This window comes from Streptomyces jeddahensis (genome assembly GCF_001642995.1).
GTDB classification, from domain to species: Bacteria; Actinomycetota; Actinomycetes; order Streptomycetales; family Streptomycetaceae; genus Streptomyces; species Streptomyces jeddahensis.
Genome location: NZ_LOHS01000114.1, coordinates 1 through 57,671, shown reverse-complemented (window position 1 = coordinate 57,671; position 57,671 = coordinate 1). Strand labels below are relative to the sequence as shown.

General features: G+C 70.0%; 46 protein-coding genes and 4 pseudogenes. 19 read left to right on the top strand and 31 right to left on the bottom strand.

Going from position 1 to position 57,671, the window contains the following annotated elements:
- Positions 1-77 precede the first annotated feature (77 nt).
- Positions 78-1,130: a rhamnogalacturonan acetylesterase gene (locus STSP_RS27170; protein WP_067283317.1), complete on the top strand. Its 1,053-nt coding sequence runs from the start codon at positions 78-80 to the stop codon at positions 1,128-1,130.
- Between the two features lie 156 nt (positions 1,131-1,286).
- On the opposite strand, the gene STSP_RS27165 is transcribed toward STSP_RS27170, so the two are convergent.
- The 4 genes from STSP_RS27165 to STSP_RS27150 all read right to left on the bottom strand — a co-directional run bounded on the left by STSP_RS27165 (position 1,287) and on the right by STSP_RS27150 (position 4,082).
- A complete protein-coding gene (locus STSP_RS27165) occupies positions 1,287-1,586 on the bottom strand; it encodes a GYD domain-containing protein (protein ID WP_232789810.1) in 300 nt (99 codons plus the stop codon).
- 532 nt (positions 1,587-2,118) lie between these two features.
- Complete coding sequence (locus STSP_RS27160) at positions 2,119-3,021, bottom strand: SCO2400 family protein (RefSeq protein ID WP_067283314.1); 903 nt, start codon at positions 3,019-3,021, stop codon at positions 2,119-2,121.
- Between the two features lie 254 nt (positions 3,022-3,275).
- Positions 3,276-3,401, bottom strand: a complete 126-nt coding sequence (locus tag STSP_RS40820; protein WP_269801056.1) for a hypothetical protein — start codon at positions 3,399-3,401, stop codon at positions 3,276-3,278.
- A 243-nt stretch (positions 3,402-3,644) separates the two neighbouring features.
- Entirely contained in the window at positions 3,645-4,082 is a 438-nt protein-coding gene (locus tag STSP_RS27150) for an Lrp/AsnC family transcriptional regulator (protein ID WP_067283311.1), read from the bottom strand.
- Between the two features lie 171 nt (positions 4,083-4,253).
- On the opposite strand from STSP_RS27150, the gene STSP_RS27145 reads away from it, so the two are divergent.
- Complete coding sequence (locus STSP_RS27145) at positions 4,254-5,528, top strand: ArgE/DapE family deacylase (RefSeq protein WP_067283309.1); 1,275 nt, start codon at positions 4,254-4,256, stop codon at positions 5,526-5,528.
- A 430-nt stretch (positions 5,529-5,958) separates the two neighbouring features.
- On the opposite strand, the gene STSP_RS27140 is transcribed toward STSP_RS27145, so the two are convergent.
- Positions 5,959-6,210 carry a DUF397 domain-containing protein gene (locus STSP_RS27140; protein ID WP_067283307.1) on the bottom strand — a complete coding sequence of 84 codons (252 nt, stop codon included), beginning with the start codon at positions 6,208-6,210 and terminating at the stop codon, positions 5,959-5,961.
- Positions 6,207-7,049, bottom strand: a complete 843-nt coding sequence (locus STSP_RS27135) for a helix-turn-helix domain-containing protein (protein ID WP_067283306.1) — start codon at positions 7,047-7,049, stop codon at positions 6,207-6,209. Before STSP_RS27135 ends, STSP_RS27140 begins: the two co-directional genes overlap by 4 nt.
- A 196-nt stretch (positions 7,050-7,245) precedes the next feature.
- Between STSP_RS27135 and STSP_RS27130 the strand changes: the two genes are divergently transcribed.
- The 3 genes and pseudogenes from STSP_RS27130 to STSP_RS27125 all read left to right on the top strand — a co-directional run bounded on the left by STSP_RS27130 (position 7,246) and on the right by STSP_RS27125 (position 9,680).
- On the top strand, positions 7,246-7,659 hold the full coding sequence (locus tag STSP_RS27130; RefSeq protein WP_408646364.1) for an ATP-binding protein: 414 nt from the start codon (positions 7,246-7,248) through the stop codon (positions 7,657-7,659).
- Between the two features lie 171 nt (positions 7,660-7,830).
- Positions 7,831-7,968 (top strand): annotated as a pseudogene (locus STSP_RS37550) (SigE family RNA polymerase sigma factor); the annotation flags it as partial.
- A 167-nt stretch (positions 7,969-8,135) separates the two neighbouring features.
- Positions 8,136-9,680 carry an FG-GAP repeat protein gene (locus STSP_RS27125; protein ID WP_067283302.1) on the top strand — a complete coding sequence of 515 codons (1,545 nt, stop codon included), beginning with the start codon at positions 8,136-8,138 and terminating at the stop codon, positions 9,678-9,680.
- A 105-nt stretch (positions 9,681-9,785) separates the two neighbouring features.
- Here the strand turns inward: STSP_RS27125 and STSP_RS27120 are convergent, their stop codons facing one another.
- Complete coding sequence (locus STSP_RS27120; protein WP_067283300.1) at positions 9,786-10,199, bottom strand: hypothetical protein; 414 nt, start codon at positions 10,197-10,199, stop codon at positions 9,786-9,788.
- A gap of 43 nt (positions 10,200-10,242) precedes the next feature.
- On the opposite strand from STSP_RS27120, the gene STSP_RS27115 reads away from it, so the two are divergent.
- Positions 10,243-10,779: a hypothetical protein gene (locus tag STSP_RS27115; RefSeq protein ID WP_067283299.1), complete on the top strand. Its 537-nt coding sequence runs from the start codon at positions 10,243-10,245 to the stop codon at positions 10,777-10,779.
- Between the two features lie 217 nt (positions 10,780-10,996).
- Here the strand turns inward: STSP_RS27115 and STSP_RS27110 are convergent.
- Positions 10,997-11,675 (bottom strand): annotated as a pseudogene (locus STSP_RS27110) (SAM-dependent methyltransferase); the annotation flags it as partial.
- 519 nt (positions 11,676-12,194) lie between these two features.
- On the opposite strand from STSP_RS27110, the gene STSP_RS27105 reads away from it, so the two are divergent.
- Both STSP_RS27105 and STSP_RS27100 read left to right on the top strand, forming a co-directional pair.
- Positions 12,195-13,037, top strand: a complete 843-nt coding sequence (locus tag STSP_RS27105) for a nitroreductase/quinone reductase family protein (protein ID WP_067283297.1) — start codon at positions 12,195-12,197, stop codon at positions 13,035-13,037.
- Between the two features lie 217 nt (positions 13,038-13,254).
- Positions 13,255-15,216: a phosphatase PAP2 family protein gene (locus tag STSP_RS27100; protein ID WP_078067548.1), complete on the top strand. Its 1,962-nt coding sequence runs from the start codon at positions 13,255-13,257 to the stop codon at positions 15,214-15,216.
- A 36-nt stretch (positions 15,217-15,252) separates the two neighbouring features.
- Here the strand turns inward: STSP_RS27100 and STSP_RS27095 are convergent, their stop codons facing one another.
- The gene (locus STSP_RS27095) at positions 15,253-16,128 is read right to left on the bottom strand and encodes a LysR substrate-binding domain-containing protein (protein ID WP_067283295.1); all 876 of its coding nucleotides are present in this window, start codon (positions 16,126-16,128) and stop codon (positions 15,253-15,255) included.
- A 183-nt stretch (positions 16,129-16,311) separates the two neighbouring features.
- Between STSP_RS27095 and STSP_RS27090 the strand changes: the two genes are divergently transcribed.
- The 5 genes and pseudogenes from STSP_RS27090 to STSP_RS27070 all read left to right on the top strand — a co-directional run bounded on the left by STSP_RS27090 (position 16,312) and on the right by STSP_RS27070 (position 22,025).
- Positions 16,312-17,472 (top strand): L-talarate/galactarate dehydratase, encoded by a 1,161-nt coding sequence (locus STSP_RS27090; RefSeq protein ID WP_067283293.1) that lies wholly within the window; start codon positions 16,312-16,314, stop codon positions 17,470-17,472.
- A 68-nt stretch (positions 17,473-17,540) separates the two neighbouring features.
- Positions 17,541-18,488 (top strand): 5-dehydro-4-deoxyglucarate dehydratase, encoded by a 948-nt coding sequence (locus tag STSP_RS27085; protein WP_067283291.1) that lies wholly within the window; start codon positions 17,541-17,543, stop codon positions 18,486-18,488.
- A 188-nt stretch (positions 18,489-18,676) separates the two neighbouring features.
- Positions 18,677-18,901 (top strand): annotated as a pseudogene (locus STSP_RS27080) (GntT/GntP/DsdX family permease); the annotation flags it as partial.
- Between the two features lie 80 nt (positions 18,902-18,981).
- Entirely contained in the window at positions 18,982-20,325 is a 1,344-nt protein-coding gene (locus STSP_RS27075) for an enolase C-terminal domain-like protein (protein WP_067283288.1), read from the top strand.
- Positions 20,326-20,603: 278 nt separating this feature from the next.
- A complete protein-coding gene (locus STSP_RS27070; protein ID WP_067283338.1) occupies positions 20,604-22,025 on the top strand; it encodes an FG-GAP-like repeat-containing protein in 1,422 nt (473 codons plus the stop codon).
- A 31-nt stretch (positions 22,026-22,056) separates the two neighbouring features.
- On the opposite strand, the gene STSP_RS27065 is transcribed toward STSP_RS27070, so the two are convergent.
- From STSP_RS27065 to STSP_RS26990, 16 genes are all read right to left on the bottom strand, one after another.
- Complete coding sequence (locus tag STSP_RS27065) at positions 22,057-22,263, bottom strand: hypothetical protein (RefSeq protein ID WP_067283286.1); 207 nt, start codon at positions 22,261-22,263, stop codon at positions 22,057-22,059.
- A gap of 4 nt (positions 22,264-22,267) precedes the next feature.
- The gene (locus STSP_RS27060) at positions 22,268-23,587 is read right to left on the bottom strand and encodes a jacalin-like lectin (RefSeq protein WP_067283284.1); all 1,320 of its coding nucleotides are present in this window, start codon (positions 23,585-23,587) and stop codon (positions 22,268-22,270) included.
- A gap of 214 nt (positions 23,588-23,801) precedes the next feature.
- A complete protein-coding gene (locus tag STSP_RS27055; protein WP_067283282.1) occupies positions 23,802-24,956 on the bottom strand; it encodes an MFS transporter in 1,155 nt (384 codons plus the stop codon).
- A complete protein-coding gene (locus tag STSP_RS27050) occupies positions 24,953-25,753 on the bottom strand; it encodes an ABC transporter permease (protein ID WP_067283281.1) in 801 nt (266 codons plus the stop codon). The genes STSP_RS27055 and STSP_RS27050 overlap by 4 nt, the downstream gene beginning before the upstream one ends.
- Before the next feature lie 3 nt (positions 25,754-25,756).
- Entirely contained in the window at positions 25,757-26,560 is an 804-nt protein-coding gene (locus STSP_RS27045) for an ABC-2 family transporter protein (RefSeq protein WP_067283279.1), read from the bottom strand.
- A 1-nt stretch (position 26,561) separates the two neighbouring features.
- Positions 26,562-27,605, bottom strand: a complete 1,044-nt coding sequence (locus tag STSP_RS27040) for an ABC transporter ATP-binding protein (protein WP_067283277.1) — start codon at positions 27,603-27,605, stop codon at positions 26,562-26,564.
- Positions 27,602-28,777: an MFS transporter gene (locus STSP_RS27035; protein WP_067283275.1), complete on the bottom strand. Its 1,176-nt coding sequence runs from the start codon at positions 28,775-28,777 to the stop codon at positions 27,602-27,604. The genes STSP_RS27040 and STSP_RS27035 overlap by 4 nt, the downstream gene beginning before the upstream one ends.
- Positions 28,770-31,646 carry a glycoside hydrolase family 2 TIM barrel-domain containing protein gene (locus STSP_RS27030; protein WP_067283274.1) on the bottom strand — a complete coding sequence of 959 codons (2,877 nt, stop codon included), beginning with the start codon at positions 31,644-31,646 and terminating at the stop codon, positions 28,770-28,772. The genes STSP_RS27035 and STSP_RS27030 overlap by 8 nt, the downstream gene beginning before the upstream one ends.
- 27 nt (positions 31,647-31,673) lie before the next feature.
- Entirely contained in the window at positions 31,674-32,570 is an 897-nt protein-coding gene (locus STSP_RS27025; RefSeq protein WP_232789809.1) for a carbohydrate ABC transporter permease, read from the bottom strand.
- Complete coding sequence (locus STSP_RS27020; RefSeq protein ID WP_067283272.1) at positions 32,567-33,532, bottom strand: carbohydrate ABC transporter permease; 966 nt, start codon at positions 33,530-33,532, stop codon at positions 32,567-32,569. The genes STSP_RS27025 and STSP_RS27020 overlap by 4 nt, the downstream gene beginning before the upstream one ends.
- A gap of 20 nt (positions 33,533-33,552) precedes the next feature.
- Positions 33,553-34,818, bottom strand: coding sequence for an ABC transporter substrate-binding protein (locus STSP_RS27015; protein ID WP_067283271.1), 1,266 nt, complete (start codon positions 34,816-34,818; stop codon positions 33,553-33,555).
- A gap of 209 nt (positions 34,819-35,027) precedes the next feature.
- On the bottom strand, positions 35,028-36,899 hold the full coding sequence (locus STSP_RS27010) for a glycoside hydrolase (protein ID WP_067283269.1): 1,872 nt from the start codon (positions 36,897-36,899) through the stop codon (positions 35,028-35,030).
- 17 nt (positions 36,900-36,916) lie between these two features.
- The gene (locus STSP_RS27005; protein WP_067283267.1) at positions 36,917-38,200 is read right to left on the bottom strand and encodes an ROK family transcriptional regulator; all 1,284 of its coding nucleotides are present in this window, start codon (positions 38,198-38,200) and stop codon (positions 36,917-36,919) included.
- Positions 38,201-38,342: 142 nt separating this feature from the next.
- The gene (locus STSP_RS27000) at positions 38,343-39,617 is read right to left on the bottom strand and encodes an FAD-binding protein (protein WP_067283334.1); all 1,275 of its coding nucleotides are present in this window, start codon (positions 39,615-39,617) and stop codon (positions 38,343-38,345) included.
- A gap of 45 nt (positions 39,618-39,662) precedes the next feature.
- Entirely contained in the window at positions 39,663-40,181 is a 519-nt protein-coding gene (locus tag STSP_RS26995) for a hypothetical protein (protein WP_067283265.1), read from the bottom strand.
- Between the two features lie 423 nt (positions 40,182-40,604).
- On the bottom strand, positions 40,605-41,189 hold the full coding sequence (locus STSP_RS26990) for a hypothetical protein (RefSeq protein ID WP_067283264.1): 585 nt from the start codon (positions 41,187-41,189) through the stop codon (positions 40,605-40,607).
- Between the two features lie 534 nt (positions 41,190-41,723).
- Here STSP_RS26990 and STSP_RS26985 point away from each other — a divergent pair.
- Positions 41,724-43,034, top strand: coding sequence for a radical SAM protein (locus STSP_RS26985; RefSeq protein WP_067283262.1), 1,311 nt, complete (start codon positions 41,724-41,726; stop codon positions 43,032-43,034).
- Positions 43,035-43,169: 135 nt separating this feature from the next.
- On the opposite strand, the gene STSP_RS26980 is transcribed toward STSP_RS26985, so the two are convergent.
- The 3 genes from STSP_RS26980 to STSP_RS26970 all read right to left on the bottom strand — a co-directional run bounded on the left by STSP_RS26980 (position 43,170) and on the right by STSP_RS26970 (position 46,486).
- Positions 43,170-44,486, bottom strand: a complete 1,317-nt coding sequence (locus tag STSP_RS26980; RefSeq protein WP_067283260.1) for an MFS transporter — start codon at positions 44,484-44,486, stop codon at positions 43,170-43,172.
- Positions 44,486-45,718 carry a PLP-dependent cysteine synthase family protein gene (locus STSP_RS26975; RefSeq protein ID WP_078067547.1) on the bottom strand — a complete coding sequence of 411 codons (1,233 nt, stop codon included), beginning with the start codon at positions 45,716-45,718 and terminating at the stop codon, positions 44,486-44,488. The genes STSP_RS26980 and STSP_RS26975 overlap by 1 nt, the downstream gene beginning before the upstream one ends.
- Positions 45,719-45,961: 243 nt before the next feature.
- On the bottom strand, positions 45,962-46,486 hold the full coding sequence (locus STSP_RS26970; protein WP_067283258.1) for a hypothetical protein: 525 nt from the start codon (positions 46,484-46,486) through the stop codon (positions 45,962-45,964).
- A gap of 214 nt (positions 46,487-46,700) precedes the next feature.
- Between STSP_RS26970 and STSP_RS26965 the strand changes: the two genes are divergently transcribed.
- The 3 genes from STSP_RS26965 (at position 46,701) to STSP_RS26955 (ending at position 52,312) form a co-directional block, all read left to right on the top strand.
- Complete coding sequence (locus tag STSP_RS26965) at positions 46,701-49,244, top strand: polysaccharide lyase family 8 super-sandwich domain-containing protein (RefSeq protein ID WP_067283257.1); 2,544 nt, start codon at positions 46,701-46,703, stop codon at positions 49,242-49,244.
- A 277-nt stretch (positions 49,245-49,521) separates the two neighbouring features.
- Positions 49,522-50,610, top strand: coding sequence for a ribosome small subunit-dependent GTPase A (gene rsgA / locus STSP_RS26960; RefSeq protein WP_067283255.1), 1,089 nt, complete (start codon positions 49,522-49,524; stop codon positions 50,608-50,610).
- A gap of 268 nt (positions 50,611-50,878) precedes the next feature.
- The gene (locus STSP_RS26955; RefSeq protein WP_067283253.1) at positions 50,879-52,312 is read left to right on the top strand and encodes a DNA-3-methyladenine glycosylase 2 family protein; all 1,434 of its coding nucleotides are present in this window, start codon (positions 50,879-50,881) and stop codon (positions 52,310-52,312) included.
- Positions 52,313-52,376: 64 nt separating this feature from the next.
- Here STSP_RS26955 and STSP_RS26950 read toward each other — a convergent pair whose 3' ends face one another.
- The 3 genes from STSP_RS26950 to STSP_RS26940 all read right to left on the bottom strand — a co-directional run bounded on the left by STSP_RS26950 (position 52,377) and on the right by STSP_RS26940 (position 55,643).
- Positions 52,377-52,859, bottom strand: a complete 483-nt coding sequence (locus tag STSP_RS26950) for a DUF456 domain-containing protein (RefSeq protein WP_067283252.1) — start codon at positions 52,857-52,859, stop codon at positions 52,377-52,379.
- A gap of 163 nt (positions 52,860-53,022) precedes the next feature.
- Positions 53,023-54,018, bottom strand: coding sequence for a helix-turn-helix transcriptional regulator (locus tag STSP_RS26945; RefSeq protein ID WP_067283250.1), 996 nt, complete (start codon positions 54,016-54,018; stop codon positions 53,023-53,025).
- A gap of 380 nt (positions 54,019-54,398) precedes the next feature.
- Positions 54,399-55,643, bottom strand: a complete 1,245-nt coding sequence (locus STSP_RS26940) for an RNA-guided endonuclease InsQ/TnpB family protein (RefSeq protein ID WP_067283249.1) — start codon at positions 55,641-55,643, stop codon at positions 54,399-54,401.
- 222 nt (positions 55,644-55,865) lie between these two features.
- On the opposite strand from STSP_RS26940, the gene STSP_RS26935 reads away from it, so the two are divergent.
- Together STSP_RS26935 and STSP_RS26930 are read left to right on the top strand one after the other, a co-directional pair.
- Entirely contained in the window at positions 55,866-56,786 is a 921-nt protein-coding gene (locus tag STSP_RS26935; RefSeq protein ID WP_067283246.1) for an aminoglycoside phosphotransferase family protein, read from the top strand.
- Positions 56,787-57,155: 369 nt separating this feature from the next.
- Positions 57,156-57,671, top strand: a pseudogene (locus STSP_RS26930) (protein phosphatase 2C domain-containing protein); the annotation flags it as partial.

Genomic DNA, 57,671 nt, shown 5'->3' with positions numbered 1-57,671 from the left:
CTTCAACGGCGTATGGTCCCGGCGAACGATCTGTCAGACCCTTCCCCGACGCCTGAGCCGCCTGAGGAGAGACAGTCATGCGCCGAGCCGGTACCGCACTGCTGGCCACCCTGACCGCCGCAACAGCGCTGGGAGCCGCACCCGTTGCCCACGCCGACAACATCACGGCCGACTGCACGGGCACCGCTCCCGTCGTCTGCCACGCCGACGTCGCCCCCGGCACCTACACCGTGACCCTCACCCTCGGCGGCGACGAGGCGGGGAGCACCTCCGTCACCGCCGAGACCCGCCGGGCGCTGCTCACGGAGACGGCGACGGCGGCGGGGGAGAAGGTCAGACGCACCGTCACCGTCGACGTGCGTACCCCCGAGGGCGAGCCCACCGGCCCGGCCGGGAGCCCCGGACTCGACCTGTACGTCGGCGGCGCCTCACCCAAGCTCGACTCGGTGAAGGTGGTTCCCGCGCCGATGACCCGGAAGATCGTCCTCGTCGGCGACTCCACCGTCTGCGACCAGCCCGGCGACCCGTACTCGGGCTGGGGCCAGCAGCTCCCGCAGTACCTGCGGCGCGGCATCGCCGTCGCCAACTACGCCGACTCCGGGGAGGGCTCGCAGTCCGTCCTGGACAATCCGGCGCTGTTCCCGGCCGCCCTGGAGCGCGTACGCCACGGCGACCTGGTGCTGATCCAGCTCGCGCACAACGACAAGCAGACGCCCAGGGACGTCTACCGCGCGAACCTCACCACCATGATCGGGTCCGTGCGGGAGGCGGGCGGTACGCCCGTCCTCGTCACGCCGATCGTGCGCCGCTGGTTCAACTCCGACGGCACCCTGAACAACGGCACGGCGCTCATCGTCAACGGCCTCGGCGTCGACCTCCCGGCCGAAATGCGGTCGCTGGCCGACGAGGTGGACGTCCCGCTGATCGATCTGACCGCGCTCACCAAGCAGCGCGTCGAGGAGCTCGGCCCGGAGACCTCCAAGGCGCTGTACCTCTACAACGAGAAGCGCGACAACACCCACACGTCGGTGCGCGGCGCCACCGAGTACGCGGCGCTGGTGCTGGGCGAGCTGCGTGCTCAGCAGCTGGTGGACGACAGGGTGGTGGACCAGGGCGTCACCGCGGGTTAGCCGACCAACGGCTCCCCGCGGAGTAGTCCCGCGGGGAGCCGCTGAGGTGAGGAGTGGCCGCTCCGAAAGCCGTCACGGCGGAGCGGCCGCTCACGGGCTCAAGGCTTGAGCATCGTCATGAACGCCAGGACACCGTACGCACGCGTCACGCGCCGGTCACGCGCCCGGCGCCCGGTACTCGACCTTCTGCCGGACCGCCTCGTCGATCTCCTCGGGTGACAGGAGCACGACGGTGCTCGTGCGTACGCCGCCGGCGGCCGACGTCACCAGTCCCAGGGCCGCGGCAGAGGTGTTGCCGGGCAGTTCCACCGTGACGTAGAGATCCTCGTCGCCGAAGGCCCAGTACATCGACTCGAGCCGGCCTCCGAGCCCTTCGATCATGCGCTCGACGACCTCACGGCGGGCGGTGCCGCCCTCATTGAGCAGGCCTTTCAGCCCGTCCACCGTCAATTTCACCCTGAAAAGATATTTCGGCATCTCTCACCATTCGCGTTGGTCCCATGAATCGCAGGTGCCTCAGTTATTCCGTGGCTTTACGGAACTTCATGGGTGATGCCGCCGCGGTGCCGCCAGACTCGGGAAAAAAATCACCATTTAGGGTCTTTCATCCTGGCCAGGGTGGGTTATTCTAGAAATTGGCCTACGGGACGAGCGAGGGAGTTCGACCGTTGTAGCCGACTTTGGCGAGAAGCTTCGGCTTCCGCTGAGGCCGACGTCGACGGTCGGGCTGAGAGGCCGGAAGGTCGGAGGATCGAGAGATCCAAAGACTGGAAGGCGACCCCTAGTCACCTGATCCGGACAATACCGGCGAAGGGAGCCCGTCTCGTAGGTCCATTTGTGCGCGCAAGCCCATCGGTGGCGTTGCGCCCGCCCGTCGTCGGTGGCGCATTCCCTCGACGTCAGCAGCGTCATCAGCGCATCTGCAGTGTGTCGAGCACAGCACATGCGCTGAGTGTTGTCGCGCACGCGCGATCCGTGCCGGCGGTATTCAGCCCACGCAGAGGCCCAGCAGACAGACGTGCACGGGTGAGGTCGGTGAGGTCGCCGCCGGCGACGAGGGGCTGGCCGTCGACGTGTCCTCTGCCGGTGCCGGCGTGGTCGCGGTCGCCTCGGGTGGTGCCGTGTCGCCCTGCTGGGCCGCCGTGCCGTCCGACGACGTCGCCGGGGTGGTGCGCGGCTGCGGGGATCCCGTGGCGCTGGGTTGCGCGGGTACGGCCATGCGCTGGGGCCGACTCGTCGTCTGCGTGGCGGTCGGCGTGGGCGTGGTGGTCTTCGGCAGGGTGCCGGTGCGGGGGCGGTCGGCCTTGGTGTCCCGGTCGCGTGAGACGCGGGCGTCGGGCTGCGCCGCCGTCGGGTCACCGGCCTCGGTGGTGGACGAGGGCTCCGGGTCCGGGGCGGAGGCCGCCTGTGCGGGACCGCCGGACGGCCCGTCCGGCAGCGCGGCGATCGTCAGCCCGCCGCCGACGAGCGCAACCGCCGACACGACGGCGGCACGGCGCCGCTTCTTCTTCCATAGCGCCAGTTGGCGACGCCTGGCAGCACGGCCCGCGGGCGCTTGCGCCTCACGGGCGGTGTGCTCGTATCCGCTGGTTCCCGGAGTCTCCGGGCCGTCCGCCGCGTCCTCCGCGCTCGCTCCCTCGTAGGCGTCGGCACGGAAGCCCGCCGTCTCCGTACGGAAGCCCGCCGTCTCCGCGACGAAGGCCTCCGTGTCGGCGTGGAAGCGCGTTGTCTCGGCGCCGAAGGCGGTACCGGTCTCGATCAGCGGCGCGATCGTCGTCGCGCTGTCGGGGTGGCGATGGCTGGGCGGGGCGATGTCCGGCGCGTATGCGCCGCACCCGGGACACACCAGTGCCCCGTTGAGGGTCCGGCGGCATGAGGAGCAGTAGTCCATCGCGATCTTTCTGTGCTGTCTGCGCCCTCGAGGGCACCGGCGAGCTGTTCAGTTCGCACGCGGATCGAACGCGCAGCAACGCTAACGACACCAGTCGAAGGGTTTGCGTAGCCTTTGTGACGCTTGTGCAAAGGTTGCTCGACTGTGGCGCTTCTGGACGGCTGTGATCCGGGGGCAGTCACGATGGGTGCGCAGGTGACGGTGTCGTCGCCGGGCCTTGGGCATTCTCATGACCAGGGCCAGGCGACGCACTGTCACTCGGCCACGGATGCCCCCGTGACCTTCAGCCCGCGCAGCCGCAGGAAGCGCGCGGGGTGACGGAAGACGCCCTCGTCGACGGCGGTGGCGGCGAGGAACTCCGCCACCAGGTCGGGGCGCACGGGGCAGCTCGGTGTCCCCGGTCTCCAGGACGTCGAAAACGATCAGATAGGCGGGGCGTTCGGCCGCGGCTTCGACGGCGCTGCGGCCACGGCGGCGGGCACGGCGCTGCAGCTCCCCGAAGTGCAGCTGCCCCTCGTGCGGCACGACGAGCTCACCGTTTATGCGAGCTACCACATGTGTCTCATCAACAGCTTCTGGTCCGTCGGCAAGTCACCAGCGTGAGTGGTTCCTGGGTTGTGTGGTCACAACCGAGGCCGGTTGAGCAGGCGGGAGAGCACGATGACGCTCTCGGTCCGGTCGACGGGGGCGGTGGCGCGTACCCGTTGGATGGCCAGTTCCAGATGGGTGATGTCTCGGGCAAGCATGTGGAGGACTGCGTCGGCGGCTCCAGAGACGGTGCAGGCTTCGACGACTTCGGGGATGTCTTCGAGGGCTTGGCGCAACTGGGCGGGGGTGGGGTTGCCGGTGCAGTAGACCTCGACGAACGCTTCGGTGTGCCAGGCCAGCGCCTGGGGGTCGACGAGAGCGGTGAAACCGCGGATGGCGCCCGAGGCCACCAGGCGGTCGAGGCGCCGTTTCGCGGCGGGAGCGGACAAGCCGGCTGCCTGGCCGATCTCGGCGTACGTGGAGCGGGCGTTGCGCATCACGCAGCGGATGATCGCCTCGTCGATGGTGTCCACGACTTTGCTCCAGACGTCAGCAGGTGCGGCAAGGGCGCAATAAAAAGCTATTTAGCGGTCATCATTGCAAGATAACGATGGTAGATCGCAGTGAATGGTGATTGTTTGCGTCGTGGTCGCAACCGTAGCCTCCGGCTTGTCCTGATGTCACATGCCGGGGAGAGCGATTCGATGACAGCGAACGTGAGCGATGGGGAAGCGTCCGCGCTGGCCGCAGTGGACGAGGCGGGCATCGTCCGGATTCTGCAGGAACTCCTCAGCGTTCCCAGCATGACGGGGAGTGCCGCGGAGTCCGAGCTGCAGCACATCCTGGCCCGGCATCTGGAGCGGTTGGATCTCGATGTCGACCTGTGGTCCATGAACCTGCCCGAGCTGCGTGCGCACCCCCGCTTCCCGGGCGGCGAAGCCCCGCGCACGGAGGCGTGGGGCCTGGTGGGCGGCACGCGGCAGCAGGGCGACGGGCCGATCCTGGTCCTCCAGGGCCATGTCGACGTCGTCCCTCCCGGGGACCTGGCGCAATGGGAGGGAGACCCCTTCCGTCCTCGGGTCGGCGCAGACGTAGTGCATGGCCGGGGAGCGTGCGACATGAAGGCGGGGGTGGTGGCGATCCTCGCCGCCTTGGCCGCGATACGGAGAGCGGGCTCGAAGCTGCGTGGCCAGGTGTCCGCGCACTTCGTCGTCAGCGAGGAGGACGGAGGGCTTGGAGCGTTCGGAACCCTCGAACGAGGCCACACCGGGGATGCCTGCATCATCACGGAACCGACCAGCGGTGCCCTCATGACCGCGAACGCCGGCGCCCTGACCTTCCGCATCGAGGTACCCGGCCGCGCCACCCACGGCAGCACCCGGTACGCGGGCATGAGCGCCGTCGACGCCTACCTGCCCATCCACCGCGCGCTCGCCCGTCTCGAAGCCCGCCGCAACACCGGCGCCGACCCCCTGGTGGCCGAATACCCCATCCCCTACCCGCTGTCCGTGGGCACCGTTCGGGCCGGCGACTGGGCCAGCAGCGTGCCCGACCTGCTGGTGGCCGAGGGAAGACTGGGCGTCCGGCTGGGCGAGGATCCGGCCCAGGCACGCACCGAACTGGAGGCGTGCGTGGCCGAAGCCTGCGCGGACGATCCGTGGCTGCGCTCTCACCCCGCCACGGTGACGTGGCCCGGAGGCCAGTTCGCCAGCGGACGGCTGCACGCCGGACACCCGCTCGCAGCCCTGGTCGGCGACGCGCACGCCGACGTCACAGGCGGCCCACGACCGCCGGAGCGAGGCGCTCCCTACGGCAGCGACCTGCGGCTGTACTCCGGGGCGGGCATCCCCACACTGCAGTACGGCCCCGGCGACGTACGCCTCGCGCACGGCCCGCAGGAACAGGTCCACATCAGCGAAATCGTCACCGTCACCCGAGCACTGGTGCTCGCCACATTGCGTGCAGTCGGCACCAAGTAGTACCGCCAACACCGTCCCCTTACCGCCTGCTCCCAGCCCATGACAGGCGGGTTCCGCCGACCAGGCGACCGGTGGAACCCAAGCGGCTTCGTCCGGGAACACAGTCGCGTGAGGTCTCCGCACACGCGCAGATGTTGGCGGTCACGCCGAGACCATCTACTCGGTGTCCGCTGTGGGCCATCTCAGCTCAGAACCATGATCAATCTCAGCACCAAGGCTGTACCGATGTTCTCCAAGGCCAGTCCCGTCAAAGAAGCGCTGCCTGAGACACCCGCCATCTCACCATCGTGGACCGGGCCGCCTGCCTGCACACGATCAAACAGATGGGGCGGCTGCTGGGCACCGAGGGGCGCAGCGTCGGGCATGTGGCACCGAACATGGAGGTCTTGGGGCGCGTTGGACCACCCCCGCCACCAACGTCGTGACACCTCTATGCGTTCGTCTTCTTCGCCAGCTCGACGAAGTGGGTCCATGCGGTGGGGGTGAGGGCGAGCTTGGGGCCCTGCTTGTTCTTGGAGTCGCGGATGTGGATGGTGGTGGGGGAGGGGGCGACTTCTACGCAGTCGCCGGAATCGCCGCTGCTGTAGCTGGACTTGCCCCAGGAGAGGGCGACTTCTACGCAGTCGCCGTCGCCGCCACTGCTGTAGCTGCTCTTGAACCAGGACAGTTCGTCGGTGCTCATAGCGCTCCTCGCATCCGCTGCAACAGGCCCACGGAATCTTCGAGGGGGAGAGCCTGCGAACGCATCCTGGCATACCGCATCTGGAGCACGCTGATCTCTTTCGGGTCGGAGATGAACTGACCACCGCGCTGCCCCTCGTTGTATGCGAACCATTGGTTGCCCGCGGTCTCCAGCAATTGCATGGGACCGTCAAGACCGGCATGTGTCTCCCTCACGAGCGGCATGACCTGGATCTCGACGTTCCGCTGCTCAGCGACTCCAAGTACATGGTCGATGAGTCCCCGAGTGACCTCCACCCCGCCCATGCGGCGTAGGAACAGGTGCTCCTCCAAGAGGAAGCTGTACGCGGTGTTCGGTCGATCCCATAGCAACCGCTGCCGTTCGGCGCGCGCTGTCCACTGGGCCTCGACCTGATCGTCGCCCAGCGGCGGCAGTTGGTTCTCGAAGAGCGTCCGCGCATACGCCTCCGTCTGCAACAACCCTGGCACTAACCGGCATTCGTACGTGTACAGGCTGATTGCCTGCTGCTCCAGATCCGCCCACTGGCGGAACCAGGACGCCAGCCCCTGCTTCCGCGCCAGATGCTTCGCCGCCTTCCGGAGCACCCCCAGACCGTCGAGAACCTGCTCCGCCCGCTCGACGAACTCCTTCGACGGAAGCCGTCTGCCCTGCTCGACGGAGGCGACGAAGTGGGCTGAGTACCCCATGTTCCCGGCCAGCGCCTCTTGGGTGAAGCGCGCGTTCTCGCGGAAGCCCTGGAGGACGGCGCCGAAGGTCTTGAGGCTGTCCGACGGTTCAGGTTCGCTGGTGCCGTAGTAGTCACTGCTGGCCTCTGCCATGTCCGGGTACCCCCGAGTGCAACGGTGTCCTCCCCGCAAGGCACCCATCGTTACAGCGAGTTACGCGTACCGTCCACCCCTCGTACTCGTACGCTGACGCAGCGTACGAGTTGAGCGCCTGGTGAACGGCGGTGCGCAGCCCGACCGTTGATCTATGTCGCCCCAGACGAAGCCACAGAGCCCGGTTACCGTACGTGTGTTCAGCCAACAACTCAGCTCCACGCCGCGAGGCGCTCGCCTCGCCCGCCGCCTGGTCGCCGAGCGGCTCGACGCGTGGGGCTGGCCGTACGCGTCGGAGCTGAACGAAGCCGTCACGCTGATCACCGCCGAACTCGCCGCGAACGCGGTCCGGCACGGGCGGGTGCCCGGCCGGGACTTCCGTATCCGGCTGACAGCGACGGACCCGACCGTACGGATCGAGGTCGAGGACGCCAAAGGGGAGCAGCTCCCTGCGATCCGCCCTGCGGGTGGCGATGCCGAGGGCGGCCGGGGGCTGGTGCTCGTCGCCGCGCTGGCGGGCCGGTGGGGAGCGGACCCGCGTACGGACGGCGTGGGCAAGACCGTCTGGGCGGAGGTCCGGGGTCACGAGCCGGTCAGGAAACCGCGCTGACCGACAAGGAAGGCAGTCGTGGCGCGGAACGAAAGTTGTCACCAACTTGGTGTGAACACACAATCTCGCCCGCTGAGGGATAGCGGCGGGCGGCTCATCGCGTCGTGATGGCTGCTGAGCAGGGGAGGGTCGACGGCCTCGAGTCACGACGAGTTCCGGGAGTTCGTAGCCATGCGCTCCACCGCGCTGCTGCGGCTCGCGGTGCTGCTCACCGGCGGGGACCGGTACGCCGCGGAGGATCTGCTGCAGACTGCGCTGATGAAGGCCTACGGGCGCTGGGCGCTGATCGAGCAGCCCGAGGATCACGTCGACAACGGCAAGCCGGGGCCGGGGGCCAGCCTTGGCAATGGCTGCCGCCCTGAGACCCGTACAACCCTGACGCCTCACAGAGTGTCAAACACGGCGCCGGACAAGAAACGGGCTCTTTTCGGATACCCCCGCGCCCGCCCGGACGTTCTTGAGCGAAGGAGCCGCTCATGCACAAGAAACGCTCGGCTGCCGTTGCCGCGGCATCGTTCCTTCTGATCTCGGGCGCGGCCATGGCCACCGCGCCCGCTTCCTACGCCGGGGCCCCCGGCGGCACCCGTGCCAGCGACCGCAACCGCGACTTCAACGGTGACGGTTACGAGGACGTGCTGATCGGGGTGCCCGGCGCCACGGTCGGCGGTCGCTCGGGCGCCGGTGCCGTCACCGTCCAGTACGGCGGCCCCAAGGGCGTCACCACGGGCAGTGCCAGAGTCTTCAGCCAGAACACCACGGGAGTGCCGGGCGCCGCCGAGACCGGGGACGCCTTCGGCAAGGCCGTGGCCACCGGCGATCTCGACGGGGACGGCTACGACGACGCGGTCATCGGCATCCCCGGTGAGGACCTCACGGGCATCGGCACCGACGCGGGCGGCATCACCGTCCTGTGGGGCTCGCCGAACGGCTTGTCCGGTGCCAACAGCGACTGGCTGCAGTCCGATGACGCGGCGGCGGGCAACAGGTTCGGCAGCGCTCTGGCCGCCGGGTACTTCACCACGTACGTGCCGGGCGATCTGCTCGCCGTACTCGACAAGGTCGGCCTGTCGGTCTATCAGTACGAAGCGGCGCCCCAGCCCACCGCGAGCAAAGACGCGGGCGCGAGTGGCGGCGAGGCGGGCGCGTCCCCGTTCAAGCCGTTCGAGAACAAGACCCGCACCCCGCTCGGCGCTCAGGACGAGGCGCCGGGCATCACGCCCAAGTCCCTGACCACCGGCGACTACGACTACAACGGCCTGGCCGACCTGGTGGTCTCCGGGCTCAGTGAGGGTGCCGAGCCGGGATACGGCTGGTCGTACGTCATCCTCAGCTCCGACAACGACTCCCTTCCCCCGATTGCGGTGCGCGGCGGCCCGGTGGTCGCCTCCGGCGACGTCAACGGCGACGGCTTCGACGACCTGGTCACCGGGGAGCCGCACAGCCCCGATGACGGCGGCGAGTCGACGACCGGTGGCATGGTCGGCGTCTACTACGGCAGTCCCGACGGGCCAGCCGGTCATGAGGGTCCCGGGACTCCGCCGGTGTGGTGGAACCAGGACAGCGCGGGCGTGCCCGGGGTCGTCGAGCGCGGTGACGGCTTCGGCACCGACCTGTCCGTGGGCGACACCAACCGCGACGGATACGCGGACGTGGCGATCGGCGCCGCCGGCGAGGACATCGGCAGCGTCGCGGACGCCGGGGCGGTCTGGGTCCTGCGCGGCTCGGCCGAGGGCCTCACCGCCTCGGGCGCCCTGGCCGTGAACCAGAACACCTCCTACGTTCCGGGCACGGCCGAGAAGAGCGACAAGTTCGGCGGCCAGGTGTCCTTCACCGACCCCAACGACGATGGCTATGACGGCCTGCTCGCCTCGGCGCCGGGGGAGAACACCAACGACGGCGTGGTGTGGGTGTTCTCGGCGGGCTCGAGCGGCATCAAGCTGCCGGGTTCGTGGACCTACGGCGGTGGCTCCCTCGGGGCGCCCTACCTGGACGCCCGGTTCGGCGAGGCCATCGACGACTGACCGGCGGCCCGCTCCACCCCCCTCCGGCGGCCCGCCCACCACCCCTCCGGTGGACGGGCCGACTGCCTGCGGCGCGCCGCCGCCGACGCCGACGAGAGACCGAACTCACGGCGACTGCAAGAGGGTCAGTGACGCGTCGCGCAGGCGGTCGTCGTCGGGGCACAGGGTGTCCCACCACCATTCGGCGTGCATGATGCGCTGCCTGGAGTGGGCCCAGTGATGGAGCCGGGGGTGCAGGTCCACGGGGGTGAGGCCGGTCTCGGTCAGAGCCTCCATGGCGCGTATGCCCACCGGTTCGGGACCTGCCAGTTCGGTGAAGACGGGGACGGCCAGGGCCGCGTCCAGCCGCCGCCGTGCGGCTGGACGATCCGGATCAAGCCGGGTCAGCGCGGTCAGGGCGTCGGCGCGCATTCCTGCGACCGGATCAGTCTCGTACCGGGAAGCCAGCCCCTTTAGCATGTCCGGGACGGCGTCGCCGGTCGCCAGGAGAGCGGCGTGGTGCAGCGACCGTGCGAGCATGCGTGGCCGTGACCAAGACGCAGACGGTTGCCGAGGAGCCAGCGTGAAACAGAAGGTCGGACGGGCGATGCCCCTGGCGGCCCTGGCGCTGCTCACCGCGTGCGTGCCTTTCGCGGGAGACACCCATCCCTGCACCCTGATCGGTGCGCCCGCCGGGATCCGGGTCGAGGTCCACCCAGAGCTGGCGAACAGGGTGGTCGACGCGACCCTTACGGCCTGCTGGGACGGCACATGCCGTACGCGCACGCTGCCGCTGCGGGAGACCTGGTCGGAACAACCGGTGACCCCGGGGAACCCCGTGATGACCACGGAATCGGCTACCGCCGCAGAAAGCCCGGCGGCGAGGACCTCCCCAACCCCCGAGCGCGTTGTCCGGCCTGTCTTCGCGGGCATACGAGACCTGCCAAGAAAGCCGATACGCGTCACGCTGGTGTTCAAGAACCCGCGGGGCGCCACCGTGCTCGACCGACAGATCAGTGTCACGCCGCAGCCCACCTATCCCAATGGCCGCAACTGCTCGCCGGGCGGCCACCAGGCGCGCCTGACGGTCACGGGTGAAGGCTCGCTGATCCCACGCTGACCGTGCGCTCCACATCGGCATGCTTCGCTTCCAACAAGCCTGGCCAGGTTCCAACCAACCTGTCACGGCTCAGCGCCCAGCCAGTGCACGGTTGAAGCGCCTCGTGTCCTGACGACCGTCTCGCTCACTGGCCGACTACGGAGCCACGTCACAGCAGGTGAGCCCCGGCAGACAGCGCCGGGGCTCAGCGGGGAGGTGTGTCAGCGGTACATGTGTGTCAGCGGTTCATCAGGACGAACACGCCCCACCCGAGGTACTCGCGCTGGTACCTGGCGTGCTGGACGGGGGACGTGGCGAGTTCCGCGCGCATCTCGTCGGCCAGCTCGTCGTCGGGGTTGGCGTCGAGCCAGCGGCGGATGTTGAATCACTGCGCCGCGACGTACCGATCCCAGCTGTCCCGGTCGGCCAGGACCATTTCGACGACGTCGCATCCCAGGTCGCCGAAGTGCTCGAGCAGTTCTGGCAGCGGGAGGATTTCGTCCTTGCGCGACATATGGCAGGCCTCGACGGTGGCCTGGTCCAAGGGCTCGCGCCGCCAGTACGGCTCGCCGATCAGCATCATGCCGCCGGGGGCGAGACTGCGCCGAAGGAGTTCGACCGTCCCCGGCACGCCGCCACCGATGCAGGTGGCGCCCACGCACGCGGCGATGCCGACCCGGCTCGTCGGCGACATGGCCCGACGCGTTCCCGTGCACGAAGCCGACCCGGTCGGCCACGCCCAGCTCGACGGCCCGCGTGCGGGCGGCGCCGATGAAGACGGTGCTGATGTCGACGCCGGTGCCGGTCACGCCGTGGTCACGCGCCCAGGTGCACAGCAACTCGCCCTTGCCGCACGCCAGATCGAGGATGCGCGTGTCCGGCGACGGGCTGATGGCCCGACCCAGAATGGCCAGCTCGTACGGCTCGTCGTATTGGCCATATCGGCAATGTTGGCCATGTTGGCCTTGGTGGCCGGAAATTATGTGTTGTCAGCGCGGGGCCGGTGGAATACGTTGAGTCTGTGACTGCCGGGTCGGCCATGGGCCAAGAACGAGTTGGGTTCCCGGCCTCGACGTGAGTTCGAGGCGGGCGAGAGGCCCGCCTGCCTTCCATTCCGCCTGTCGTGCGGATCTTTCGGGGCCAAGGCCAAGTGTGTCGCGGGTCTCGTCGCCGTAACTGCCGAGTGAGCCATGCAGGTCGATGACCAGTGGATTCGTGGTGGTTGTGAGTGAGGTCGTGAGACTCGCGGAACAATAGCGGTATTTCATCCTTGCCTTGGCCTCTCGGCTCCCTGACTCCCTTTTCTCGCGCCGCCGTCGCGATCGTCCCGTAGCCGTGGCCGATATCCGTGGCCAATTCACCCTGCCTGCCGTGCGGGTATTCGTGCTGCCCGTAAACAGCCCACACCCAGCTTTGACCCTGGAGAAGAACAGAGAATGCCGAACGATTTCAACCAGCCGATCATCGACGAGTTCCGCGCCAACAAAGGGCGTGTCGGTGGATACTTCGAGGGAGCCCGGCTCCTCCTCCTGACCACCACCGGAGCGCGGACCGGCGCCCGGCACACGACCCCGCTCGGCTACCTTCCCGACGGCGGCGAACGGGTCCTGGTCATCGCCTCTGCCGCCGGGGCGCCCAGGCACCCGGACTGGTTCCACAACATCGTGGCGAAGCCGCGCGTCACGGTCGAGGACGGCGTCTTCACATACGAGGCCGACGCCGTCGTCCTCCAGGGCGCCGAACGTGACCGCGCCTTCGCCCGCGCCGTCGAGGCGGATTCCGGATGGGCCGACTACCAGGCCAAGACCACCCGCGTCATCCCCGTGGTCGCCCTGCAGGCAGTCCCCGGTCCACCGCAGCCGAACGCGTCCTCGGCTAGCGCGGCACTCAAGCTGGTCCATGACGCCTTCCGGCGCGAACTTGCCCTGATCAGGAAGGAGATCACCGAGTCGGGTCCCGGAGGACTGGGTGCCCAGCTCCGCGTGAACTGCCTGACCCTCTGCCAGGGGCTGCACAACCACCACACCGGCGAGGACACCATGATGTTCCCGTTCCTCGCCGAGCGCCGTCCCGAGCTCGTCCCGACGCTGGACCGGCTCGCCCGGGAGCACGAGAAGATCGCGGCGCTCCTCGCCGATCTGCGGCAGGTCGTATCCAGCGAGGGTGCGAACCCTCAGCTGGTGATCTCCGAGGTGGAGCGGCTGACCGACGAACTCGAGGCCCATCTGACGTACGAGGAGGAGCAACTGATGCCCCTTCTGGACGCGCAGGCCGGCTGACCCGCGCCCGCGGCGAGGGCGAGGCTCGGGCTGGTCGCTCCGCTCGGGCCGGTCACTGCCCGTCGTTCGCTGTCCCTCGTTCCCACCCCGTCATCCGGAGTTCATTCCTCAAGCGCTTCATGTTCCGACAACGCGGCCTCACCAGCCTCGTTCGCCCCATACACTCCACCGCACAGTCAGTCGGCGGCAAGCGCTTGCGGAGCGGAGAACAGAGAGCATGACGGCACGTACCCCCAAGGTCGGCGTGGACGGCGCCCGCATGGACCGGCGGAGCTTGGACCGGCGGAGCTTCCTCAAGCGATCCGCCGGTCTCTCCGCCGGGCTGATCGCCGGTCCCGCGGCGCTCGCCTGGCTGCCCGGCCAGCAGGCCCACGCGGCCGAGGCGTCCCAGGCGGCGACCGTACGCGCCTTCGTCGACGACTACCTCACCAACACCGCCGACAACCTGACCCCCGAGACCAACGCCGCCGTCCGTATCCTCTCCGGTATGCAGCGCCTCTGGGAGACCGGAACGGCCTGGAACAACGGCACCCCGCTCGCGGCCGACGTGCTGCGCGCCAACATGCGCTACTCGATCGCGCTCACCACGCGCCGTACCGACGAACAGGCCCGGCAGTCCTTCATCTACGACCGTCAGGACCAGAGTTACGCGGCCACGGCCGGTCTCGGTCCGCTCACCGAGGTGTACCGGACCGGTGCCAAGGCGGTCACCAGCATCACCAGCGCGCCTGACGGCACCCCGGCCGGGAAGGTCAGCGACGGCGTGCCGGCCGGTGCGCCCGCCGGTTCCGCCATCGGGGCAGGGGCCCCTGACTCCGAGCTGGGCAAGGTGGTTCAGCTCGTCCAGACCTTGCGCGGGCCGCACGCCTCCAGCAACCCCGGCAAGTTCGCCTACCAGTACCCGCGGCCCTGGCGGATGACGGAGGACAACGAGGTCGTCGACACCGGCGCCACGGACGCCTTCGGGTTCCCCGTCTACAAGTCGGACGTGGTCGTGGCCCCGCAGCTGCTGCGCCAGCGCAGCACCACCCCCGCCGAGGACGGCGGTTACCCGAGCGGCCACACTAATGCCCTGTACCTGGCCGCTCTGGCGCTCGCGTACGCGATACCCGAGCGGTTCCAGGAGCTGGTGGCCCATGCCTCCGCGGCCAGCCACACCCGCATCCTCTCCGGCATGCACTCCGCCCTCGACGTCATGGGCGGCCGCATCCTCGCCACCGCACTCGCCGCCGCCGCCCTGTACGACCCGGCCAATGCCGGCCTCAAGGCCGCCGCACGGCAGCAGGCCGCCGCGTACCTCCAGGCGCAGACCGGCACCACGGCCGACACGCTGTACGCCTACGCGCACTCGGCGGGCACGGACACCGACCCGTACGCGGACCGGGCGGCCAACGAGCGCGCGGTCACCCCGCGGCTGACGTACATCCTGCCCAGGCAGGGCGACGGCCGCGTCCCGATGACCGTGCCCAAGGGCGCCGAGGTGCTCGTGGAGACCCGGCTGCCCTACCTCACCGCCGACCAGCGCCGGGAGGTGCTGCGCACCACCGCGCTGCCGTCCGGGTACGCCCTGCTGGACGGGCCCGAGCAGTGGGGGCGGCTCAACCTCTTCGCGGCGGCCGACGGCTACGGCGCCTTCGACGGCGATGTGCGGGTCGACCTGGACGCCTCCGCGGGCGGCTTCCACGCGGCCGACGCCTGGCGCAACGACATCGGCGGCCGCGGCTCGCTCACCAAGCTCGGCACCGGCTCGCTGACCCTGACGGGCGCCAACCGCTACAGCGGCGGTACGTCCGTGGAGGCCGGCACCCTCGTCGCCGCATCACGGGACGCCCTGGGCGCCGGCGACGTCCAGGTCCGCGGCGGCTCCCTGCGGCTGACGGCCGGCGACGGCGTACGGGTGCGCGGCAGCTACGGCCAGGCCTCCGGCGCGACGCTCGACGTGGCGGTCGGCGACTGCGGTGGCCCTGCGCTGACCGTGTCCGGCTCGGCCGTCCTTGCTCGGGGTAGCGCTCTCGAGCTGCGGGTCGACGACCCTGCCGAGGGCACTGTCATCCAGGTCCTCCGCGCCCGCGGCGGCCTTCGCGGGCGGTTCGGCACTATCACCGTCCGGGCCGAGGGGCGTACGTACGAGGCCGTCCCCACGTACTCCGCGAACGGGGTGTCCGTACGCCTGAAGTGACCGGTCAAGCCCGCTCCGGCACCGTGGCGTCCGCTGTCACAGGTGCCGGAGCAGCGCGTGCAGTGCCGGATTGTCGTTGGTCCTGCGCCACACGAGGTCGAGTTCCACGGGTGCGGGCGTGGGCAGTTCGACCGGTTTGAAGACGATATCGGCGTACCGTAGCTGGGCGGCCGCCTCCGGGACCAGGGCCACGCCCAGGCCGCAGTTGACGAGGGCCAGGATGCTGTGGACCTGGCTCAGGTACTGGCGGTAGACGGGCGTGACGTGGGCGGTCCGGAAGATGCTGATCAGCAGTTCGTGGAAGTAGCGGGCTTCCGTGGGCGAGTACATCAGCAGCTCCTGACCCTCGAAGTCCGCGACCTGGAGTGCTCCCTCGCGTACCGTCAGCGCGTGCCCCGTCGGCAGGGCGGCGAGCAGCTCTTCCCGTACGGCGGGTCTGGACAGCAGGTCCGGGCCCGTCACCGAGGGCCGGACCAGGCCCAGGTCCAGGCTGTTGTTCGCGAGGGCCGCCAGCTGGTCGCGGGTGACCATCTCGCGCAGGACGATCTCCGCTCGGGGCATCGCCTTGCGGGCGGTGCGCAAGAGCGTGCCGAGCGTGGAGTAGGCGCTGGCGGCGGTGAACCCGATGGTGATGCTGCCCGCCTCTCCCGTCGAGACCTGGCGGACGGCGAGGGCCGCGTGCTCGGACTGGCGCAGGATGCCCCGGGCCTCCACCAGGAAGGCGCGGCCCGCGGGTGTGAGTTGTACTGATTTGTTAGTGCGGTTGAAGAGCTGGACCCCGAGGTCGTTCTCCAGCTGACGGATCTGCCGGCTCAGCGGCGGCTGCGTCATGCGGAGCCGCTCCGCCGCCCGCGTGAAATGCAGCTCTTCCGCGACAGCCACGAAGCTCGTCAGTTGTGCGAGTGTGAACAACGATGCTCTCCAGGTATCAACGCATGCAAAATTTGAGTTAGACGAGAATCTTCCGGCGCCTTAGCTTCGAGGGCAACGCCGGAACGGAACGCTCCGGCCGACACCGCGGCGGGCCCCCGGGACGGAGCCCGTCGCTCCCACCCGTCAAGGCACCGGAGCTCTCCAGTAGTGAGTACAACCAACATGACGCCGTATGTCGCGAATCAGGGCGAGGCGACGCTGGACAGGATCTCCTGGCTCAAGCTGTCCTCGGTCACCCTCCCGCTGTCCACTCCCGTCAGCGACGCCAAGGTCCTCACGGGCCGCCAGCGGCCGATGACCGAGGTCGCCTTCCTCTTCGTCGAGGTGGGTACGGAGCAGGGGCACGAGGGCATCGGCTTCAGCTACTCCAAGCGTGCGGGCGGTCCCGGCCAGTTCGCGCACGCCAAGGAGATCGCTCCCGCCCTGATCGGCGAGGACCCCAGCGACATCGCCAAGATCTGGACGAAGCTGGTGTGGGCGGGCGCCTCGGTCGGGCGCAGTGGCCTTTCCACGCAGGCCATCGCGGCCTTCGACATCGCCCTGTGGGACCTCAAGGCCAAGCGGGCCGGTCTGCCGCTCGCCAAGCTGCTGGGCGCGCACCGCGACTCCGTCCGCTGCTACAACACCTCCGGCGGCTTCCTGCACACCCCGACCGAGCAGGTCCTCGAGAACGCCACGGCATCCCTCGCCGACGGCATCGGCGGCATCAAGATCAAGGTGGGCCAGCCCGACGGCAAGGCGGACCTGCGCCGGCTGACCGCCGTCCGCGAGCACCTCGGCGACGACGTGCCCCTCATGGTCGACGCCAACCAGCAGTGGGACCGGCCCACCGCCCAGCGCATGGGCCGCGCCCTCGAGGAGTTCGGCCTGACCTGGATCGAGGAACCCCTCGACGCGTACGACGCCCAGGGCCACGCCGCCCTCGCCGCCTCATTGGACACGCCCGTGGCGACGGGCGAGATGCTCGCCAGCGTCGCCGAGCACTGGGAGCTGCTGCGCCACGACGCGGCGGACATCATCCAGCCGGACGCGCCCCGCATCGGCGGCATCACCCAGTTCCTCAAGCTGGCCGCACTCGCCGAGCACCAGCACGTGCAGCTCGCGCCCCACTTCGCCATGGAGATCCACCTGCACCTCGCCGCGGCCTATCCGTACGAGCCGTGGGTGGAGCACTTCGACTGGCTGGAGCCGCTGTTCAACGAGCGCCTCCACATCAGCGAGGGGCGCATGCACGTGTCGTCGCGTCCCGGTCTCGGCATCACCCTCAGCGAGCAGGCCCGTGCCTGGACGCAGGCGGTGCACGAGGTGGGCTCCCGGCCCTGAAACGCCCTGCCTCAACCAAACGTCCATCCCCCTCTGCACATCGAGTCCATATACATGGAGACAAGCTCATGTCACTGAACACGGCGGCCCAGGATGTCGCGCGACGGCTGCGTGACGGCATGGCGCGCGGCGTGCTGTCCTTCCCGCTCACCAGCTTCGCGGACGACGGCAGCCTCGACCTGGACGCCTACCGCGCCTACCTGGCCGACCAGTTGGCCACCGCCCCCGGCGCCGTCTTCCCCGCCTGCGGCACGGGCGAGTTCACCGCCCTCGACGAGGACGAGTACCGCCAGGTCGTCACCACGGCGGTCGAGGTGGCCGACGGCCGGATGCCGGTCGTGGCGGGCATCGGCTACGGCTGGGCGCAGGCTCTGCGCTTCGCGCGAATCGCCGAGGAGGCCGGAGCGGACGCCGCGCTGGTCCTTCCCCACTACCTGCTCAAGGCCCCGCAGGACGGCCTGGTCGAGCAGGTGCGCCGGATCGCCGCGGGTACCGAGCTGCCCCTCGTCGTCTACCAGCGCGACCAGGTGGCCTTCACCGCCGACAGCCTGCGCCGCATCGCGGAGATCCCCACCGTCATCGGCCTCAAGGACGGCCACAGCGACCTGGACCGCCTGCAGCGCCTCACCCTCGCCGCGCCCGACCACCTGCTCTTCTTCAACGGGGCCGCCACCGCCGAGATCCAGGCCCGCGCCTACGCGACGGTCGGCGTGCCCGCGTACTCGTCGGCGGTCCACGCCTTCGCACCCGAGATCGCGAACGCCTTCTTCACCGCCTTCCAGAACGGCGACCACGCCACGACCGAGGAACTGCTGCGCGGGTTCTACGTCCCGCTGGTCGAGCTGCGCGACCGGGTACCGGGATACGCGGTCTCCCTCGTCAAGGCCGCGGCGCGGCTGCGCGGCAGGCCGGTGGGCCCGGTGCGGGCGCCGCTCACCGACCCCGGTCCGGAGGACCTGGCCGAACTGGAGAAGCTGCTGGATACGGGGCTGACGCTGGTGGGTGCCGGTCGCTGAGCCGGGCCTGATGGGACGGCACCCGCCGTCGTGGTGTTGTGCCCACCCGTTCCGCCCTGCGAAACGATTGCCCACAACGCAACAACGCAACCGGCCCTCAGCCGCCGGTACGCGGCCTGACGGCCTGTACCGACGTGGGACGGGCGCGCCCCGGCCACCGCGGGGGCGCACGCCCGGCGGCCGCGCCCGCCGGCAGCGGTGTCCACCCCGAGCTCATGGTGCTCGCCGTCTCCTGCGGCTCCATCGCCTTCAGCCACGTCAACGACCCCGGCTTCTGGATGTTCAAGGAGTACTTCAACCTGTCGGTCATCGACGCGATCAAGGCACGGACGACGTACACGACCACGCTCGCGGTCCTCGGCCTGGGCGGTGTTCTCGCCGTCGAGTGGGTCCTGGACACTCTCAGCGTCTGAACGCTCAGCACCTGAACTCTCAGCATCTGAACCCGCAGCACCCGACCACAGCCGATCACCTTCCGACGCAAGGACCCCTGATGACAAGCGGAAGCCAGCAGCAGCCGACCATCACCGAGTTCTCCGTCTATCCCGTCGCCGGCCGGGACTCGATGGAGCTGAACCTCTCCGGTGCGCACGGTCCGTACTTCACCCGCAACGTGGTCGTCCTGAAGGACTCGGAGGGCCGTACGGGACTCGGCGAGGTGCCGGGCGGCGAGAAGATCACGCAGACGCTGCGCGACGCCGAGTCCCTGGTCGTCGGCGCGAAGGTGGGCGACTACAAGCGCGTCCTGCGCGAGATCGGCGAGAGGTTCGGCGACCGCGACGCCGGCGGCCGCGGCCTGCAGACCTTCGACCTGCGCACCACTGTCCACGCCGTCACCGCCGTCGAGTCGGCCCTCCTCGACCTTCTCGGACAGCACCTCGACGTCCCCGTCGCGGCCCTGCTCGGCGACGGACAGCAGCGCGACTCCGTACGCGTCCTCGGCTACCTCTTCTACGTGGGTGACCCCGACCGCACCGACCTCGAGTACGTACGAGAACGCGACTCGGACGTGGAGTGGTACCGCATCCGGCACGAGGAGGCGCTGACCCCCGAGGCGATCGTGCGCCAGGCCGAGGCCACGTACGACCTCTACGGTTTCCGCGACTTCAAGCTGAAGGGCGGCGTGCTGGAAGGCGCCGAGGAGGTCAAGGCGATCCAGAAGCTGAAGGACCGCTTCCCCGAGGCGCGGATCACCCTCGACCCCAACGGCGCGTGGTCGCTGCGCGAGGCGATCGAGTTGTGCCGGCCGCTGGTGGGCACCCTTGCGTACGCCGAGGACCCGTGCGGAGCCGAGGGCGGCTACTCGGGCCGCGAGATCCTGGCTGAGTTCCGGCGCGCCACCGGACTCCCCACGGCGACCAACATGATCGCCACCGACTGGCGCCAGATGACCCACGCCCTGGCTCTGCAGTCGGTGTCGATCCCGCTGGCAGACCCGCACTTCTGGACCATGCAGGGCTCCGTGCGCGTCGCCCAGCTCTGCAACGCCATGGGCCTGACGTGGGGATGCCACTCGAACAACCACTTCGACATCTCCCTGGCCATGGTGGCCCACTGCGGTGCCGCGGCCCCCGGCGAGTACAACGCCCTGGACACGCACTGGATCTGGCAGGAGGGCCTGGAACGGCTCACCGTCGAACCTCCGCGCATCGTCGACGGCGAGATCGCCATCCCCAGCGCGCCCGGCCTGGGAATCCAGCTCGACATGGACCGGCTGCTCGCCGCGCACGACCTCTACCAGGAGAAGGCGCTGGGAGCGCGCGACGACGCGGTCGGGATGCGGTACCTCATTCCCGGCTGGACGTTCGACAACAAGCGGCCCTGCCTGGTGCGCTAGGGACCGGTACCCGCCGGTGCCCGCACGGCTCTGCCGTACGCGCCGTGGTGCGCGTACGGTACAGGCCGGTGCAGTTCCCCCAACCAAGGGCGAGTGCGCACGGACATCGGTTTGATTCGACGCCATACGCTCTCCGGCGGGTCCACCGGCGAACCGCTGCCGCACCGGATGGTCCCGTTCACCTTGTCTTCCACCGTGTACAACCATCCGTCCACCACGCGTGTCGTAGGTCCTACCGGAGCCCCGAACCCGCATGGTTCCGAGACGGGAGCATGACCTTGCGCGCACGTACCCTGGCCGTCGCCATCACCGCCGTCCTGGCCGCCACCGCCCTCGGCGCCCCCGCCTCCGTCGCGGCCCCCTCCGGCCTGTGGGACGACTTCAACGGCGACGGCTACCGCGATCTCGCCATCGGCACGCCCAAGGCCAGCGGTGGCACGGTCACCGTCCTCTTCGGCTCGGCCTCCGGCGTCAGCCCCGCCCGCTCGGTGAACATCACCCAGAACACGCCGGGCGTCCCCGGGACATCGGAGTCCGTCGACCAGTTCGGCGAGAACGTCACCAGCGGCGACGTCGACGGCGACGGCTACGCCGACCTGATCGTCGGCGCGCCGTACGAGCAGATCACGGGCAAGCCGAGCGGCTCGGTCACCATCGTCTGGGGCGGAGCGAACCCGTTCACGTCCGGCGGCTCCATGCTCACGGCCCCCAACGCCGAGGCCTACGGGTTCGGACAGGGCACCGCGTTCGCCGACCTCGACGGCGACGGCACCGGCAACCTGGTCGTCGTCGGTGGCAACACGTTCTGGTGGTACGCCGACGGGAAGCCCACCCAGGACGGCGCGCTGGCGCCGGAGGTGAACTTCCTGCCCGAGGGCGTACAACTGGACGGGATCGTCGCCGGGCACTTCTCCGCCACCGACGGCAGCGACTTCGTCGTGCACGGCAGGCGGACGGACAGCACCGGCGCCACCGGCGGGTACGTGGGCCTCCTGCGCGGCGGTCCGGGCGACATCGGCTCCGACTACGCGGTGCTGGCCGAGGGCAGCGGAGGGGGCGCCGCCTCCTGGGACAGGGCCGTCGCGGCGGGCGACATCAACGGCGACGGCTACGACGACCTGGTCACCGGCAACACGACGGCCGGCAAGGGTGGTTCGTTCACCGTGCGGTACGGCAAGGCGTCCGGACTGCCCGCCACGGGCACCACGTACACGCAGGACAGCGCCGGTGTGCCGGGCACCAGCGAGGACTACGACTACTTCGGCGCCGCCGTCGCGGTGGGCGAGGCGACCGGCGACGGCTACGCGGACGTCGCGGTCGGCGCCTCGTACGAGGACGTGAACAGCCGCCGCAATGTCGGCAACATCGTGTTCCTCAAGGGCGGCTCCGGCGGACTGACCACAAGCGGTGCCCAGTCCTTCCACCAGGCCACGTCGGGAGTGCCGGGCGCCGCCGAGGCCGGTGACCACTTCGGCTCCTCACTGGGGCTGCGCGACATCAACGGCAACGGCAGGGCGGACCTGGCGATCGGCGCGTTCGGGGAGGACGTGGTGTCCGGCGGGTACGACGACGGGGCGGCATGGGTGCTGCGCGGCACGACCTCGGGCCTGACGACGACCTACGCGACTGCCTTCAACGCGACGGACTTCGACTATCCGGTGGTCAAGGGCCGCAAGTTCGCGGACGTCTTCGCCCGCTGACGCAAGCCGAGTCACGGCGATGCACGCTGACTCACCTGCCATGCCTGACGTATTCCTGGTCCAGGCGCTGGCCCCAGTCGCCGCCGGCGCCGCCGAAGCCCATGCCCTTGGTGAGCCAGAGGGACTGGTCGTAGTGGTGGGCCGCTCCGCCGGGGCACTGCGAGTGTTCGCCGTCCTGGTGGAAGAAGCGGCTCAGAGCCGCCGACCAGTCCGAGCCGGTCGGCGGCCTGCCTCGCACCCGCTCAGCCGATCGGCGCGTACAGCACCCCCAACTTGTCGATCTCGTCGCCGGCGCGGCCCGTGAAACCGACGATCGCCCAGCCGGACGGCGCGGTGTAGGTGACGGAGTCCGACGTGGCCGTGCCCGAGGTGAGGGTACGGCCCTTGTCGGTGGTGAACGACGCCGAGAAGATCCGGGTACGACCGTCCTTCTGGCCCCTCGTCAGCTTCACCGACGTGAGATGCTCGCCGGAGGCCAGCGTGAGCGAGGTCGCGGTGCCGCCCGTACCGCCGTGGGCCAGGACCGTACCGCCGTCGTGCGTGAGCGACACCGCGTCGAGGCGGGATGCGCCACGCAGCGTGAGGGTGCGGGGCGCGGGCGCGGCGGGCAGGTCGTCCGCGTCGTTGAAGGCGGTGCCGTGCGGGCCGCCGAAGAAGTCGCTCGCGCGGAGCGTGGACGGCAGGGACCAGGAGAAGTCGACGGTGTGCGGGTAGTGGTCCGACAGGTGCTCACCGTCGGAATCCGTGAAGGACGCCCAGTCGTTGTGGTAGCGGGTGGCCGTCAGCTTCACGAGGTCGCTGCCGCGGTAGAGGACCTTGTCGACCACCTCGCAGTCGTCCGTCGGCGCCGCGGAGTCGCACACCAGCGCGTCGCTGCCCTGCGCGGGGGCACTGCCGCCACGGACCAACTGCACCCAGGCATCCGTGAGGCCGTTCTCGTCGACGAGGGTGCGGATGTTGTCGCCGGTGCGCGTGTAGCGGGTGTTCGTGTCGCCCATGACGATCACCGCGTTGCCCGCGGAGTTGGCCTGGATGAAGTCCGACAGCTGCTCGATGTTGGCGCGGCGTGCCGCCAGCGCCTCGTCCGTCACGTCCGCGTTGGTGTGCACGTTGTACAGGTCGACGAACACGCCCTCGGCGAGCCGGACCCGGGCGAGCGAGAACCCCTTCGGAGTGAGGCAGTCCGTGCCCGTACAGTCGTCCCAGTCGACGCGCTGGAAGTCCTCGAAGGCGTAGTCGGACAGGGTGTTGAGGCCGTCGCCGATGCCGGCACCGCCGCTGGTCGCCGTGCGGTACGGATGGCTGTCGTTCGCGTACAGCGACGCGTGGTAGTTGAAGTCTTCCTGGACGTTGACGATGCCGTACGGGCCGAGGCGCTGCCCGATGAGCGGGGTGTTGGTCTCCGGGTCGCTGTCGCCGAGGCCGAGCGGCAGACCGGCGATGTTGTACGTGAGGACGTTGAAGGAGCCGGAGGTCGCGGCGGCCGCCGGGGTCGAGCCGGTGGTGGCGAGGCCGGTGAGGGCCAGCGCGGCGGCCGCGAGTGTGCCGATCAGTCGTCTCATGGGGGGTGTCTCCGGTCGGGGAAGGGGACGGGACGGGGTGGGGCGGAAGGAAGCAGAAGCTGAACGATGCAGAAGCTGAATGATGCTCAGATTCAACGCGAACCAGTGTGGTGTGCAAGGCGAGTTGGGGAAACAGTGAGCGACAGGGTGGCCAGCCCCGCCGGGCGACGGCCCCGGCTCACGGCCGGACCGCCCGCCGGCCGACGGCCCCGGCTCACCCCCGGACCGTCACCCACCGCGTCAGCCCGGCCGCGCCCAGGCCCGCGACGACCAGCGTCCCCAGCGCCACCCGCAGATCCGTCGCGCCCGCCAGCAGGCCCACGGCCGGGCCCGCCAGGAGGAAGCCCGGCCACTGGCCGAGGGTGATGACCGACACGCCCTCACCGGCCGGTACCCCGGGCTGCCGCCCCGCCAGGGCGATCGCCGCCGGGAGCACGCAGGCGATGCCCAGTCCGGCGAGGGTGAAACCGGCCAGGGCGAGCGGCAGGGCGGGCCGGACCAGGGCCAGTGCCACGCCCAGGGCCACGGTCAGCAGCGAAAGGCGTACGAAGGCGCGGCGCCCCAGGCGGGCCACGAGCCGGTCGCCCACCAGCCGGCAGACGAGGATGGCGACAGAGAAACATGTGTACGTCGCCGCGCCGAGCGCCGGTCCCTCGTCCAGGAAGTCGGACGTGTACACCGAACTCCACTGGGACGCCGCCCCCTCCACGAAGGACGCCAGGAACGCGATGGCGGCGAGCAGGACCAGCTGGGGGGTGAAGCGGTGCCTGATCGGCCGGCGCTTCTCCTTGCGGATCGCCTCGTCCGGCAGCCGGCCTCCCAGCGCCAGCAGCAGCGCCCCCAGGACGCCGCTGCTGACCGCCATCTGGACGCCCGGCGAGACGCCGGTGGCCGCCGCGAGCGTGCCGAAGGCGCCGCCCGCCAGCACCCCGCAGCTGTACGCGGCGTGGAAGACAGACATCAGCGGTGCGCCGTGAGCGCGTTCCACCGCGACGGCGAGCGCGTTGACGGGCGTGGCCAGGAACGTCGCCGAGAGCCCCCACACCGTCAGGCCGACCACCAGGGCGGGCACGGCCGGGGCGCCCGCCAGCACCGGCGCGTTGAGCAGGACCAGGGCAGCGGACGCGAGGCTCAGCATGCGGGTGCTGACCCGGCCGATCAGAACGGTGATCAGCACGATCGCCACGAGGTCACCGGCCGCCGACGAACTGCTCAGCAGCCCCCACTGGGCCGTGTCCACGCCGACCTGGTCGCGGATCGCCGGGATGCGGGCCATCCAGCCGCCCTGCGTGGCCCCCAGGACGACGAACACCAGGCCCACCGCGAGGCGGGCACGTAAGTCGGAGGAGGTCGTGCCGGTGGCCGTCATCCGTTGACCCCCGTGTAGTGCCGCAGACTCCACCTCCACAGCAGCCGGGACGCCAGAAACGCGGCCGCTCCCAGCAGCGGTGAGGCGGCGGCCAGCCAGTACGGCACACCCGTGTCGTCGCCGTGGCCCGTCAGCACGGCGGCCGGAAAGTACGCGACGAACGCGAGCGGCAGACCGAACGTCAGGAAACCGCCGACAGCCCTCGGCAGCACGTTCAGCGGATAGCTGCCGAAGGTGCCGAGCAGCTCCTCCAGCCAGCGGCCCCAGTAGTCGGCGGCCGGGAAGCGCAGCGACGCGCAGGCCACCACCGTGAACAGGGCCGCCTCCAGGAGCATCCCGCCGAGCACGCACACGACGAGATACGTGACCCGGCCCGCCGTCCAGTCCAGGTTGCTGCGGGACAGCGCGCCCACCATGAGGCCCGCCGCCACCGTCAGGTCGCCGATCGCATTGGTGGGGAAGTAGGCCAGCTGGAGCTGGCGGTACACCGGCATCGGGCGGACCAGATACGTGTCGATCACGCCCTCCTGGATGTGCCGGCCCAGGCCGTGCACCCGGCCCAGGAACAGCACGAACAGACCGTGTGCGAGCATCCGTGTCGCCGGGATCAGCAGGACGTCCGAGCTGTCCCAGCCGCCCATCCCGGTGAACCGGGTGAGCAGCACGGTCGCGAAGACGATCACCGATACCTGCCAGACCGCGCCGATCGCGATCATCATCAGGAACTCGGAGCGGTACTCCAGCTGCGCGCGGAAGTTGAGGCGCGTGATGCGCCAGGCGATGCGGACCGCGTTCAAGGGTCAGCCTCCTTGCGAGATCACGCGCCGGGCGGCGCGCCGCCACAGCAGCCGGGTGAACAGGGCGAGCACCACCACCCAGGCGGCCTGTACGGCGAGTTGGGCGCCCGCTTCCGACAGGGGGATGCGGCCCACGTACAGCGACAGGGGCACGCTCAGTGTCGCCTGGAAGGGCAGGAAGCCGCTCAGCGTGATGAACCAGTCCGGGAAGAACCACAGCGGCGCGTACACCCCGGACAGCAGGTTCTGCGCGAAGATCAGGATCAGCATCGCGGCGCCGTTGCGGAGCGTCCAGAAGCACAGCTGGTCGATGACGAGCATGACGTAGTACAGGACCCACTGGCCGAGCAGCATGCTCAGCGCGAACACCCCGGCCACGGCGGCCGACTCGGGCGGTCGCACCACTCCGACGGCCAGACAGACCGCGTATCCCGCGAGCGCCCAGGCCAGTCCGTACAGCTGCTCGCCCAGGGCGCGCAGGGCGTAGTAGCGCTGCGGTGCCAGCGGCCGCAGGTACCAGTAGACGATCGTGCCGAAGTGCATGTGCTGGAGGACCGTGTCCCGGCCCGCGTACTGGTCCAGTTCCCGCAGCCGGGACGCGAGTACGGCCAGCACGGCGTAGGTGACGGCCTGGTCGCGGTCGAGTCCGGCGGTGGTGCCGGTCTGTGCGTACAGGCCGTTCCACAGGGACGCCACCAGCACCACCTGAACGGTCAGCCGGAGCAGGGCGGCGGTCATGCGGGGCGGGGTGTGCAGCTCACCGAGCGGGGTGACGCGGGCGGCGCGCCAGGCGTGGACGGCGGCCATGTCAGACCCCTTCCGCCCGGGCTCCCGAAGGGACTTCCGCGTGGGCTCTCGAGACGGCTTCCGCCTGGACATACGCGGCGCGCATCACGTCCTCGAGGTCCGCCTCGTCTATGGCGATGTCCGTCACCTCGTACCGCTCGATGACCGCCTTCAGCGCCTGGTGCACGGTCGGGGCGTCGGCCTCGGCCGGGCCGAACACCACCTTCAGGCCGTCGTGCCGCAGCAGCGCGATGCCCGGAAGGGGCTCCACGCGCGCGTGCGGGTCGGCGAGCGTGGCCCGCACCTGCCAGGTCGAGCCGAACTTCCGGCGGATCTCGTCCAGGGAGCCGTCCAGCACGAGACGCCCGTGGTTGATCAGTACGACCCGCTCGGCGAGCCGCTCGACCTCCGTCATGTCGTGGGTGGTCAGCAGCACCGTCCGGCCGCGCTCCTCCACCTGGTGCCTGAGGAACTCGCGCACCTGCTCCTTGACCACCACGTCCATGCCGATGGTCGGCTCGTCGAGGAACACCACGGGCGGGTCGTGCAGCAGCGCGGCGGCCAGGTCGCAGCGCACGCGCTGGCCGAGCGAGAGGTGCCGTACGCGCGTGTCCCAGAACGACGACAGGTCGAGCAACTCGTCGAACTCGCCGAGCCGGGCGCGGTGTTCGCGCTCCGGCACCTCGTAGATGTCGCGCAGGATCGCGAAGGACTCGCGGACCGGCAGGTCCCACCACAGCTGGGTGCGCTGCCCGAACACCGCGCCGATGTTGCGGGCGTTGCGCTCGCGCTCCTCGTACGGGACCACGCCGGCGACGCGCGCCTCGCCGGCCGTGGGCGTGAGGATGCCGGTGAGCATCTTGATGGTGGTGGACTTGCCCGCGCCGTTCGGGCCGAGCAGGGCGAGCAGTTCGCCGGGCGCCACGTCGAAGGTGACGTCCACGACGGCTTCCTTCGCGACCCGCTCCGGGTTCACCAGGGACTTGAGGGCGCCCGCGAATCCGGGGCGGCGGACGGTGGTGTGGAAGGTCCGGGACAGGCCACGGACCTCGATACTGCCGCTCATGCGGCCGACCTCCTCGTGAGCCTGATCAGCCATACGGTCGCAAGCAGCGACGCGGCCGACAGGACCGTAAGCAGCCATGGCACAGCGCGGATGCCGGACGCCTCGATGCCGACGCCCAGCAGCGGCGGGGCCGCAACGCCGCCGATCATAGAGGCGGCTATCACCCAGGCGCCTGCCCTTTTCGCCTCGGGCAGCGCCCGGTTCAGCCAGGGCAGGCCCGTCGGGAACACAGGTGCGATGAAGAGCCCCACGCCCGCGTACGCCACCGGCGCCGCGCCCGGTATCAGCGCCAGCAGCAGGCACGCGGTCATGCCGGCCGCGCAGACGGTGAGGATGCGCTCCGGCGAGTACCGCAGCGTGATGGGTACGACGAGGAAGCGGCCGACGGTCATCATCAGCCAGTACACGGAGGTGGCCGACGCCGCGACCGCGGACGAGTAGCCGACGGTCTCCAGATGGGTGGGCTCCCAGCCGCCGACGCCCGCCTCGACGGCGACGTTGAGGATGTAGAGGGCGAGGAAGCCGACGAGGATCCGGGAGATGCCGAGCGAGTTCGCCGGAGCTGCTGACGACTTGTCAGGGCTCGGGCTCGGAGCTTCGGTGCCCACACCACCCGTGCACAGGATCAGCACTCCCGACAGCACGGCACAGGCCCCGAAGGCGTACGCGTAACCGTCCGGGCCCGTCCACGCGATCAGCGCCGGGCCGAGCACCGCGCCGATGCCGAAGTGCGCGTTGAGGATGTTGAGCATCGCCGTCGAGCGGTCGCCGAAGCCGACCGCGAACAGCTGGTTGAGGCCGTAGTCGATGCCGCCGAAGCCGAGGCCGCCGAGGAAGGCGGCGGCGAGGGCGAGCGGCCAGTTCGGGGCGAGCGCGAAGCCCGCGGCGCCCACGGCCATCAGGGCGTAACTGGCCGCAAGGAGCGCCCGGTTGCTGATCCGGGAGTGGATCGCGTTGAACGCCAGGACGCCGGCGACGCCGCCCGTGAAGTGCAGGCTGAGGCCGAGTCCGGCTCCTGAGGGGGACAGGGCGTACTCCTCGCGCAGGCCCGGCACCGCCGGACCGTAGAGCGCCTGGAGCATGCCGATGAGGACGAATCCGACGCAGGACGCGGCCGCGGCCGGACGGCTGAAGAGCCGTCCGGCCGCGGACTGCGTGAGAGTGCTACTCATTGATCTCCGTGAAGGTGAAGGAGAACTCGGCGGGTTCGGCGCCCAGCAGGTACTGCGGCAGGGGGCCCGGACCGCACGACTGGGAGCCGATGCCGCCCTGGCCGTTGTCGAGGTTGACCCAGACCGTGTCGCCCGGCACCAGGTCCGTCCGGTGCTCGGCCGCGTCGAGCTGCTCGGTGGTCCAGCGGCGGGCCGTGAACCAGAACTCCGGGTCGCCCTCGATCCGCAGACCGCCGATCTCCGCCCAGCGGACGTCGGCGCGCGCGCCGTTCTCCTGCGGGCGGACGTACGGGGTCTGCAGGTCGTCGATGGACGACTGCCAGCGGCCGAGCCTGGAGGCGGCCCGCGTGTCCGGGTACGCCTCGCCGGGGCCGCCGCCGAACCACTTCACGTGATCCGCGGACGACGGCAGCCCGAAGCGGATCCCGAGACGGGGCAGCGGCACCTTCCACTCGCCGTCGGGCGTGACCGACACGGTGAGCCGCAGCCGGCTGCCGTCGGCGGTCCAGCGGTACACCGTGCGCAGGCCCAGCTCCCAGGCCGCGGGCGCGACCCGGGTCCGCACGGTCAGCGCGTCGTCACCCAGCTCGACGGCGTCGATGCGGTGCCGCATCCGGTGCAGGCCCAGCTTCTGCCACAGCAGGCCGTAACGGATGTCGTCCTGCCAGCTCGCGCCGTTGTCGTTGTCGGTGGTGGCGCGCCACACGTCCAGGCGCAGGCCGGTGACATCCACCGCACCGACCGTCCGCAGCTCGCCGGTGCGGGCGTCGAAGGACGCCGGGCCGAGGTGGATCAGCCGGTCACGTGAAGTCGGCTGCTCACCGGCTGCCACCGGCACCGGCGCGCGCTCGGTGACGGGCAGCTGCGCCCACGCGACCTCGTGGCCCTTCGTGGCCCACGCGGTGTCCTCCGCCAGCAGCGCCCGCACCGTCCATCCCGTCTCGGCGCCGCGGCTGTCGGCGGGCGGCTCCGGCAGCTTGACCTCGGCGGACTCGCCCGCGGCCAGGCCCGGCACGGCCAGCGATCCGGCCTCCACCGTCTCGCCGTCCACCTGGTACGACCACTCGAACGCGAGGTGCGACAGGTCCGCGAAGTCGTGACCGTTGGTGATCCGCACCGTGCCCGCGGGGCCGTCGCCCTCGATACGGACGGGCTCGATCACCTTCTTGTACTCGACCAGGCCCGGCGACGGCGTACGGTCCGGGAAGATCAGCCCGTCGCAGACGAAGTTGCCGTCGTGCAGCTCCTCGCCGAAGTCGCCGCCGTATGCGTAGCCGAGCTCGGCGTGCTTGATGCCGTGGTCGATCCACTCCCAGACGAAGCCGCCCTGGTTGCGCTCGTACTTCTCGAACAGCCGCTGGTAGTCGCTGAGCCCGCCCGGGCCGTTGCCCATCGCGTGCGCGTACTCGCAGAGGATGAAGGGCAGGTCCCGGCGCTTGTGGGTTCCGCCGTCCAGGCCGCGGCCGATCTGCTCGACCTCGGCGTGGGACGCGTACATGCGTGAGTACATGTCCGTGTCGCGGCAGTTGATGTCGCCCTCGTAATGCACGAGGCGGTCCGGGTCGCGGTCGTGGATCCACTCGGCCATCGCGGTCAGGCCGCGGCCGGTGCCCGCCTCGTTGCCCAGCGACCAGATGACCACCGACGGGTGGTTCTTGTCGCGCTCGACCATGCGGGCGGCGCGGTCGAGGAGCGCGGGGGTCCAGCGGTCGTCGTCGACCGGGTTGTCGCGCCAGGCCTGCTCGACGAAGCCGTGGGTCTCCAGGTCGCACTCGTCGATGACCCACAGGCCCAGCTCGTCGCAGAGGTCGAGGAAGGCCGGGTGGGGCGGGTAGTGGCTGGTGCGGACGGCGTTGATGTTGTGCTGCTTCATCAGCACCAGGTCCCGGCGCATGGTGTCGAGGTCGACGGTCCGGCCCTTCTCCGGGTGGAACTCGTGCCGGTTCACGCCCCGGAACAGGATCCGCTTCCCGTTGACCTTGATCACGCCGTCCTCGACGACGACCGTGCGGAACCCGATGCGCAGCGGGATCCGCTCACCCGCCGTGGCCAGCACACCGTCGTAAAGCCGCGGCGTCTCGGCCGTCCACGGCTCGACGGGCACGGTGAGCGGCTCACCGGTGGCCACGTCGATGCCGAGCTCCGGGACCGTGACCCTGCCCTCCACGAGGGAGTCCACCCGCAGCGTCCCCTCCCCGCTGCGGTGGTCGTACGACGCGTGGACGAAGAAGTCCGACGCCGCGCCCTCGGGGCGGTGCAGCAGGGCCACGTCCCGGAAGATGCCGGGCAGCCACCACTGGTCCTGGTCCTCCAGGTAGGAGCCGGACGACCACTGGTGGACGCGCACCGCCAGCACGTTGCCGGTGCGCTTCAGCAGCCGGCCGACCGCGAACTCGTGCGGCAGGCGGCTGCCCTTGAACTCGCCGATGTCCTCGCCGTTCAGCCACACCCGCGCACACGACTCCACGCCGTCGAAGCGCAGCACGGCGTCGCCGTCCGCCGGCCAGTCGTCCGGCAGGTCGAAGGTGTGCAGATGGTCACCGGTCGGGTTCTCGGTCGGCACGTACGGCGGGTCGACCGGGAAGGGGTAGAGGTGGTTGGTGTAGATCGGCGCGCCGAAAGCCCCGTCGCCCTGGAGCACCCAGTGGCCCGGCACGGCGACCTCGTCCCAGCCCGAGGCGTCGAAGCCGGGCTCGGCGAACGACTCGTCCTCCGCGCCCGCCGTGGCGGACAGCCGGAACCGCCATCTGCCGTTCAGCGACAGGGAAGCGGCGTCCGACGCGGCGTACCAGGCGCGCGGCGGCAGACCGCCGCGGCCGGGCGACACATCCTCGATGTAGTCGGTGGAATCGGTGGTGCGGAAGGACATGGTTCTGGGTCTCCGTAGGTTGCTCGGTCAGCCCTTGATGCCGGTCTGTGCGATCCCCTGCACCAGCCAGCGCTGGAGGAAGAGGAAGACGAACACCAGGGGCAGGATGGAAATCGCGGTGGCCATGAAGATCAGGTGGAAGTTGACCGTCTGGTTGGTCATGTACGAGGACAGCGCCACCTGCACGGTCCACGCGCTCGGGTCCTGGCCGATCACCAGCGGCCACAGGAAGGAGTTCCAGCCTTGGATGAAGGTGATCGTGGCGATCGCCGCGAAGAAGTTCAGCGAGTTGGGCACGACGACCCGCCAGTACGCACCCCAGTACCCGAGCCCGTCCACCCGCGCCGCCTCCTCCAGCTCCTTCGGGAAGCCGAGGAAGTACTGCCGGAACAGGAAGCAGGTGAAACCGCTGAACAGGCCCGGGATGATGAGACCGCGGTAGCTGTCGACCCAGCCGAGCGACGAGACCAGCACGAAGCTCGGGACGAAGGTGACGGCGGTCGGGACCATCAGGGTCCCCAGGACGGCGTAGAAGATCTTGTTGGCGTGCTTGTAGGGGATGCGGGCCAGGCCGTAGCCCGCGAGGGAGCACACCAGCAGGATGCCGGCGGTGTGCAGGGTGGCCACGACCGCCGAGTTCCACAGGGACTGGCCGAAGGGGACCGTTTCGTCGCTGAACAGCTCGCTGATGTTGCCCCACTGGATGTCCGTGGGGAACAACTTCCAGGTCTCGCCCGTGATCTCGGCGTCGGTGGACAGGGCGTTGCGGACGAGAATGTAGAACGGGACCAGGAAGAGGAGGGCGGCGACGCCCGTGGCTATGTAGAGGCCGGTGGAACTCATCACGCCGCCACCGCGCCTGACACGGAGGGGCTTGTCCGACGTCGGCGCGGACTTGTGCACCTCGGGCATGGTGGTTGTCACTTGGACTCGTCCCCCCTTCCAAAGCCCATGATCTTGCCCTGGAGCAGGGTCACGGCACAGATCAGTACGGTCAGGATGAGCGCTCCCGCGCTGCCGGCGCCGTAGTCCTGGCTCTCGCCCAGGGCCTTGTAGTACAGCTCGACGAGCGGCGGACGGCCCCATGTCGTCTTCGACAGCAGGTTGAAGAACTCGTCGAAGGCCTGGTAGGCCGCGATGAGCAGCAGCAGGACCACCGCGGTGGACGTGGCGCGCAGCTGGGGCAGCGTGATGTACCGGAAGGTCTGCCAGCCCGGCTTGGCGCCGTCGATGGCGGCGGCCTCGTACAGCTCGTCCGGGATGTTCTGCAGCGCGGCGATGAACAGGATCATGTAGAAGCCGGACTGCAGCCACAGACGGGCGCTCACGATGACCAGCCAGTACCAGGGCGGGTTGGGGTCGGCCAGCCAGGCGATGTTCTCGATCCCGAACCAGCCGAGGACGGTGTTCATCAGGCCGAAGCGGACGCCGCTGAAGATGGACATCTTCCAGATCAGCGCGGCGGCCACATAACTGCACGCGGTCGGCAGGAAGAAGACCGAACGGAAGAACGCCCGCATGAACCGCAGACGGTTCACCAGCAGCGCCAGGCCCAGCGAGAACGCCCAGGTGGTGGGCACAATGAACGCGGCGAAGACGGTGAAGGTGCCGAGCGAGCCGACGAAGTCGTCGTTCGTCAGCATGTACGTGTAGTTGTCGAAGCCGACGAACTTGTCGGGCGTGACGGTGAAGCGGGCCTCGAAGAAGCTGAGCCAGAGGCTCCAGAGGATCGGGGCGTAGACGAAGATCGCCAGACCGATGAGGAACGGCCCGGTGAAGAGCCAGAAGTTGAAGGTGGCGCTACCCCGCAGACCCCGCCGCGGCTTGGCCGATGAGGCCTTCGCCGGGGCGGGGCGCGCGAGGTCGCGTGCCGTGGTCGTCGACATGTCGTGGTCCGTTCCGCGGCCTATCCGAACAGCTTCTTGAGCTCGCGGTTGACTGCCGTGTCGGCCTTGTCGAGGGCGGCCTCCGGGTCCATGTTCTTGCGGACGCAGTTGGCGAAGACGTCCTCAAGGGCGGTGATCATGGCCTGGGTCCAGCCGATGTTGTCGAAGTGCCCGAACGCGTTGAAGAGCATGACGCCCTCAGCGGCGTTGCCCGACTTGAGCTTGGTGGCCTTCTCGGCGATCGAGGTACGCGGCGGGATGTGGAACCCGTAGGAGGTGGCCCAGTCCTCCTGGTACTCCTTCTGGTCGATCCACAGCCACTTCACGTACTCCTTGGCTGCCTCGACGTTCTTGCCCTTGGCATTGACGAACATCGACCAGCCGCCGTTGTAGACGGACTGCTTGCCGGAGTCGATGGTCTTCGGGAAGGGGAAGATCCCCCAGTCGTCGCCGAGCGCGTCCTGGATCTGCGGCATCGCCCACATGCCGCACCACTGGATGGCGCACAGGCCCTGGTTGAGCGAGGAGGGGTCCCAGGACTCGGTCGGTGCGCCGAGGAGAAGGTCGCCGCTGGTGAACAGCTTGCGCATCTTCTTGAGGCCCTCGATGACGCCGTCCGTGTGGTAGGCGATCTCGTTCTTGTCGTCGAGGGTGTCGGCGCCCGCCGACCAGATCATCGGGTTGATGACATTGTGCAGGTCGTTGCCGAGGTACAGGCCCTTGACCTTGGGGGTGGTGAGCTTGGCAGCGGCCTCCATCAGCTCGTCGAGCGTGGTCGGCACCTTGACGTTCGCCTTCTCCAGCATCGACTTGCGGTAGAAGAAGAACTGCGGGTCGTCGATCATCCGGACGCCGTATATCTTCCCGTCGACCGTGTGCGACTTGATGTCGGCCGGGTTGAAGTCGTCCTTGACCGGGTCGATGATGTCGGTCAGGTCCGCCACCTGACCGCTCCTGACCATCTGGATCTGCGGGTGGAACTCGAAGAGGTCGGGGGCGTTGTCGGTCAGCAGGGTCGAGAAGAGCTTGCTCTCGAAGTCGGCGCTGGTGATCCACTGCGTGGTCACGTTGGCGTCCTTGTAGGCCTTCGCATACCGCTTGATGGCCTGCTCGGTGCCCGGCTCGCCGTACGCGTGGAAGTACTGGACGAGGTTCGTGCCCGAACCGCTCCCGCCACCGCGGCCGTTGTTGCTGCCGCATGCGGCCAGGGGGCCGAGGGCGGCGAGGCCGGCGGCGGCCCGGAGTACCGAGCGGCGGTCCCAGTTGCTGCTGCTCATTGCCGACATGGCTGACGTCCTTGTCTCGAAGACGGCTCGGATGGCGTTGCGGTGCGGGACGTTAACCTTCGGCTAAGGCTTCGGCAAGGGGTTGGACGAAGCCTGCTCGAAGCGTTGTGTGGGGTTCGGGATACCGAACGGGGGGTGGGGCGGGCCATCGCACCTGGGGGTCCCCCGCTCGAGCGAAGCCGAGAGTGGGGGAGGCCCGCCCCAGTCCGTCAGCTCTGCTTCGACCAGGCCTGGTTGGCCCCGCCGTTGCAGGTGTAGACGACGACCTTGCTGCCGTCGGTGGTCGCCTGGCCGCTGACGTCCAGGCACTTACCGGAGGCCTCGCTCACGATCTGCCCGTTGCCGTTGAGCAGCCACTGCTGCTGGGCGCTGCCCGTGCAGTCGGCGGTGGCCAGACCAGAGCTCGCGGCCGTCAGGCAGCCGTTTCCGCCCTTCAGCGTGCCCGTGGAGTCGTACGACCAGGACTGCGCCGCGTCACCCGTGCACGTGGCGATGGCGGCGCCCGAGGCGTTCGCCGTGAGGCACTTGCCGGACTGCTTGCCCTGCCAGGCGCCCGTGACCGCGGAGGTCGCGTCGCCGTGCTGGTCGAAGACGTACGTGGTGATGGAGCGGGCGGGCAGCGTGGCGGAGGCCGTCTCGTCGGTCACGGAGGGAAGGGCGGCGGACGCCCAGTTCTCGGTGGCCGACGTCCGCACGGCCTGTGTGGCCTTCAGCGGCGTCTTGCTGTTGAAGTGCAGGTCCAGGGCCGTGTCCGTCGTGTTGTGGTTGTTGACCACCACGACCCACTTGCCCTTCCGGTCGTACGCGCTGACCTCGACACCGCTCGGCGCGCCCGTCACGTTGTGCGCGACGGCGCCCGGCTTCACGAACTTGCTGTACTGGCCGAGCGCGTAGTACCGCTTGGTGAAGTACAGGGTCTGGTTGCCGTTGGTGGCGTAGTCCGGGTCGTAGTAGATCAGCCCGTCGTTCCAGCCGCTGTCGTTCCTCGCGTACGGATCGGTGCCGATCATCTCGGAGAGCGCCACCCACCACTGGAACGCCGAGTCGTGTGCGGTCGCGAAGTCCTTGTACATGATCCGCGACAGGTTCAGCCCGCCGTCGATGGTCGGGTCGTACTCCTGCGCCCAGCCCGTGCCGCCCTTGCCGAAACAGCAGATCTCGGTGGACCAGGACGCGATGCCCGCCGCCTTGGACGTCTCGTAGACCTTCGCCCGGTTGGCGTCGCTGGGGTTGTCGTACGTGTGGTGGGCCAGCTTGTCGACGTACTGGGCCGTGCCCGGTTGTGAGATCCACTGGGGGACCTCTTCGTTGAACTTGACCGTGCTGGTGGACTCGTCCGCGATGATGCCGGTCTTCTGGCCGCGCGCCTGCTGCTCGGCGCCCAGCGCACGCACGATGTCGTCGCGCTGGTCGACCGGCACCAGCATGCCCTCCTGCCCGCAGGAGTCGAAGCTGTTCGTCGGCTCGTTGAAGGGGCTGATGTAGTCGAACTTCTGGCCGAGCTCGGCGAAGTGGTCGGTGACGTCCGCGATGTACCTGGCGAAGTCCCCGGTGTTCTCCGCCTTCAGATAGCCTCCGCAGCTCTTGCCGTTGGTCTTCCACTCGGCGGGCGCGGAGTTCACGAAGGCGATCAGGTCCTCGACGCCGTACTTCGCCGCGTAGTTGAGGAACGTACGGCCGCCCTTGTCCCTGCTCCAGTCGTACGTGCCGTCGTCGTTCAGGAAGTCCTCCGGTGCACGCGACGGCGTGGTCACCGCCGTGCCGCCACCGCCGATGTTGTAGCGGTAGGAGCTCAGGTCCAGGCCGTCCTCGGAGAACAGGAGCTTGGCGACCCGGGCCTGGACCGAGGGCGAGAAATGCTGAATGTCGTTGACCCACCAGGCGCCGGAAGCGCCGATGTTGTCGATGGTCTGTGCGGCGTGCGGGGAGACCTCCGCCGGGGAGGTGTCCGCGGCACCCGCGGACGGGGCCGAGGCCAGGGCCCCGGCTGCGGTGAGCGCGGCGGCCAGGGCCGCCGCCACGACCGGGCGTCTGCCGCCCGGACGTATACGGCTCTCGGCTCGGGGGATGGTGCGCGTCATGTGCAACCCTTCCGTCGTCACGAAGGCGGTGCGGTACGGCTCCTTGCGGGGGTGGTGCGACGGGCGGTCCTGCCGCCCGTGGTCTTCTTCGGGGACGGGCTCCCGGGCTTCTGGCTCACGGAGGACAGCGCCCCTTCCAGCGCGAAGGTCGCCGCGCCGAGGCACACCGGGTCGGTGGGAATGGGGGAGAGGATGATCTCGGTGGCGGCCAGCGGCCGTTTCAGCGCGTGCCGCGCGACGGCCTCGCGCACCTCGGCGAGCAGCGGCTCCCCGAGCGCGGACGCCACCCAGCTGCTGAGGACGATCACTTCCGGGTTGAGCAGGTTCACCAGGTCGGAGATGCCCGCGCCGAGATAACGGCCGGTGTTCTGCACGGCCTTGACCGCCACCGGGTCCTGCTGGGCCACCCCGCGCGCCAGGGCGTCGATCGTCGCGGTCTGGTCCTCGGGGTGCAGCAGCGGACTGCCGGGGCTCAGCTCCCGCAGATTGAGCATGATGCCGGGCGCCCCGACATACGTCTCGACGCAGCCGCTGTTGCCGCAGTGGCACAGCCGGCCGTCCAGCACCAGTGTGGTGTGGCCCCACTCGCCGGCGCTGTTGGTGGTGCCCCGGTGCAGCTCGCCGCCGAGCGCAAGGCCGGCGCCCACACCCGTTCCGAGGTTGACCACCACGGCGTCACCGCGCCCGCGTGCCGCGCCGAACCACAGCTCGGCCACGGTGCACGCGTGCAGCGGATTGTCCAGATGCAGGGGGTACGCGATGTGGGCGGCCAGCAGGTCGAGGAGCGGCACGTCGTGCCAGTCCCAGTTCGGTGCGTAGACCGAGACGCCGCCCTCGCGGTCGACCTGGCCCGGCACGCTGACCCCGACGCCCAGCACCCTGGCGCCCGTTACGCCCGCCTGCGCGACCACGGAGCCGACGGCGGCGGCGACATGGGCGACCACCTGCTCGGGACGGTTCTCACCGGGACGTACGTCCTCGTCGGCGCGGCCCAGCACGTTCAGTGCCAGATCGAACAGCTCGACGCGGACGTACGTCTCGGCGATGTCGACGCCGATCAACGCGCCTCCCGACGCGTTGACGGCGACGAGTCCCCGCGGGCGCCCGCCCGCCGAGTCCTCGAACCCGACCTCGGTGATCATCCCGAGCTCCAGCAGCTCCCCGACGAGCGTGGCCACCGTCGCAAGACTCAGCCCCGTCGCGGCCGCCAGCTCCTGCCGCGACGTGGGCGACTCGGCGATGATCTGGCGCAGCACCTCATAGCGGTTTGCCGTGCGTATGTCCCGGGACGTGCGCTTCACCGGACTGCCCCCTCCGTCCCTCTGATCCCTGGCGAGGCGCAAGGCTATGGCGTCGCCCGCCTTTCGACAAGGGGTTAGGAAAGGGGCTGGAGAAAGTCGCGCGCTCTGGCGTGGTCCGGCGTGGTCCGGCGGCGGTCCCGGCTCAGATCTGTTCTGGGCGTTCCGCGCGGCCCGCCAGCACCTGGCGTACGAAGGGGTTGCGGAACGTGCCCTCCGGGTCCAGCGTCTCGGCGAGTCCGACGAATTCTGACATACGTGGATAGAGTTTCCGCAGGACGGCGGGTGAGGTGGTGAACACCTTGCCCCAGTGCGGCCGCGGCGCGAACGGCGCCAGCCGGTCCTCGACCAGCGACACCACGGGCAGGACGGATGCGGTGTCCTTCACCCAGGTGAAGTGCAGGGCCACCGTGTCGCGCCCGTACGCCGGGCTCAGCCACTGGTCGTCCGCGGCCACCGTGCGCACCTCGCAGATCTGCAGGACCGGCGCGATGGTGTCCCTGACCGAGTCGAGCGCGTGCAGGGCGGCGAGCGCGTCGGAGCGATCGAGGAGGTACTCCGACTGGAGCTCGGCGCCGCTGCTCGGCATGAACTCGGCACGGAAGTGCGGCAGCCGCTCGTGCCACGGGCCGGGAACGCCGAACTGCTGTGTGCAATTGACGGCGGGCATGCCCGGCACGGGGTGCATGGGTTCGGTGGCGGGCGCGGCCCACGGGAAGTCGGGGGCAGGCGCGTCGGCGCGTTGCTTCAGCCACACCTGCGTGAAGCGCGGCCCGCGCCAGTCCGTGAACAGGCTCACGCTGTACGCAGCCGACGACACCGCCGCGAAGTCGAGCCCGTCGAGCGGCAGATCCCTGTACACCCGCTGGCTCACCTCGAAGCCCGGCACCAGATCCAGTGTCAGCGCCGTCACCACGCCCAGTGCACCGAGCGCGACCACCGCCCCGCCGAAGCGGTCCTCGCCCCGGCGTAGCGTCACCGTCGAGCCGTCCGCAGTGACCAGCTCCACCTCGCGCACCGCGGCCGCGAGGCTGCCGTTCGCGTTCCCTGAGCCGTGCGTGCCCGTCGCGACCGATCCCGCGACGGAGATATGGGGCAGCGAGGCCATGTTGTGCAGCGCGAGCCCGTGCTCGTGGACGCGCCGGGCCAGCTCCGCGTACCGCACGCCGCCCGCCACGCGGACCGTGCGCGCCGCCGTGTCGACCTCGACGGACGGCGGGAGCGCGGCGAGCGACAGCAGCACGTCCTCGCTGTCCGCGATCCGGTTGAAGGAGTGGCCGCTGCCGAGTACCCGCACCTTTCGGCTGCGGGCCACCAGCTCACGCAGCTCGTGGAGGGAGCCGGGGCGGTGCACCTCGTGTGGAGTAAAGGTGATGTTGCCGGCCCAGTTGGTCACGGTGCCGCCGTCGTACGCCGCTATGTCGGTCACGGGCTGTCGTCCCTCTCTTGGAAAACTCTGAAGGGATCATCGCAGCTCGCGCCTGCCCGGCGATCCTTCCCTCCCCGGCAGTGCGAGGGCGTCCTTGCGTCCCGTGACGTCCTCGTACTGGCGGATGAGGTCGGCCGCGTGCGTCGAGTGGTCCGCGGCTCCCGCGGTGAGCCGTTGCTTCGCTTGGAGTAGTTCGCCATAGATTCTGCCGTATGTCCCGCACAGTTTGATGGTTTCTTCTGTGCGATCGCTCAGGCCGACGGCGTGAGGGACGGCGATCGTGAGTGCGGCGAGGCCGGAGAGCGTGGAAAGGACCACCTGCGCGGTGAACTGCGAGGTCTGGGCGATGAGCGGCCAGGCGAGCAGTCCCGTGAAAAGGCTGATGGCCGCAGCAGCGACGTTGTACAGACGGAATCTCTGTACCAGGTGGACCGCTTCTCTGGGCATCCTTTTCACCCAGTAGCCGGCGCCTTCGATGCTTTGCTCGAGCCGCCGCGACATCGCCGGGTGAGACGGATTCTTTGACCGTCTGAAAAACTTTGGCAGCAGCGACATGGCACTCTCATTGGTGGGGGACGGGTCATTAAACAGTGACTGTTGCGGCGTCCGATCCCCGGTATTCAGCTCTTATTGACGGATAATTAACCAGCGTGGAGCAATCGAGGCCATGTCGCCTGATACGTCGGCCGTGACTTTCGCGGCTTCGAAACTGATTCAGGGCATGCTGTGGCATGCGGGAAGGGTGGATCGTCCGGCGTGTCTTTGCGATCATGTGTGGCCGAGCGCATAGTGAGGTCGCGAGGCGTATGGGTTATCGGACGCATAGCCATGGAGCCATTCGGAGCTGGGCGCCCGGCGGACGGGTGACCCAAACCGAAACCCCGGCCCGATTCCGGCGGGCCGGGGTTTTCGGTGCCGCGTGGGCGGCCGTTTTGCTTTGCTGTGTCGCTCTTTCTTCGTGGTCTGCCTTGGCTAGTCTCAGTCGTCGTAGCCCTCGTGGTCGCCCTTGTGGTCGTAGTGGCTGTCGATCACCTTGAAGCTGCCCACGATCACGTCGTCTTCCACGTTTCCATCGACCACGAACTGGGAGGACTTGGGCGAGAGAATGGCCTCCGGCGTGTTGCTGCAGTTGATGGTGTCGAAGAACTCGACGATCTTGTTGCTGAGGTTTTCGACGTTGAAGGTGTCATCGGCGACGGGGCCGTCGCCGTTGGGTACCTGGACGCTGGCGACGGGGAAGCACTGGTACTTGTGAGCCGGGTACTTCTGCCCGTTGACGACGACCTTGTCCTCGTCGTGGTCCTTGTGCCCCTTGTCGTAGCCCTTGTGCCCCTTGTCGTAGTCCTTGTCCTCCTTGTCGTAGCCCTTGTCCTCCTTCTTGTAGTCGTAGTCCTTCCCCTCGTCCTTCTTCTCGCTGTCTTCTCCGCCGTAGCGGGCGTGGTCCGCGATTGCCTGGGGGGCGGACTGAGAAGAACCGGTGGCGGAGGCGTAGGTCATTCCGGTGAGAGTCAGTGCCGCGACGCCGACAGCGGCGGTCGTGACGGCGACGGTACGCGTCTTCATTTCACTTCTCCTTGATGTCCAGAGATGCCGGCCCGAGCGGCCGACCCGTGAATGAACGTACTGATCGCATTTTTTGCTGTCATCTCGGAGATGTCGAAGGTGTGATCACCAAAGGGCCGACCGGACGCACCTGAGGCCGTGTCACGCATCCTTCTGATGGCCTGATTTCTCGTCAAAACCCAGCAAAATCGGGGGTTCCCCGACCGTGTCTTGGGCTGCCTGGGCGACTGTCGATGGCCCGTCACTCTGTCGGCCAGAGGCCAGGGCATTCCGGATAGCTCGGGGCCGCTGAAAAAGAGTCAGCTTGTTGTCGCCGCCCGCTCAGGGACACGCCGGAAATTCCGCCGGTTCTTTCTTTCTTGCCGCGTGTCTGATAAAGCACCCAGGCTCCGATCGCCGTCATGACGAGCGGAGAGATGACGGGCTGCCATCCGACCGTCGATGCGGGCGACGAACCCCCGTCGACGGTCGGGCACGCTCCCCGCGTAACGTGAGAACCCGAGAAGACGGGGACTCGCGAGGAGAAGGAGAGCCATGGACAGCCGCACCGCGCTGGTCGAGGACCTGCTGTACCGGTTCCCGCACGTGCCGCGCGAGGCCGTGTTCAAGGAGGACCTGCTCCGCGGTGGCATCGCCTTCGACGAGTCGGCGCTCAGCGACACGGCCAACGAGGCGTCAGGCGACGTCAAGCCGAAGTCGTACTTCATCTTCTCGTTCGACCACGGCACCCTGCCCGAGCTGGGCGCCGCCGCGCTGCGCCGCCCGCCCGAGGAGATCGTCCTCACGGGCGGGCCGTACGACCTGCGCCGCACCGTCGTGTCCGTACGCGTGAACCCGGCCTCGCCGTACCGCGTCGCGGCGGACGAGGACGGCGTGCTCGGGCTCTATCTCGACGGAACGCGGATCGCTGACGTCGGGCTGCCGCCGATGCCGGACTACTACCGGCACACCCTCGAGAACGGCAAGTCCGTGATGGAGGTCGCCCCGACCATCCAGTGGGGCTACCTCATCTATCTGACGGTCTTCCGCGTCTGCCAGTACTTCGGCGCCAAGGAGGAGTGCCAGTACTGCGACATCAACCACAACTGGCGCCAGCACAAGGCGGCCGGCCGCCCCTACACCGGTGTGAAGGACGTCGAGGAGGTGCTGGAGGCGCTGGCCATCATCGACAAGTACGACACGGCCAAGGCCTCCACCGCGTACACCCTCACCGGCGGCGCCATCACCTCCCACATCGGCGGCCGCGACGAGGCCGACTTCTACGGCCAATACGCCAAGGCCATCGAGGAGCGCTTCCCCGGCCGCTGGATCGGCAAGGTCGTCGCCCAGGCCCTCCCGAAAGCCGACGTGCAGCGCTTCAAGGACTACGGCGTGCAGATCTACCACCCCAACTACGAGGTGTGGGACCGCCGTCTGTTCGAGCTGTACTGCCCGGGCAAGGAGCGCTACGTCGGCCGCGACGAGTGGCACCGCCGCATCCTCGACTCGGCGGACGTCTTCGGCCCCCGCAACGTCATCCCCAACTTCGTGGCGGGCGTGGAGATGGCCGAGCCCTTCGGCTTCACCACGGTCGACGAGGCCATCGCATCGACCACCGAGGGCCTGCGGTTCTTCATGTCGCACGGCATCACGCCCCGGTTCACGACCTGGTGCCCCGAGCCGACCACCCCGCTGGGCAAGGCCAATCCGCAGGGCGCCCCGCTCGAGTACCACATCCGCCTCCTTGAGGCGTACGCCGCGACGATGGAGGAGTACGGGCTGACGTCCCCGCCCGGCTACGGGCCTGCCGGGCCGGGGCGCGCGGTGTTCTCGGTGAGCTCCTTCATGGACAGCATCTCGGCCTAAGCGCTCCGCTGGGGGTGCAGCGATGTGCTGTCGATCGTCTGCGGCACCATCGTGGCTGGTCGCGCCCGCGCGGCGGAGCCGCATATGTCACAGCCCCGCGCCCCTTCAGGGCGCTGCCGCGCGACACGGACCGGCCTACACGGTGACGGGCTCGGGGCGGGCGTGGGTGGGGATCCGGCCGCTGCGGTGCAGGCCGTGCAGGCACCCGGCGCAGGCGAGGCCGAGCCCGAGCAGCACGAGCCAGGGCAGCGCCGGAAGGCCCGCCGTGCGGGCCGCGTCCAGTGCGGCGCCGGTCAGCAGGTTGCCGAGCGTGATGCCGATTCCGCAGATGGTGTTGTAGAGCCCGTAGTGCGTGGCGACGAGACGGTCGCCGGAGAGACGGACGATGGTGTCCATCTCGAAGGGGTACGCGATCATCGTGCCGACCGCCAGCAGCATGGCCGACAGCGACGGCGGCACGCTCGCCATGAGCCATCGCCCCAGGCCGGAGTCCGGTACGGGCAGCGGCGCCACCGCCAGCAGGGGCAGGAACGCCGCGCCCATCGTGGCGAGCCCCCATGCGAGGGCCCGCCCCGGGTCCGTCCGTTCCTTGCACCACGCCGTCACCCGGGTCTGGAAAAGGACCGTGCCGAGCCCCGACACGGCGAACAGCAGCGCCGTGGCGGCCGTACCGGCACCGCCGTCGCCACCGAGCCGGCGCGCCTCCAGCGGCAGCGCGAGATACACCTGGAAGGAGAGGACATACGAGCCGATCATGGCGGCGGAGAAGAGCAGGAACGGCCGGTTGGACACGACGGCCCGCAGCTGGGCCGCCACGCCGGCGGCTGGCAGTCCATCGCCGCTCTTCGTCGTGCCGCTCTCCGCCCCGCTGCTGTCTGCGGCCCGGCGCGCCGGCAGTTCCCTGAGCTGGACGATGCTCAGCAGCGCGAAGACGCCCGAGGCCACCAGGCAGGTGGCGCGGAAGTCCACGGCCGTCAGCGCCATGCCGACCAGCGGGCCGACGAGGATCCCGGCCTGGTAGAAGACGTTGAAGAGCGCGAACGCCTCAACGCGCCGGTCGCCGGCGTCCGCCGCCAGATACGCCCTCACCGCGGGGTTGAACAGCGCCCCGGCAAGGCCGGTGGCCGCGCAGGCGGCCACCAGCGCGGGCAGCGATTCGACGAGTCCCAGCGCCGCGAAGCCGGCCGTACGCAGCACGCACCCCGCGACGATCATGGGCTTGTACCCGAGCCGGTCGGCGAGGGCCCCGCCCGCCAGGAACATGCCCTGCTGCGTGAAGTTCCGTACGCCGAGTACCAGTCCGACGGCCCATCCGGCGAGACCGAGCGAGCCCGACAGATGTGCGGCCAGATAGGGCATCAGCATGTAGAAGCCCAGATTGATCGTGAACTGGTTCACCATCAGCAGCCGCACACTGCGCTCGTACGTCCTGAACTGCTGAAGCATGCCCATCACCCGGCCACCTCGTCGTCCGAGGCGGATTCCGAGGCGGGGTCCGAGGGGAGATCTGAGGCGGGGTCCGAGGCGGCGACCGGCAGGGGGTCGACGACCGTCGTGCACCGGGTCCAGCGGGTGACCTCGCGGCCGTCGGGGCGGGGGATCTCGTCCGGTTCCGGGGCGGGCGGGGCGCTGAGCAGACCGTGCGCCGCGCAGTACTCATCGTCGTACACCGTCGACAGATAACGCGCCGGCCCGTCGGGGAAGACGGCCGCGACCCGGGCGTCCACGGGCAGGGTCCCGGCCGCCCAGCCGGCCACGAGGGCGACCGCGCCGACGCTCCAGCCGCCGGTGGCGTAGTGCGCGGCCGCCAGCCGGCGGCAGGCCCACACCGCCTCGGCGGGCGCGACCCAGTGCACCTCGCTGAAGATCCCGTAGGCGACGTTGCGGGGGTGGATGCTCGACCCCAGGCCGCGCATCAGGCGCGGCCGCGCGGGCTGTCCGAAGATCGTCGAGCCGACGGTGTCGACGCCGATGACGCGCAGGCCCGGGTAGAGCTGCCGCAGCACCCGGGAGAGCCCGGCCGAGTGGCCGCCGGTGCCGACGCTGCACACCAGGACGTCGATATGGCCGAGCTGGGTGGCGAGTTCCAGCGCCAGTGAGGTGTACGCGGCCGTGTTGTCGGGGTTGTTGTACTGGTCGGGGCACCAGGAACCGGGGTGCGAGGCCAGGAGTTCGGTCACGCGGTCGAGGCGGGCCTGCTGCCAGCCGCCCCGCGGGTGAGGCTCGGTGACGGTGTCGACCTCGGCGCCGTAGGCGTTGAGCAGCCGCGTCATGGGCGGCTCGAGGCCGGGATCGGTCACGAGCGTGACGGGATGTCCGTGGACCATGCCAGCCAGGGTCAGGCCGAGCCCCAGCGTGCCGCTGGTCGACTCGATGATCCGGCAGCCGGGCCGCAGGTCGCCGCGGGCTCGGGCGCGTTCCACCATGTGCAGTGCGGCACGGTCCTTCATCCCCCCGGGGTTGAAGCCCTCCAGCTTCGCCCAGAAACCGCGGCCGCCCGGGACGAACGGTCGGGCGATGCGCAGGACGGGGGTGTTGCCGACGAGGGCGGACAGGGCGGTGTGGGCGGCGGTCGGGGTCGTGGGCGGTCTGGGTTCTGCTGTTGTCGGTTCTGCTGTGGTGGACTCTGCGGTGGTGGGCTCTGCGGTGGTGGGCTCTGCGGTGGTGGTGATCAGAGAGTGCATCGTTTCGCTCTCGTCGGCAGACGGTGGTGGCGCTGCGGGGCATCGCGGCTGAGGGACCCTTGGTGCCGTGGGCACCTGAGGGCAGGGCAGGCCGAGCCGTCTCTTCGCCCGGCGCCGACTCGTATGCACGGGAACGGGCGTGCAGGACGCCGGTCCGCGGGGGAGGCGCGCAACAGGAGAGGCTCGGATGCTGATGGCCGTACGGGTCTTCGATGGGCGTACGGTCCCTACAAGCCGTCGGATCTAGATCCGGAGGACCGCCGTCCGACCCGAGTACGGCGGACCGTGGGAGCCCCGCCAGGCGCCGTCGGGCGACACGGTGCCGCTGGACAGCCCGCTGTGTGTCGCGGTCACGTCCGGGGTGCAGGCGGTGGCGGGAACGGCGAGGGACGGACCGTCCTGCGGCTGTGCCGAGAGGCATTCGCCTCCGGGATGCGGCGAGTCCTCGCCGTGATGGTGACCCGTGCCGTCGGGGTCACCGGCCGCATCGGTGCCGTGGGCGGGTGCGCCACCCGGGGCGGGGAACAGGTGCGGGCGCCGGTCGACGGCGGCCGATGAGGTCACCAGGTCGGCGCTCCGGTCGACGGCGACCGCGGCGGTCACCGTTTCGGGGGAGACGTGCCCCGATGCGCCCTCCACACCGATGCCGTGGGCATAGAGCACGCCGAGGAGAAGCACGCCCAGCCAGCAGAGGCGCAGCACGCCCGCACCGCGGCAGGCACCGCGGCAGGTACGTCGTGCGCCGAACGGCGGCCGGGCCGTGATCATGCCCTGATGCTAACCGCCGGAGGGCGGCGGCCAGCGGAGCTTCGCCGTTGCGGCGTCCGGGCGTGCCGCGCCGGCATCGGCCCGCCCCCAGCGGCGGGCCGCAGGCCCCGACGCACCGGGCATCCTTGTAGGTGAACCGCGCACCCTTGTAGGTGGTTGGAGCATCTGCTTGACTCCGCCCGCTGCAACGCCATATCACCGGCGGAGGTATGCCATGGAGATCACTCGCAGACGCCTGTTGTCCGCCCTGTCGGCCGCCGGACTCATGGCGGTGATCCCCTCGGGGCCCGCGAGCGGCGCCGACACCGCCGCGGGCCGTGCACGCCTCCTGGCCAACACGGTGGCGGTCTTCGCCGGGATCCCGGAGTCCAACGCAAGGCCGGAGACGGCCGCCAAGCTCGCCGCCATCGACCGGGCCGCGCGGACGAACCTGCAATCCATGGATGCCGCAGGCGCGGGCGAACTGTTCGCCGGTCTGGTGCTCGGCACCAACGACGCCAACCTCAACACCGCCTTCCGGCGGCTGTACGAGATCGCCCTCGCGACACGCGCACCGGGCGGCGCCTTATCGGACCTGTACGAGAACACCGCCGTGCAGCGCCGCGTGATCGACGGACTCGTCTGGCTGCACGAGCGCTACTACGGCGACCAGTCCAAGGGCTACTACGGCAACTGGTTCTCCTGGGAGATCGGTTTCTCCCAGTACATCAGCAAGACCCTGGCGCTCCTCTCCGACCAGGTGCCGGCGTACCGCCCGGACCTCGTACCCGCCTACGTGGCCTCGATGGACGCCTACCTCCGCAACGGCACCGACGGGGACGTGAACCTCGCCTCGCGCTTCCACACCGGCGCCAACCTCGCCGACATCACCACCAACCGGATCCTGCAGGGCGCGCTCCTCGGCGACGACGCGCGCATCCGCAAGGCCCTCATCGACCAGCTGACGGTCTTCGCCACGATCGACCCGTACCGCCTCAGCCACGGCGTCACGGACGGCCATTACGCCGACGGCTCCTTCATCCAGCACTCCTCCGTCGCCTACACCGGCTCCTACGGCAAGGGCCTGCTGGTCCGCGTCGTCCAGACCCTCAAGATCCTCGACGGTACGGGCTTCGCGCACGGCGACGAACTGGTGCCCACCGTGCACGGCTGGGTGAAGAACGGCTTCGCGCCACTGATCTTCGAGGGCTGGATGATGGAGATCGTCAAGGGAAGGGCGGTCTCGCGGACGGACGGCGGCTACGCCGATGTCGCGGCGGTCGTCGAGGCCGTCGTCGACCTCTCGTCGCTCGCGAGCAGCGCCGACGCCATCGCACTCAAGAGCTATGTCAAGCACATCCGGTCGACGTCGCGCGCCGCCCTCGATCCCGCCGGGTTCGTCTCCCCGGTCAGCATCGTGCGCTACGCCGACATCATCGGCGACGCCACCATCGAGCCCGCGGACCTCAACCCCGCCTCGCGCAGCGTCGCCTTCAACGCGATGGACAGGACGGTCCACCGCAGACCGGGCTACGCCTTCGCGCTCGCCCGCAGCTCCGACCGCATCAGCAAGTACGAGTACATGAGCGGCGAGAACCTCATGCCGTGGTTCCAGGGCGACGGCGCGTACTACCTCTACCTCTCCGGACAGGACCAGACCCAGGCGTACGGCGTCGACTACTTCACCACCGTCTCGCCGTACGGCCTCGCCGGCGTCACCGCGCCGGTCGAGCAGCGGCGCACGGTCCCCGAGCTGTACGGGAAGCCCTACTACGACAATCCCGGCCACCCGCTGAACTTCACGTCGTCGTCCGAGTCGCAGAACACGTACGTCTACTTCCCGCGCGGCACGAACCGGTACTCCGGCGGCGCCGTCCTCGGGGCGTACGGCACGGCCGGGTGGGTGCAGTCCGACGACGTGCCCTACCGCGACAAGGGCGCGGGCCTGCTGCCCGACGACTTCGTGGTCTATCGCAACGCGACAGCGACGAAGTCGTGGTTCCTCCTCGACGACGAGATCGTGGTGCTCGCGGCGGGAGTGGGCGACGGCGCCAGGCGGGCCGTGACCACGACGGTCGACGCCCGTATCTCCACACCGAACGACCAGGTTTCCGTAGCCGGGGTCCTCCGCGACGGACGCCCCTGGACCGGCACGGGCACCGGCGACCTGCAGTGGCTGCGCTACGCCAACGCCACGCAGGGCACCGCCGTCGGCTATGTCTTCCTCGACACTCCGGGGGTCAGGGTCGCCCTGGACACGGTGACCCGCAGCCGCCGCATCGTCCGCACCTCGAACCCGGACACCGCCGTGACCCGGAGCGTCTTCGGCATCACGGTCGACCAGGCGCCCGAAGCCGAACCCGCCCGCGCGGCCTACGTGTTGGTGCCGAACGCGGACGAGTCCCGCCTGCGCTCGTACACGGACGGTCCGCTGAAGGTCCTGGCGAACACCCCGCGCCTGCAGGCCCTCACCCACACCGGCCTCGGCCTGACGGCCGCCAACAGCTTCACGCCCGGCAGCCACGAGGCCGCCGGGATGCGCATCGAGGGGCCTGCCTCGGTGCTCGTGCAGCGCGAGCGCCACGGCCTGACCACCGTCGCCGTGTCCGATCCGACCATGGACCGGGACACGGTGAGCGTTCTGCTCCGCGGCCGGTCGCTGTGGGAGGTCGCATCGGACGACGGGGTACGCGTGACCCCTGTCCCCGGCGGCACCCGTCTGGAGTTCAACGCCCGCCAGGCGTACGGGCGCAGCTTCGCGGTGACGTTGCGCAGCTAAGGGGAGTACCTCATCATCCTTGCCCGGCCGACACTCCGCCGAATATTCAGTGGCGCCAGAGGGTGCGCGCCCCTATGTTGGGTGTGCTTTCTCGCGGCGGCTGTTGGCCGTCGCCGTCGGCTGTGAGGAAAGGGAGGTGTGACCGATGGCTGTCGTTGCGCTGGGCGCTGCCCGCATCCGGAAGTTCGTTCAGTCCACCTCCGTGGCCTCCGGCTGACCTCTTTCCTCTTCCACGCCTGTGCGCGTGTGCCGGGGCCACCCTTCGAAGGGTTCCCCCTTGAACAACACCATCTCCTCAGCTCTCGCTCCCTACGGCTGGGACGACGGCTGGGCCGCCGAGTTCGCCCCGTACGCCGAACAGGGCCTGCTGCCCGGTCGCGTCGTGCGCGTGGACCGCGGGCAGTGCGATGTCGCCATGGCCGAGGGAGTCGTCCGGGCCGACACGGCGTTCGTCACGCCGCGCGACCCGATGCGGGTCCTCTGTACGGGTGACTGGGCGGCCGTGGACGCGGCCGGCGACCCCCGCTTCGTACAGGCGTATCTACCGCGCCGTACCGCCTTCGTGCGGTCCACCTCGTCCCAGAGGTCCGAGGGGCAGATCCTCGCGGCCAATGTGGACCACGCGATCATCGCGGTGTCGCTCGCGGCCGAGCTCGACCTCGGACGTGCCGAACGGTTCCTGGCCCTGGCCTGGGAGTCCGGCGCCCAGCCCCTCGTCGTCCTCACCAAGGCCGACCTCGTACCGGACCCGGCGACGCTCGCGTACCTAGTCCAGGACGTGGAGACCACCGCGCCGGGTGTGCAGGTGCTGCCGGTCAGCTCCGCGACCGGCGAGGGCGTCGACGTGCTTGCCGCCGTCGTCGCGGGCGGCACGAGCGTGCTGCTCGGGCAGTCCGGTGCGGGCAAGTCCACGCTCGCCAACGCGCTGCTCGGCGACGACGTGATGGAGGTGCAGACCGTCCGCGACGCCGACGGCAAGGGCCGGCACACCACGACCACCCGCAATCTGCTCGTCCTGCCGGGCGGCGGCGTCCTCATCGATACGCCGGGGCTGCGCGGCGTGGGCCTGTGGGACGCCGAGGCCGGGGTCGGACAGGTGTTCACGGAGATCGAGGAACTCGCCGGGAACTGCCGGTTCCACGACTGCGCGCACACCGCCGAACCCGGCTGCGCGGTCCTCGCGGCCCTCGAGGACGGCACCCTCTCCGAGCGCCGCCTCGACAGCTACCGCAAGCTGCTGCGCGAGAACCAGCGCATCGCCGCCCGAACGGATGCGCGGCTGCGCGCGGAGATCCGCCGCGACTGGAAACGAAAGGGCGCGGAGGGGCGCGCAGCGATGGAGGCTAAGCGGGGGCGCTGGCGCTGAGCCCCTGTGGGCGGGGCGCCATCCGCGCCCTGCCCTTTGCCCCGGCGTGCGTGCCGACCGTGAGCAGCTTCACGCCTCCGGGGGTTCCGCTGTGCCCACCCTCCCCCATTGCCTTAAGGGCATGGGAGGTGCCCCCATCGCCCTGGGGGTACCTCCCAGGTTTAAGGCACTGGGGGAGGAACGACTGCCCACAGCGGCCGGGCAGGCGAACAACGCCACGTCCGATTCCCGCCAGCGCCCGCGGCGAGCGGCCCGCACACTGGATGACGTGACCGATGAAGACACCAGGTACGAGGCGGTGCGCAGCCGCGATGCCCGCTTCGACGGGGAGTTCTTCTTCGCCGTCGAGACGACCGGCATCTACTGCCGCCCGAGCTGCCCCGCGGTCACCCCGAAGCGGCAGAACGTCCGTTTCTACGCCACTGCTGCGGCCGCCCAGGGCGCCGGGTTCCGGGCCTGCCGGCGCTGCCGCCCGGACGCGGTGCCCGGCTCCGCCGAGTGGAACGTGCGCGCCGACGTGGTCGGCCGCGCCATGCGGCTGATCGCCGACGGAGTCGTGGACCGCGAGGGCGTCGGCGGGCTCGCCGAGCGCCTCGGCTACAGCGCCCGCCAGATCCAGCGGCAGCTCACCGCCGAAGTCGGCGCGGGACCGGTCGCGCTCGCCCGCGCGCAGCGGGCGCACACGGCGCGGGTCCTGCTGCAGACCACCGGTCTGCCGGTCACCGAGATCGCCTTCGCGGCGGGCTTCGCCAGCGTCCGGCAGTTCAACGACACGATCCGCGCCGTGTATGCCGCCACGCCGACCGAGTTGCGTGCCGAGGTCCGCCGGCGCGGCACAGCTGTACGGCGGTCGGCCACGCCGTCGGCCGGCGTCCCGCTGCGGCTCGCCTACCGCGGCCCGTACCAGGCGGAAGCTGTGTTCGACACGCTCGCACGCGAGGCCGTGCCCGGCGTGGAGGAGGTCACCGGGGACCGCGGTGCGCGGGTGTACCGGCGCACCCTGCGGCTGCCGTACGGCACGGGCGTCGTGGCCGTCGACGAGAGAACCCCGGGCCCGAGGGCCGTCGCCGGACGCGGCGGGTGGCTCCCGGCGCGGCTGCACCTGACCGACCTCCGGGATCTGACCACGGCCGTGCAGCGGCTGCGGCGCCTGTTCGATCTGGACGCCGACCCGTACGCCGTCGATGAGCGGCTGGGCGCCGACGCCCGGCTCGGCCCGCTGGTGGCCGCGCGGCCGGGGCTGCGCTCGCCCGGTGCCGCGGAACCCGCCGAGTTCGCCGTGCGTGCGCTGGTCGGGCGGGGGGAGTCCGAGCGGCTCGTGCAGCAGTACGGCAAGGCGCTCGACACGTCCTCCGGCACCCTCACCCATGTGTTCCCCGAGCCCGGCGTACTCGCCGAGGCGGAGGGCGGCACCCTCGGTGCGCTGGCCTCCGCCCTCGCCGACGGCTCGGTCCGGCTCGACGCGGGCGCCGACCGGGACGACGCCGCTCAGGCGCTGCTGGCCCTTCCCGGCATGGACGCCCGCACCGTCGCCCTCATCCGGATGCGCGCCCTCGGCGACCCGGACGTGGCCCCGGCCGACGAGCCGGTGCCCGACGCATGGCGGCCATGGCGTACGTACGCCTGTCAACACCTCTGGGCGGAACGGGACTTGGACGGGACCGGACGTGGACGGGACTTGGAGACGGGAAGCGGCACCTGACCCTGACAGGACTTTCGACGGCGGCTTTCTGTCGTCCTGAACCTGACTTGGCCCGCTCCCCGCCTCACCCCCAGACGACCGCCCCGATCCAGGCTCCCAGGATCAGCAGGCACGCGAACAGTTCCGTCAGCACGCTCCAGCCGCCCGACCGCATCGCCGTGCGTGTGGCCGACAGGGCGTCGCCGTGGCGGCCCAGCCGCAGCCGCTCCGCGAGATAGATCCCGGAGACGAAGCCGGGGATCGCACCGATCACCGGTACCACGACGAACCCGATGAGGGCCCCCGACCCCGCCCACACCGCGATCCGCCGTGTGCCGCCCCAGCCGATCAGCCTGCGGGGCGGCAGCTGCCAGCGGACGGCCTGGGACGCCAGCAGCACCAGGGTCGTGCCGGCGAGCACGGCCCAGGCGAGGCCCGTGGGCTCCAGCAGCGCCCACCACAGCACCGCGGCCCACACCAGCCAGGATCCCGGCACGCCGGGCACCAGTACTCCCCACAGGCCGAGCAGCATCACGACGCCGACCAGCAGGAGCTCCCAGACTCCCATCTGCACAGCGTGCCCGAGACCGGAGGGAGCCGCAGGTCGCACGCGTCGTGTCGCGCCCGGACGCCCTCGCAGCCGCGTCCAGACGGCCGGTGTCGGTCAGAGTCGGTCGCAGTAGGCCAGGGTCGGTCGCAGTACGCCAGAGTCGGTCCGGGTCGAGTCAGTCCTACGTCACCCGCGCACGCCGCGCCACCCACCCCCGCTCGTACGCGTGCCAGCCCAGCTGCAGCCGGGTGGTCACGCCCGCCAGCTCCATCAGCCGCTTCACCCGGCGCTGCACCGTGCGCAGGCCCAGGTCGAGCTGTTTGGCGACGCTCGCGTCGGTCAGGCCGGCCAGCAGCAGCGAGAGGATCTCCAGGTCGGTGCCGTCGGGCGCGTCCGGCTGCTCCTCGGTGACCCGGCCGCCCTCGCGCAGGCGGAGCGGCAGCGCATCCCGCCACACCGCCTCGAACAGGCCGGTCAGCGACTCCAGCAGCCCGCTCGCGTGCACCACGACCGCGGCGGGCTCGGCGGCCCGCGAGGTGAGCGGCACCATCGCGGTCGACCGGTCGGCGATGACCAGCTTCGTCGGCACCTGGTCCACGACCCGCACCTGCTCGTCGCGGCCGAGCGCGGCCGACAGCTCGCTGAGCCCGGCGGGCAGGGACAGCACCTCCCGTTCGATCACCACCCGGTAGGCGACACCGCGGTTCGCGGCCTGCTCCTCCGCGTCGTTGTCCACGCCGGAGACCGCGACCGGTTTGCCGGTCACCAGCGCGCAGACCTCGTCGCTCGCGCCGAGCTGCAGCTGCAGGAAGCGCTGTGAGACGGCGGCCGCGCCGATGACCACCTCCACCAGATCGTGCACGGCGGGCTCGGCGGCCTGGGCGCGGTACTCCTCGGCGAGCAGCGCCGCCGCCAGCTCCGCCTTCTCCAGTTCGTGCCGCTGCTGGGTGAGGAGCGCACCGAGCGCGACCGCGGGCGGCGCCGCCACCCAGCGTCCCGGCCGGGCCGACGACTGCGCGGCCAGACCGTGGCGTTCCAGGCGGCGCAGCGCGCGCTCCGTGTCGTACTCGCCCAGCGTCAACCGCCGTGCGAGATCGGGCACTTCAGCGGCCCCCACCGACACCAGTGCCCGGTACGCCGATTCGTGCATCTCGTCCAGACCTATCGCAGCCAGCATGCGGCGATGCCCCTCCCCAGGTGTCGATGGCGGCGGGCGCGATGGCGGGAAACAGCCACGGCGCAAACCCGCCCGCGAACATCATCGCCGCACCACCCGCCTCTCTGCCAAGGTGGCGCCACCGCAGTACCAATTGCCGCCATCTGTCGCGGCTTTGGCCTGCCTGACCTGGGCGGATTCGGAAGATTTGGGAGTGCGATGCGCTCGACACCGCGTACGGCAGTGATGGCGGCGATCTGACGTCGGCGCAGCTGCCGTACTCCTACGACGACGGCCAGACCTGGACCGAGACGAAGACCGCCGAAGAGGACGGCACCTGGACCGCGACCGTGCATCACGCGGGCGCATCGGGGAAGCCGGTCACTGCCAACTACCTGTCGCTAAAGCGACGGGCTTGCACAACGGGCATCACTGGCGGTGATGCTGCGTTTGCGTCCAGCCCCACCCCGGCGCGTGCGCTCCGGTGATGGGGCAGGGGCCGTTGACTGGGCCCCGCGTCGCCACAACTCCCACGCGCGGGCGCGGATGTTGCGGGAGCCGTTCCGGTCTGCGTGATCAACGAATCCGCAGTTCCGGCACGCGAACCAGGTCTGCGAGACCCGGTTTGCTCTGTCGATGTGCCCGCATTCGGCGCAGGTGCGGGAGGTGAACGCTGGGTCGACGTGCACCACCGCCACTCCCGCCCTGCGGGCCTTGTACGCGATGAACTGCCCGAGCTGGTGAAAGGCCCAGGAGTGGTGGGTGGCCCGTTGGGGCTTTGTCAGCCGGACCCGCTCGCGGATGCCCGTGAGGTCTTCCAGGGCGATCCCGCGACCGGTGCGTTCCGCCTCGGCCACCACATGTTTCGCGATCTTGTGGTTGATGTCCTTCGCCCGCCGCGCCTCCTTGCGCCGCCGTTTCTTCAGCCGCCGCTTGGCGGACGGGGTGTTCTTTCGTTGGAGTTTGGTACGGAGCTTCCGCTCCCGCACGCGGATGCGGTTCAGCTCGCGTCCGGCCATGATCTCGCCGTCGGACGTGGTGGCGATGTTCACGATGCCCAGGTCGATGCCGAGAAAGTCCACCGGGTCCGTGTTCGGCTCGGCCTCGGGCACCTCGCAGGTGGCGATCAGGAACCACATGCCGTCCCGACACAGCAGGTCGGACTCACCCCGGCGGTACAGGGCCAACGTGGCCAGCTGCTCCGGGCTGGCGGTGAACGCCACGTCCTTGATCCGCCCGGCAGTCGTCCAGATTGACACGCGCCGCTGGTCGATCTGCCAGGACAGCATCCGGTCGTCGTAGGGCTGCGCCCCCTCGGGCCGGAAGGCGATGGGCTTCTCCACCGCTTTGCGGTAGCGCTTGGAGCCCGGCCTGCCCAGATTCCCGGCCTTCAGGTTGGCCTTCAGCGTGGCGTACGCATCGCACGTCTTCTTGATGACGTGCTGGGCGGCCTGCGCGCCCAGACCCCAGCGGGCCTTGATCTCGCCGTAGGTGTGCTCCCGCAGCGCGAAGTTCTTCTTCACATCCTTTTCGAAGGCGACTCGGCTGGCCCAGGTCGCCGCCTCGTTGCAGGCGCGCAGGGTTGCCTCAAGTGCCACCGCCTGCATGGGCGTTGGCAGCAATTTCGCCTGCACCACCAGCTTCACGCCCGCGACGCTACCCGCTCCTTCCGCACCCCGCATTCGAACATGGAAGACTCCACCCGGTCCTCTGTACCGGCTTTCCGGCGCTCCGTGTCCTGTGCCACCGAACCTTGATCATTGCCATCGAAGGTTGATGATTCGTAAGTTCGTGCCATCGAAGTTTGAGCGGCACGGAGTGCTGGGCGTCACAAACGGCGGGTCACCGTCTGACTACCGTGGCTCCGCATGACCCATACCGAGATCGAGATCACCGCAGAGCTGGTCCGGGATCTACTGCACGACCAGCACCCCGACCTGGCCGATCATCCCTTGAGGCTCGGCGCGCGTGGTTGGGACAACCAGCTGTGGCGGCTCGGCGACGACCTCGCGGTCCGGTTGCCCTGGGCGACACAGTCCGCGGACGCGCTACTGCGCAAGGAGCACGCTTGGCTGCCCGCTCTCGCCCCGCACCTTCCGCTGCAGATCCCCGTCCCGCAGCGCCTCGGTGAGCCCTCCGAGCGGTTTCCGCGGCCCTGGATCGTCACCACCTGGGTGCCGGGTGAGCCCGCCGACCGCGCCCCCGCCACGCGCGCCGCGGAGGCGGCCGACACCTTGGCCGCATTCCTGACGGCCCTCCACCAACCGGCCCCCGACCGGGCACCCGCCGACGAGTACGGCCGCGGGGGGCCACTGGCCGACCGCGCCGAGCAGTTCGAGAGGCAGCTCGCCTCGGCCACCGAGCTGGGGCTGATCCCCGACTCGGACGCCGTCCGCGCGGTCTGGGAAGACGCCGTCGCCGCGCCCGACTGGGCGGGCCCGGCGCTGTGGCTCCACGGCGACCTGCATCCGGCCAACGTCCTCACCGAAGGCGGCACCTTCTGCGGCGTGATCGATTTCGGCGCCCTCTGCGCGGGCGATCCGGCCATCGACCTCGCCGCTCCTTGGATACTGCTGCCGGACGGCGCCGCCGACCGCTTCTATGAGGCCTACCGGCCAGCCGCGGACGCCGCCACCCTGCGCCGCGCCCGCGGCTGGGCGGTGCTGCGCGCCTTCAGCGGCATCTGCATCGGAGAGGCCGGCGTCCGCGGCCGCCTTGGGGGGAAGGCCACCTGGGGCCCACCCGCCCACGCCGCGCTGCGGCGCCTCACCACGACGACCCACCGCTGATCAAGCCCTCAACCTTCGATGACAAACGCTCAAGGTTCGCTGTCACAGGGCACTCCGCGCCGGATGCCGCCGCGGTGCTCCGCACCGCTCCACCGGAGATGCGATTCCTCCCGGGCGTGAACGCCCGGGGCTCCTCGCAAGATCAAGCTGAAGGCCGAACTGACGGACGCGAACGGCAATTCCGTCACCCAGACCGTGACCCGGGCCTACGACGTGCGGTAAACGCACACCGACCCAGGTCACACCGGCGCCGCCGGGCGGTTCTCCCGTGGGGGGTGGGGCTGCCCGGCGGCTTCTTTGCGCCGGTGCGGTGGCGGGATTTTCCTGATGCCCCGTTTTCGTACGGCCCGTGCGGTGGACAATAGGGGCATGAGCCAGCAGGGGGAGAGGCGCACCGGTCACGAGGACGACTGGTGGGGGCAGTTGTACGACGACTCCACCGGGGACACGGGCCCGACCGCGGCGGCCGACACTCTCGAGGACCGCTTCGCCTCCGCAGCGGGCACGGTGGGTTCCGCCCAAGTGCCCAGCGTCCGAGACGAATCGTCCGACCCGCGCGAACCGGCCTACGACGAGGCCCGGCAACCGGCCGACGGTTCCGGGCTGCCGGGCGAGAGTGCGCCGCCGGTCGCTGGTACCGGGCGGGCGCCCTGGGAGGCGCCCGCCGGGGGAGCGGGGCCGAGGACGTTTCCGGCGGGACCGCAGCCCACGCCGACGGGCCGCGCGGCGTCCGTTCCCGCCGCCAGGACACCCGACGAGCGCTCCGGGTCCGAGCCCGCACAGCCGCCCGCCCCGCACGTACGATCCCCCCGGCTTCCGCACCAGCTCCCGCCCCGCGAAGAGTCCGCGCCGGGCCCGGAATCCTCCGCACCGGCTCCCGGAGCG

Bases quoted from the DNA above. Each gene is read 5' to 3' on its own strand.
- STSP_RS27170 (WP_067283317.1), top strand. From the start codon at position 78: ATGCGCCGAGCCGGTACCGCACTGCTGGCCACCCTGACCGCCGCAACA.
- STSP_RS27160 (WP_067283314.1), bottom strand. From the start codon at position 3,021: ATGGACTACTGCTCCTCATGCCGCCGGACCCTCAACGGGGCACTGGTG.
- STSP_RS27145 (WP_067283309.1), top strand. From the start codon at position 4,254: ATGACAGCGAACGTGAGCGATGGGGAAGCGTCCGCGCTGGCCGCAGTG.
- STSP_RS27140 (WP_067283307.1), bottom strand. From the start codon at position 6,210: ATGAGCACCGACGAACTGTCCTGGTTCAAGAGCAGCTACAGCAGTGGC.
- STSP_RS27135 (WP_067283306.1), bottom strand. From the start codon at position 7,049: ATGGCAGAGGCCAGCAGTGACTACTACGGCACCAGCGAACCTGAACCG.
- STSP_RS27125 (WP_067283302.1), top strand. From the start codon at position 8,136: ATGCACAAGAAACGCTCGGCTGCCGTTGCCGCGGCATCGTTCCTTCTG.
- STSP_RS27120 (WP_067283300.1), bottom strand. From the start codon at position 10,199: ATGCTCGCACGGTCGCTGCACCACGCCGCTCTCCTGGCGACCGGCGAC.
- STSP_RS27105 (WP_067283297.1), top strand. From the start codon at position 12,195: ATGCCGAACGATTTCAACCAGCCGATCATCGACGAGTTCCGCGCCAAC.
- STSP_RS27100 (WP_078067548.1), top strand. From the start codon at position 13,255: ATGACGGCACGTACCCCCAAGGTCGGCGTGGACGGCGCCCGCATGGAC.
- STSP_RS27090 (WP_067283293.1), top strand. From the start codon at position 16,312: ATGACGCCGTATGTCGCGAATCAGGGCGAGGCGACGCTGGACAGGATC.
- STSP_RS27085 (WP_067283291.1), top strand. From the start codon at position 17,541: ATGTCACTGAACACGGCGGCCCAGGATGTCGCGCGACGGCTGCGTGAC.
- STSP_RS27075 (WP_067283288.1), top strand. From the start codon at position 18,982: ATGACAAGCGGAAGCCAGCAGCAGCCGACCATCACCGAGTTCTCCGTC.
- STSP_RS27060 (WP_067283284.1), bottom strand. From the start codon at position 23,587: ATGAGACGACTGATCGGCACACTCGCGGCCGCCGCGCTGGCCCTCACC.
- STSP_RS27055 (WP_067283282.1), bottom strand. From the start codon at position 24,956: ATGACGGCCACCGGCACGACCTCCTCCGACTTACGTGCCCGCCTCGCG.
- STSP_RS27045 (WP_067283279.1), bottom strand. From the start codon at position 26,560: ATGGCCGCCGTCCACGCCTGGCGCGCCGCCCGCGTCACCCCGCTCGGT.
- STSP_RS27040 (WP_067283277.1), bottom strand. From the start codon at position 27,605: ATGAGCGGCAGTATCGAGGTCCGTGGCCTGTCCCGGACCTTCCACACC.
- STSP_RS27035 (WP_067283275.1), bottom strand. From the start codon at position 28,777: ATGAGTAGCACTCTCACGCAGTCCGCGGCCGGACGGCTCTTCAGCCGT.
- STSP_RS27030 (WP_067283274.1), bottom strand. From the start codon at position 31,646: ATGTCCTTCCGCACCACCGATTCCACCGACTACATCGAGGATGTGTCG.
- STSP_RS27020 (WP_067283272.1), bottom strand. From the start codon at position 33,532: ATGTCGACGACCACGGCACGCGACCTCGCGCGCCCCGCCCCGGCGAAG.
- STSP_RS27015 (WP_067283271.1), bottom strand. From the start codon at position 34,818: ATGTCGGCAATGAGCAGCAGCAACTGGGACCGCCGCTCGGTACTCCGG.
- STSP_RS27010 (WP_067283269.1), bottom strand. From the start codon at position 36,899: ATGACGCGCACCATCCCCCGAGCCGAGAGCCGTATACGTCCGGGCGGC.
- STSP_RS26995 (WP_067283265.1), bottom strand. From the start codon at position 40,181: ATGTCGCTGCTGCCAAAGTTTTTCAGACGGTCAAAGAATCCGTCTCAC.
- STSP_RS26990 (WP_067283264.1), bottom strand. From the start codon at position 41,189: ATGAAGACGCGTACCGTCGCCGTCACGACCGCCGCTGTCGGCGTCGCG.
- STSP_RS26985 (WP_067283262.1), top strand. From the start codon at position 41,724: ATGGACAGCCGCACCGCGCTGGTCGAGGACCTGCTGTACCGGTTCCCG.
- STSP_RS26980 (WP_067283260.1), bottom strand. From the start codon at position 44,486: ATGGGCATGCTTCAGCAGTTCAGGACGTACGAGCGCAGTGTGCGGCTG.
- STSP_RS26975 (WP_078067547.1), bottom strand. From the start codon at position 45,718: ATGCACTCTCTGATCACCACCACCGCAGAGCCCACCACCGCAGAGCCC.
- STSP_RS26970 (WP_067283258.1), bottom strand. From the start codon at position 46,486: ATGATCACGGCCCGGCCGCCGTTCGGCGCACGACGTACCTGCCGCGGT.
- STSP_RS26965 (WP_067283257.1), top strand. From the start codon at position 46,701: ATGGAGATCACTCGCAGACGCCTGTTGTCCGCCCTGTCGGCCGCCGGA.
- STSP_RS26950 (WP_067283252.1), bottom strand. From the start codon at position 52,859: ATGGGAGTCTGGGAGCTCCTGCTGGTCGGCGTCGTGATGCTGCTCGGC.
- STSP_RS26945 (WP_067283250.1), bottom strand. From the start codon at position 54,018: ATGCTGGCTGCGATAGGTCTGGACGAGATGCACGAATCGGCGTACCGG.
- STSP_RS26935 (WP_067283246.1), top strand. From the start codon at position 55,866: ATGACCCATACCGAGATCGAGATCACCGCAGAGCTGGTCCGGGATCTA.